This window comes from Actinomyces sp. oral taxon 170 str. F0386 (assembly GCF_000195595.1).
GTDB lineage: Bacteria > Actinomycetota > Actinomycetes > Actinomycetales > Actinomycetaceae > Actinomyces.
On the sequence record NZ_GL882526.1, the window covers coordinates 1 to 46,814 of the forward strand.

41 protein-coding genes and 2 pseudogenes are annotated in these 46,814 nt (G+C 64.7%); 23 read left to right on the top strand and 20 right to left on the bottom strand.

Annotated elements, in window-relative coordinates; all coding sequences use genetic code 11:
- Positions 1–742: diacylglycerol kinase family protein (locus tag HMPREF9056_RS03625; RefSeq protein WP_009402881.1), on the top strand; the 742-nt coding region annotated here is incomplete at its 5' end.
- Positions 743–825: 83 nt separating this feature from the next.
- Here the strand turns inward: HMPREF9056_RS03625 and HMPREF9056_RS03630 are convergent.
- Both HMPREF9056_RS03630 and HMPREF9056_RS03635 read right to left on the bottom strand, forming a co-directional pair.
- Positions 826–2,220, bottom strand: a complete 1,395-nt coding sequence (locus tag HMPREF9056_RS03630; RefSeq protein WP_009402883.1) for an amidohydrolase — start codon at positions 2,218–2,220, stop codon at positions 826–828.
- Positions 2,221–2,404: 184 nt separating this feature from the next.
- A complete protein-coding gene (locus HMPREF9056_RS03635) occupies positions 2,405–2,995 on the bottom strand; it encodes a TetR family transcriptional regulator (protein WP_009402886.1) in 591 nt (196 codons plus the stop codon).
- 115 nt (positions 2,996–3,110) lie between these two features.
- On the opposite strand from HMPREF9056_RS03635, the gene HMPREF9056_RS03640 reads away from it, so the two are divergent.
- The gene (locus HMPREF9056_RS03640) at positions 3,111–4,361 is read left to right on the top strand and encodes an MFS transporter (RefSeq protein ID WP_009402888.1); all 1,251 of its coding nucleotides are present in this window, start codon (positions 3,111–3,113) and stop codon (positions 4,359–4,361) included.
- 36 nt (positions 4,362–4,397) lie between these two features.
- Here the strand turns inward: HMPREF9056_RS03640 and efeB are convergent, their stop codons facing one another.
- The 5 genes from efeB to HMPREF9056_RS03665 form a co-directional block, all read right to left on the bottom strand.
- The gene (gene efeB / locus HMPREF9056_RS03645) at positions 4,398–5,912 is read right to left on the bottom strand and encodes an iron uptake transporter deferrochelatase/peroxidase subunit (RefSeq protein ID WP_009402890.1); all 1,515 of its coding nucleotides are present in this window, start codon (positions 5,910–5,912) and stop codon (positions 4,398–4,400) included.
- Between the two features lie 43 nt (positions 5,913–5,955).
- The gene (efeO, locus tag HMPREF9056_RS03650) at positions 5,956–7,284 is read right to left on the bottom strand and encodes an iron uptake system protein EfeO (protein ID WP_009402892.1); all 1,329 of its coding nucleotides are present in this window, start codon (positions 7,282–7,284) and stop codon (positions 5,956–5,958) included.
- A gap of 52 nt (positions 7,285–7,336) precedes the next feature.
- Positions 7,337–8,275 carry an iron uptake transporter permease EfeU gene (gene efeU, locus HMPREF9056_RS03655; protein ID WP_009402894.1) on the bottom strand — a complete coding sequence of 313 codons (939 nt, stop codon included), beginning with the start codon at positions 8,273–8,275 and terminating at the stop codon, positions 7,337–7,339.
- A 444-nt stretch (positions 8,276–8,719) separates the two neighbouring features.
- Positions 8,720–10,327, bottom strand: coding sequence for an MFS transporter (locus tag HMPREF9056_RS03660; protein WP_009402895.1), 1,608 nt, complete (start codon positions 10,325–10,327; stop codon positions 8,720–8,722).
- Positions 10,324–13,494 carry a glycoside hydrolase family 2 TIM barrel-domain containing protein gene (locus tag HMPREF9056_RS03665; RefSeq protein ID WP_009402897.1) on the bottom strand — a complete coding sequence of 1,057 codons (3,171 nt, stop codon included), beginning with the start codon at positions 13,492–13,494 and terminating at the stop codon, positions 10,324–10,326. The genes HMPREF9056_RS03660 and HMPREF9056_RS03665 overlap by 4 nt, the downstream gene beginning before the upstream one ends.
- A gap of 251 nt (positions 13,495–13,745) precedes the next feature.
- Between HMPREF9056_RS03665 and HMPREF9056_RS03670 the strand changes: the two genes are divergently transcribed.
- Positions 13,746–14,732, top strand: a complete 987-nt coding sequence (locus HMPREF9056_RS03670; protein WP_034513689.1) for a LacI family DNA-binding transcriptional regulator — start codon at positions 13,746–13,748, stop codon at positions 14,730–14,732.
- Between the two features lie 12 nt (positions 14,733–14,744).
- Here the strand turns inward: HMPREF9056_RS03670 and HMPREF9056_RS03675 are convergent, their stop codons facing one another.
- The 7 genes from HMPREF9056_RS03675 to HMPREF9056_RS03705 form a co-directional block, all read right to left on the bottom strand.
- Complete coding sequence (locus HMPREF9056_RS03675) at positions 14,745–15,611, bottom strand: hypothetical protein (RefSeq protein ID WP_172635235.1); 867 nt, start codon at positions 15,609–15,611, stop codon at positions 14,745–14,747.
- Positions 15,608–16,954 carry an LssY C-terminal domain-containing protein gene (locus HMPREF9056_RS03680; RefSeq protein ID WP_034513708.1) on the bottom strand — a complete coding sequence of 449 codons (1,347 nt, stop codon included), beginning with the start codon at positions 16,952–16,954 and terminating at the stop codon, positions 15,608–15,610. The genes HMPREF9056_RS03675 and HMPREF9056_RS03680 overlap by 4 nt, the downstream gene beginning before the upstream one ends.
- A 234-nt stretch (positions 16,955–17,188) precedes the next feature.
- The gene (locus HMPREF9056_RS03685) at positions 17,189–17,902 is read right to left on the bottom strand and encodes a hypothetical protein (protein ID WP_009402905.1); all 714 of its coding nucleotides are present in this window, start codon (positions 17,900–17,902) and stop codon (positions 17,189–17,191) included.
- 110 nt (positions 17,903–18,012) lie between these two features.
- The gene (gene nrdF / locus HMPREF9056_RS03690) at positions 18,013–18,987 is read right to left on the bottom strand and encodes a class 1b ribonucleoside-diphosphate reductase subunit beta (protein WP_009402907.1); all 975 of its coding nucleotides are present in this window, start codon (positions 18,985–18,987) and stop codon (positions 18,013–18,015) included.
- 226 nt (positions 18,988–19,213) lie between these two features.
- On the bottom strand, positions 19,214–19,867 hold the full coding sequence (locus HMPREF9056_RS03695; RefSeq protein WP_009402917.1) for an ABC-2 transporter permease: 654 nt from the start codon (positions 19,865–19,867) through the stop codon (positions 19,214–19,216).
- Positions 19,868–19,904: 37 nt separating this feature from the next.
- The gene (locus HMPREF9056_RS03700; RefSeq protein ID WP_009402919.1) at positions 19,905–20,837 is read right to left on the bottom strand and encodes an ATP-binding cassette domain-containing protein; all 933 of its coding nucleotides are present in this window, start codon (positions 20,835–20,837) and stop codon (positions 19,905–19,907) included.
- Positions 20,834–21,241 (bottom strand): GntR family transcriptional regulator, encoded by a 408-nt coding sequence (locus HMPREF9056_RS03705; protein ID WP_009402921.1) that lies wholly within the window; start codon positions 21,239–21,241, stop codon positions 20,834–20,836. The genes HMPREF9056_RS03700 and HMPREF9056_RS03705 overlap by 4 nt, the downstream gene beginning before the upstream one ends.
- Positions 21,242–21,891: 650 nt before the next feature.
- Between HMPREF9056_RS03705 and HMPREF9056_RS03715 the strand changes: the two genes are divergently transcribed.
- The 6 genes from HMPREF9056_RS03715 to HMPREF9056_RS03740 all read left to right on the top strand — a co-directional run bounded on the left by HMPREF9056_RS03715 (position 21,892) and on the right by HMPREF9056_RS03740 (position 27,638).
- Entirely contained in the window at positions 21,892–22,491 is a 600-nt protein-coding gene (locus HMPREF9056_RS03715; RefSeq protein WP_253269915.1) for a TetR family transcriptional regulator, read from the top strand.
- Positions 22,488–23,312, top strand: coding sequence for an ABC transporter ATP-binding protein (locus HMPREF9056_RS03720; RefSeq protein ID WP_009402927.1), 825 nt, complete (start codon positions 22,488–22,490; stop codon positions 23,310–23,312). The genes HMPREF9056_RS03715 and HMPREF9056_RS03720 overlap by 4 nt, the downstream gene beginning before the upstream one ends.
- Entirely contained in the window at positions 23,309–24,085 is a 777-nt protein-coding gene (locus tag HMPREF9056_RS03725) for an ABC transporter permease (protein ID WP_009402929.1), read from the top strand. Before HMPREF9056_RS03720 ends, HMPREF9056_RS03725 begins: the two co-directional genes overlap by 4 nt.
- Before the next feature lie 462 nt (positions 24,086–24,547).
- Complete coding sequence (locus HMPREF9056_RS03730) at positions 24,548–25,234, top strand: FadR/GntR family transcriptional regulator (RefSeq protein ID WP_009402931.1); 687 nt, start codon at positions 24,548–24,550, stop codon at positions 25,232–25,234.
- 115 nt (positions 25,235–25,349) lie between these two features.
- Complete coding sequence (locus HMPREF9056_RS03735; protein WP_009402933.1) at positions 25,350–26,789, top strand: four-carbon acid sugar kinase family protein; 1,440 nt, start codon at positions 25,350–25,352, stop codon at positions 26,787–26,789.
- A 12-nt stretch (positions 26,790–26,801) separates the two neighbouring features.
- Complete coding sequence (locus HMPREF9056_RS03740) at positions 26,802–27,638, top strand: IclR family transcriptional regulator (protein ID WP_009402935.1); 837 nt, start codon at positions 26,802–26,804, stop codon at positions 27,636–27,638.
- Positions 27,639–27,701: 63 nt separating this feature from the next.
- On the opposite strand, the gene HMPREF9056_RS03745 is transcribed toward HMPREF9056_RS03740, so the two are convergent.
- A complete protein-coding gene (locus HMPREF9056_RS03745) occupies positions 27,702–27,947 on the bottom strand; it encodes a hypothetical protein (RefSeq protein ID WP_009402937.1) in 246 nt (81 codons plus the stop codon).
- Positions 27,948–28,402: 455 nt separating this feature from the next.
- Here HMPREF9056_RS03745 and HMPREF9056_RS03750 point away from each other — a divergent pair, with 455 nt between their 5' ends.
- From HMPREF9056_RS03750 to HMPREF9056_RS14860, 14 genes are all read left to right on the top strand, one after another.
- Positions 28,403–29,122 carry an aspartate/glutamate racemase family protein gene (locus HMPREF9056_RS03750; protein ID WP_009402941.1) on the top strand — a complete coding sequence of 240 codons (720 nt, stop codon included), beginning with the start codon at positions 28,403–28,405 and terminating at the stop codon, positions 29,120–29,122.
- Between the two features lie 75 nt (positions 29,123–29,197).
- Complete coding sequence (gene arcC / locus HMPREF9056_RS03755; RefSeq protein WP_009402943.1) at positions 29,198–30,145, top strand: carbamate kinase; 948 nt, start codon at positions 29,198–29,200, stop codon at positions 30,143–30,145.
- Between the two features lie 46 nt (positions 30,146–30,191).
- Entirely contained in the window at positions 30,192–31,694 is a 1,503-nt protein-coding gene (locus HMPREF9056_RS03760; protein WP_034513692.1) for an NCS1 family nucleobase:cation symporter-1, read from the top strand.
- A gap of 70 nt (positions 31,695–31,764) precedes the next feature.
- The gene (gene allB / locus HMPREF9056_RS03765; RefSeq protein ID WP_009402945.1) at positions 31,765–33,102 is read left to right on the top strand and encodes an allantoinase AllB; all 1,338 of its coding nucleotides are present in this window, start codon (positions 31,765–31,767) and stop codon (positions 33,100–33,102) included.
- 86 nt (positions 33,103–33,188) lie between these two features.
- Positions 33,189–34,184: an aspartate carbamoyltransferase gene (locus HMPREF9056_RS03770; RefSeq protein WP_009402951.1), complete on the top strand. Its 996-nt coding sequence runs from the start codon at positions 33,189–33,191 to the stop codon at positions 34,182–34,184.
- A gap of 116 nt (positions 34,185–34,300) precedes the next feature.
- Positions 34,301–35,125, top strand: coding sequence for a transketolase (locus HMPREF9056_RS03775; RefSeq protein ID WP_009402953.1), 825 nt, complete (start codon positions 34,301–34,303; stop codon positions 35,123–35,125).
- Positions 35,122–36,063, top strand: coding sequence for a transketolase family protein (locus tag HMPREF9056_RS03780; protein WP_009402955.1), 942 nt, complete (start codon positions 35,122–35,124; stop codon positions 36,061–36,063). The genes HMPREF9056_RS03775 and HMPREF9056_RS03780 overlap by 4 nt, the downstream gene beginning before the upstream one ends.
- A 56-nt stretch (positions 36,064–36,119) precedes the next feature.
- Entirely contained in the window at positions 36,120–37,037 is a 918-nt protein-coding gene (locus HMPREF9056_RS03785) for a sugar phosphate isomerase/epimerase (protein ID WP_009402957.1), read from the top strand.
- Positions 37,038–37,139: 102 nt separating this feature from the next.
- Positions 37,140–37,556: a DUF3830 family protein gene (locus tag HMPREF9056_RS03790; protein WP_009402959.1), complete on the top strand. Its 417-nt coding sequence runs from the start codon at positions 37,140–37,142 to the stop codon at positions 37,554–37,556.
- 68 nt (positions 37,557–37,624) lie between these two features.
- Complete coding sequence (locus HMPREF9056_RS03795) at positions 37,625–38,557, top strand: NAD(P)-dependent oxidoreductase (RefSeq protein ID WP_009402960.1); 933 nt, start codon at positions 37,625–37,627, stop codon at positions 38,555–38,557.
- A complete protein-coding gene (gcl, locus tag HMPREF9056_RS03800; protein ID WP_009402961.1) occupies positions 38,554–40,338 on the top strand; it encodes a glyoxylate carboligase in 1,785 nt (594 codons plus the stop codon). Before HMPREF9056_RS03795 ends, gcl begins: the two co-directional genes overlap by 4 nt.
- A 68-nt stretch (positions 40,339–40,406) precedes the next feature.
- The gene (locus HMPREF9056_RS03805; RefSeq protein WP_034513694.1) at positions 40,407–41,894 is read left to right on the top strand and encodes an NCS1 family nucleobase:cation symporter-1; all 1,488 of its coding nucleotides are present in this window, start codon (positions 40,407–40,409) and stop codon (positions 41,892–41,894) included.
- A 65-nt stretch (positions 41,895–41,959) separates the two neighbouring features.
- The gene (locus HMPREF9056_RS03810; RefSeq protein ID WP_009402963.1) at positions 41,960–42,973 is read left to right on the top strand and encodes an AEC family transporter; all 1,014 of its coding nucleotides are present in this window, start codon (positions 41,960–41,962) and stop codon (positions 42,971–42,973) included.
- Positions 42,974–43,057: 84 nt separating this feature from the next.
- Positions 43,058–43,300, top strand: coding sequence for a hypothetical protein (locus tag HMPREF9056_RS14860; protein WP_009402964.1), 243 nt, complete (start codon positions 43,058–43,060; stop codon positions 43,298–43,300).
- Here HMPREF9056_RS14860 and HMPREF9056_RS13430 read toward each other — a convergent pair.
- From HMPREF9056_RS13430 to HMPREF9056_RS14565, 5 genes and pseudogenes are all read right to left on the bottom strand, one after another.
- A pseudogene (locus HMPREF9056_RS13430) lies at positions 43,284–44,275 on the bottom strand (IS481 family transposase); the annotation flags it as partial. The gene HMPREF9056_RS14860 and the pseudogene HMPREF9056_RS13430 sit on opposite strands and share 17 nt — an antisense overlap.
- Before the next feature lie 364 nt (positions 44,276–44,639).
- Positions 44,640–45,506 (bottom strand): sigma-70 family RNA polymerase sigma factor, encoded by an 867-nt coding sequence (locus HMPREF9056_RS13435; protein ID WP_009402970.1) that lies wholly within the window; start codon positions 45,504–45,506, stop codon positions 44,640–44,642.
- Positions 45,503–45,814 (bottom strand): hypothetical protein, encoded by a 312-nt coding sequence (locus HMPREF9056_RS13440; RefSeq protein ID WP_199907982.1) that lies wholly within the window; start codon positions 45,812–45,814, stop codon positions 45,503–45,505. The genes HMPREF9056_RS13435 and HMPREF9056_RS13440 overlap by 4 nt, the downstream gene beginning before the upstream one ends.
- A gap of 592 nt (positions 45,815–46,406) precedes the next feature.
- On the bottom strand, positions 46,407–46,529 hold the full coding sequence (locus HMPREF9056_RS14865; protein WP_009402975.1) for a hypothetical protein: 123 nt from the start codon (positions 46,527–46,529) through the stop codon (positions 46,407–46,409).
- A gap of 100 nt (positions 46,530–46,629) precedes the next feature.
- Positions 46,630–46,814: pseudogene (locus HMPREF9056_RS14565) on the bottom strand (hypothetical protein); the annotation flags it as partial.

The window sequence follows — 46,814 nt, forward strand, 5'->3', positions numbered from 1 at the left end:
CGATTCGCCGGGGTCCCTGGGCGCTGCTGCCGTCACCGAGCCGGCACGCCCCTCCGCCTCGCCCTCCGCGACCGGCCCGGCGGCCGCCGTCGACATGGCCGACTCACCGCAGCTGTCGACCGAGGCGACCCGGGCGGTGCGCGCGGTCCAGAGGGCGACCCGCAGACCCCGCCAGTGGGCCCGGCCCACGCTCGGTGACGAGCACGCCTGCATGGTGGTGGCCGGGATCGGCTTCGACGCCGGGTTGGTGGCCTCCACGCGCCCGGCCCTCAAGGCGCGGGTCGGCTGGGGCGCCTACGCACTGGCGGCCATGGAGAATCTGGGCTCACCGCGCATGGACCTGGTGCTCAGTCTCCTGGACGACACCGGCGCGCGGCGCGTGGAGCGTCTGAGGGCCCGTAATCTGCTGGTGGCCAACGGCGGCCGGCTCCCGGCCGGGATCACCCTGCTGCCGGAGGCCCGCACCGATGACGGTCTGCTCGACGTCGCCGTCATCGACACGGTGGCGGGTCTGGCGGGCTGGGGATCGCTGGCGCTCCAGGTGCTGCCGCCCTACGCGGCGCGCTACTCCGAGTCGGGCCGCTCGCTGGGGCGGGTGATGCTGCGGCGCGGCGGGGAGGTGGCGGTCCAGCTCTCGGCGCCGGCCCTGGTGGAGGTCGACGGCGATCTTCTGGTGCCCACACGGGGCATGCGGGTGCGTCTCGATCCCGGGGCGCTGCTCATTCGCCGCCCGGCCGCCTGAGACGAGCCGGCCGTCAGGCATGGTCGCGCGGAGGCAGGGGACCGCCCACGCCGGCCGTCCGCCTCAGCGACGCAGTCCCTTGCCTACTCCTCCCAGAAGCCGGCGACGTCGATCACACCGCCGGTGGCCTCGAAGTCGGCGCGCACGGAGCGGCGCAGCTCGGCGTCGTGCAGCCAGTCCAGGGCGACGGCGGCCAGCCCGTAGGCGCCGTCGAGCGCGGCCGCATCCCCGGTGGAGGCGCCGGCGGCCTCGGTCATGGCGCGGGTGTGGAGGGCGACATCGGGCCGGTCGGTGACCTTGATGAGCGGGTGGATGCCGGGCACTCGCTGGGAGACGTTGCCGAAGTCGGTGCCGGCGGCGATCGTCTCGGGCAGGACCCCGGCGGGTAGGGGGTCGCGGCCGCGCTCGCGCTGGGAGCGCACCCAGGAGGTGAGCAGGGGGCCGTTGTCCCGCACGGGAACCTCGTTGCTGTCCTCGGAGGTGAGGATCTCGACGCCGGTGCCCGTCATGAGGGCGGCGCCGTGGATGACCTCCTCGACGCGCTCAGCAATCTCCTTGAGGGTCTCGAGGTACTTGGAGCGCACCATGATGGACAGCCTGGCGCGCTCGGGGATGATGTTGGCGACCTGGCCGCCGTCGGTGATGATGGCGTGAAGGCGATCCATGGGGAGCATCTGCTGGCGCAGCAGGCCGATCCCGGTCAGGGCCAGGGTGGCGGCGTCCAGGGCGTTACGGCCCATGAAGGGCTGGGAGGCGGCGTGGGCGGGCACGCCGTGGAAGACGACGTCCATCCGGCGCACACCGAGCCAGGTCTGGTGGGTGACGTCGTAGGCGTAGGAGTGGGTCTGGATGGCGGCGTCGACGCCGTCGAGCATGCCGCGCACGGCCAGGACCTCCTTGGCGGTCGAGTTCTCCTCTGCGGGCGTGGTCTGCAGGACGACGCGGCCGGGCAGGGCGTTCGGACGGACCTCGGCCAGGGCTGTCAGGGCGAGGAAGGCGCCCACCGAGTTGGCGCACATGACGTTGTGGCCGCAGCCGTGGCCGATGCCGGGCAGGGCGTCGTACTCGGCGAGGATGGCGATGGTGCCGGGAGCCTCGTCGGAGCCGCCGGCAGCCGTGTCAGTTCCGGTGGTCCCGGAGATCTCTGCGCGCAGGGCGGTGTCCATGCCGTAGACGCCGACCTCGGGCTCGATGCCGCGGCGGCGCAGGAGCGCGGCGACCGTGGCCACGGCGTGGTGCTCCTCGTAGCCGGTCTCGGGGTGGTCGTGGATGTCGTGGGAGAGGTCGATGATCTGCGGGGCCAGCTCGTCGACGACCTCGCCCAGGGCGGCGCGCAGGTCAGCGGGGGCTCCGGCGTCGTCGGCCAGAGCCTCGGCCGGGCCGGCAGAGGTACGGCGCTCCTCGGTCTCGGCGGCCATGCGCTCCTGGATGGCACGGGAGGGGATGGTGGGGCGGGTCAGGTCGTTCAGGTCACGCATAAGGTAATCATGCCCAGCCACCGCCCGTACTGCACGACCCTTAGCTGCTATTCGTTGACATATAGCCGTACTCCACGGCGGTCCGGGGCTCGTGCAGTGCGGCTAGCCCCCGGCCAGTAGGAACTGAACGTCGTGCAGTAGGCACCGAGGCACAGCTCCTCGAGCACGCTCAGCCTCCCAGCACTCAGTCCCGGGGCGCGGCAAGCCGGCGGGCCGCGTCGACGACGACGGCGCGCTGGCGATCGTGCGCCTCCTCGTCCAGGGGCCCGCACAGCATCCGCGCCACCTGGGGCACGGTGGACCACCAGCCGGTCAGCGACATGATCATGAGCATGAGCGCACCGGGGTCGACGTCCCGGGTCAGGGCACCGGAGTCCTGACCGCTGCGCACCCCGGCGATCTTGCGCTGGTAGTGCTCCCGCCGCAGCTCCTCCTCGGGCACCTCGTCGTCGAAGGCGAGGGCCTCCCAGCACAGCAGCCGAATGAGCTCGGGGCGTTGCCGGTGGTAGTCGTACAGGCGCCCGGCGTAGTCGCCCACGTCCTCCCCCTCGTTGAAGGCGGGTGGCACGGCCTCGGCCGCCCTGGTCAGCTCGTCACGCAGGACGGCGGAGAACAGTCGGTCCTTGGAGCCGAAGTAGTTGTAGACGCGCTCCTTGTTGACCCCCGCCCGCTCGGCGATCCGCTCGATGGTGGTCCCAGCGGGTCCACGGCGGGTGAACTCGGCCGTGGCGGCGTCCTTGATCTTGCGCTTGGTCCCCTCGGTGTCCCAGGCCATGACACTCCGTCTCCCGTGTCCGCGAGCGCCGGCGGCAAACTCCAACGCTACCGTTGCAACTACTCCTCCAGTCTACTAGGGTCATTTCCAACGCTTACGTTGGAAAGGGATTCTCATGTCTCGCGCACACCGGTCCGATCTGCATCCCGACGTCGCCCACTCCCCCGAGCCACCCGCCCAGTCGACGACTCGGCCGACCTCTCCCGCCTACCCCGCCGGCAGCAGTGCCACCGCGACCCTCGTGGTCACCGCGCTGCTCGTTCTGACCCAGCTGTACGCCGCCATCCCCCTGCTCGCCCCGATCTCGGCCGACCTCCACGGCAATGCCACCATCGCCCTGTCGACGGCCTTCAGCCTCACCTACGCCGCGGGCTTCCTCATCTGGGGGCCGGTCTCCGACCACTACGGCAGACGGAGGATCATGGCGCTGGCTCTCGGGATCCTCATCGCCTCCACCGTCTGCTGCGCCCTGGCGCCGTCGCTCCCAGTCCTCGCGGCCCTGCGCGCGATCCAGGGCCTGAGCGCCTCCGGCTTCGCGCCCGTGGCCCTGGCCTACCTGTCCGAGGCCCTGGAGCCGCCCAGGCGGGCCGGGGCGATCGGGGCGATGTCGACGTCGTTCCTCGTGGCGGGCATCGTCGGCCAGGTCCTGGCCTCACTGGTTGCGCTGCACCTGGGGTGGCGGTGGTTCTTCCCCCTGTGCAGTGGGCTGCTGGCCGTGGCCCTGACGGTCGTCCTCGCCGTCGTGCACGACGCCGCTCCCGCCTCCGGCCCCTCGGGCTCCTCCCTGCGGGGACAGTTCGCATCACTGGGGCGGCTCGCGGTCAGGCCCGCGGTTCTGGCGCTCAGCCTGGCGCACGTCACGCTGCTCATGGTGTTCGTGGCCATGTACACGGGGATCGGCGGTCACCTGGAGGCGCTGGGCCTGCGGCCCACGTCCATCATCCTCGTCCGCCTAGCGGCCCTGCCAGCCATGTTCCTCAGTCTCGGTGCGGGCCGGCTCGCCGCGAGGTGCTCCTGGGCGCAGACGGCCCGGCTCGGCTTCGGAGTGTCGGCGTTGGGCATGCTCGGTGAGGCCCTGCTGGCGGGGAGCCTGGCTGGCCTGGTGGCCTGCAGCGTCGTGTACGTCGCCGGGGTCGCGCTGGCCGCGCCGGCGATGATCAGCCTCTACGGGCAGGTATCCGCCCCCAACCGCGGCAGCGGCATGGCGCTCAACGGGTTCATCCTGTTCGTCGGCACGAGTGCCGGCCCACTCCTGGCGACGTCGTCGTCCACCTTCTGGGTGCTGGCCCTGACGCTGACCGGGGTCCTGGCCGTGGCGCTCCTCGCGGTCACCGGTTTCAAGGCACTGGCTGACGCCGACCACTGACGCGAGCCGACCGCGGGAGCCGCCTTCGCCCCGACGTCAGCTGAACAGCGAGGCGGCCACCATGGTGTCGCCCTTCTTGATGCCCGGCGGGATCGCGAACAGGGCCGAGGCCTCATGCTTGAGGTACTCCTGGAGGGCGTCGCTCTTGGTCATCCGGTCCAGGATCGGATAGAAGTTCGTCCGCGGATCGCGCACGAAGGCGATGAAGAACAACCCGGTCTGCAGCAGCCCCAGCGAGTCGGAACCGTCGGTGTAGTTGTATCCGCGGCGCAGCATCCGGCGCCCCTGGTTCTGCTCGGGTGAGACGACGGCGATGTGCGCGTCCGCCGGCACGAGTGTCTCACCCTTGTCGTCCTTGGCCTCGTAGTCCACGGCCGTGAACTCCTCGGAGGACTTCGTGGGGTTGGCGATGCTCAGCGGCGCCCCGTAGCGCTTGTCGCGCCCCATGGTCTGCTCCTGCTCGATGAGCCGCAGGCGGTCCCAGACCTCGGCGAGCATGTGGATCCGGCGCGCCACGTAGTAGGTGCCGCCCGTCATCCACTCCGCTGCGGCGTCGTCGCCCTTCTGGACCCACAGGTGCTCGTTGAGCTGGTCGTCGGAGTCCTCGGCCTTGATGTTGTTGGTGCCGTCCTTGAACCCGAAGAGGTTGCGCGGCGTCTCCTGGTCCACGGAGGTCGACGACGTCCGCCCGTACCCGACCTGGCTCCACCGCAGGGCGGCGGTCCCGAAGGCGATGCGGGTGAGGTTGCGGATCGCGTGGACGCAGACCTGGGCGTCGTTGGAGCAGGCCTGGACGAGCAGGTCTCCGTCGGACTGGGCGGCGTGAAGCTGGTCGCCGGAGAAGGAGGGCATGCCCTCCTTGAGGATGGCCGGCATCCTGGCGGCCAGGCCGAAGCGGTCGTTGCCCTCGGCGTCGACGAACAGGCCCTTGCCCACCCCGAAGGTGATGGTCAGGCCGTTGGGCTTGTAGCCCCAGGCCTCGCCGGTGTCCTTGGGCGGCAGCTGCTTGTTGGAGCTGGGCTGCCCGCCGACGAGCTCGCCGGAGGTCATCTGCTCGGCGGCCACCGCCCAGTCGGACAGGAGGGTCTTGAGCTCCTCGACGTCGGTGGTGGAGACGTCGAAGGCGGCGGTGAACATGTTGTCCTGGGCGGGAGTGGTGATTCCCGCCTGGTGGTCACCCCGGAAGGGGTAGACGGTGAGGATGGCCTCCTCGGGTCGCTGCGACGCCTCCCAGGCGCGGCCGCCGGCCACACCGGCCAGGCCCGCGAGCGCAGCGCCCAGGCCCGCTCCGGTGAACATGGCGCGGCGGCTGGTGCCCTTTGCGCCGGACCTGCCGGGCTTGCCCAGGTCTCCGGGCTTCCCGGCCCTTCCGGGCTGCTCAGAGGCATCGGGGGTCTCGGGTTCTCCCGAGGCGCCGGAGGTCTGCGGGCCGTCGCCAGGGCTCTCCGACGTCGATCCCTCCGGCTCCTGCTTCGCCTGCGCCGCCTCCGGCTCGGTCGCGTCGTCCGCGACCGGGGAGGTCTCCGACTCGTCGGCCGGCTTGCCACTCACTGTCTGCTCCTTCCGGGGTGTCCGGGTTGCTCGTCGCTGAGGCTCAGAGGACGGTTCCTGCGACCTTGGACAGCGACTCGCTCAGGGCGTTGACGGCATCGGAGAATTTGCGCTGCGTGTCGGTGTAGGAGGTGTCCGACGGCTTCTCACCGGCATCCTTCTGGACCGAGGCGATGGTGGAGTAGTCCGGGTAGGTCTTCTGCCCCTCGGCCGTCTGCCCCGTCGCCTGAGCCGCAACGAGGTCCTCGACCGTCTTGAACTGGGTGGTGATCTTCTCGGCGAGCTTGGCATCCTTCTTCTTCATGAGGTCCTCGACGTTGCCGTAGGCGACCTTGGCGCCCTCGAGGTTGGCCTGGAAGTCGTAGAGGTCGGTGTGGGAGAAGGTCTCCTCCTCGCCGAAGATCTTCGTCGTGGCAACTTCCTCCAAGAGATCGGAAGCGCCCTGAGCGACGTCCTCGAGCTCGAGCTCGAACGTCTTGCCATTGGCTCCGGTGATGGTGCCGTAGACGAGGTCGTAGAGCGACTTGGTGTCGGCGTTGAGCTGGTCGGCGACCTTCTGGCGAGCGGCGTCGTCGGCGAACTTGAAGGGGCTGGCGGGGTCCTGGGCCCACAGGTCGGCCTCGATGCGGTGCCATCCGGTCCAGCCGTCGATGATCTCCTTGTCGGTGACGGCCTTGCCGGCGCCGGCGGCCAGGTTCTGGACGCGGGTGTCCAGGGCGGCGTCGAGGTCACCGGCCTCCTTGATGCCGAAGGACTCGGCGGTGGGCTCGATGCGCTCGTAGTACTGGCGCGCCAGCGGGTAGAGGCTCTGGGCGGTGGCGGTGTCGCCGGATGTGTAGGCGGTGACGAAGCTCTGGGTGGCGGTGAGGAGCTGGCCGGCCTGGTCTCGCACGTAGGCGGTGTAGTTGGTGATGGCGGCCTCGCGCGCCTTGGCCTCATCGGCGCTGACGTCGACGTCGGCGCCCTTGGTGATCTTCAGCTCGGTGACGCCCTTGAGCTCGCCGACCATGTTCGGCTTGCAGGCGGCGTAGCAGGTGCCCTCCTTGAGGGAGGTGGTGAGCTTCGTGGTGGTGCCCGGACCGATGTTCTCCTGCTCGGAGATGATCTGGAGCTTGTCCTCGGTGAGGATCTCCAGCTCGTTGGGCGAGGAGCCGGAGTTGGTGATGGTGAAGGTGACGACGCCCGAGGGGAAGGAGGTGGAGGACAGCTGGCAGGAGTCATCGGTGAGGGTCACCGTGATCTCCTGGGCCTTGCCGGATCCCGAGGCGCCCCCCTTGGCGTTCTTGGGGTTGTCGGCGCAGGCGGCCAGGCCCAGGCCCATGGCGGTCAGGGGGAGCAGGGTGAGCGCATTGCGTCGCGTGATGATCGGCATCTGTCTTTCCTTTGATGAGGAGGCGGTGATGGATGAGGGACTGTGGGGATGGTCAGGAGACCTTGCTCGTGTCGACGTCGGACGCGGCGTCACTGACGTCATCGGCGATCGCGTCGGTCTCGGCGGCGTCGTCGCCAGCGGCGTTCTCCTGGCGCGGAGAGGGCCGCGGCCCTCGGATCTGCAGGGTGAGCAGCGTCAGGACCGGCACGATGTAGAGGCACCAGCCGACGGCCTGCAGGACGGTGGGCTGGAGGTTGAACTGGAACATGGCCTGGAGCAGCACATAGAGCCAGTGGAGGGGCGAGGTGCTGGCCGGCAGGTAGGAGGACAGGTCCCAGGCATGGCTCATGATGCCGGGGAGGACACCGGCCTCCTGGAGGTCGCCGATGCCGTAGGCGACGATGCCGGCGGCGACGACAACGAGGAAGTACCCGGTGGTGGCGAAGAAGATGCGGAAGTTGATGCGCACCGCGCCCTGGTAGATGAGGACACCCAGCACAATGGCGATGACCAGTCCCGTCACAACGCCTACCGTCGTCTGCATGATGGAGGTCTCGATGCTGGAGCGCACGGTGGCCCACACGAACAGGGCCGTCTCAACGCCCTCGCGCCCTACGGCGACGACGGCGATCCAGACAACGCCCCAGCCGGAGCCGTCCTCAGCGAGGGCCTTGGACAGCGAGCCCTCCAGCTCGCCCTTGAGCTCGCGGGCATTCTTACCCATCCAGAAGATCATCCAGGTCACCAGGCCGACGGCGACGAATGACAGGGTGCCGCCGAGGATCTCCTGGCCCTGGAAGGAGAGGGTCTTGGGCCCCCAGGTCATGATGGCGCCGGCGACCAATGGGATCAGCGTCGCCAACCCGACCCCGATCCACAGCTTGGGCAGAGCATCCCGGCGGTCGGTCTTGACCAGGTAGGCGACGATGATGCTGACAACCAGCGCCGCCTCCAGGCCTTCCCTCAGGGCGATGAGCAGGTTGGCGATCACTCGACCTCCATGTCACGAATTCATCTCGGATTGCTACGACCAAGGCAAGCCTAGCCTGTGGTGATCTGATCACCAAGGCCTCATGTTTGTCGTATTCCAGATCGGATGGAGCCAGGCTCCGCCAATCACGCCGGCCCGCGCCACCTATGGGCCGACCTGCGCATTTGCCTAGCCGGGAGCCGGCGATCATCCGGCACGCACGCTCTTGGCCGGGCTCGCACTCACAGTGCCTCAGAGTTCAACCACCCGGCCTGCACGCCTGTACTCGCACACCCCCACCCGCATGCGACGCCGACACGGGCGAAGACAAGGAAACGGGCGGTGCGCAGACAGAAGGAGCTGCTGCCCGCGCACCGCCCCGGGAACGCGGGTGGGGGCGACGGCGTACCGTCCACCAGCCCCCTTCTCACCCCCACCCGCGAGTCCTGTGGGCCGCCCCGCGCCTCATCCGGCCGAGTCCGCACCACCGCCCTGCCCGGAGTCATCGGCGGCCTCAGCGCCTGCGGTCGTGGCGGCCGGGCTCTCGGCAGCGCCAGCAGTACCATCAGCATCGGAACGGAGAGCGTCGCCGGCCTCCACCGAGGTCACCGCCTCCCCGTCGGTCTCCCCGGCGCCGGCCTCCGCCTCGGCCCGCGCATCGGCCTCCTCCTTGAGCCGGGTGTTGACCTTCTCGACGTCGAGCCGCATGAGCAGGACGAGGATGAGCGCGTTGGCCACGAGCGGGAGCCACACGTACATGACGTAGATCATCTGGATGGCCGATCCCGGCTGAACGCTCAGGTGACCGTCATAGCCGGACGCGGACAGCAGCCACCCGGAGACGGCCGTGCCGAGACCGCCGCCCACCTTCACGCCCAGCGACGTGCAGGAGAACATGAGCCCGTCGATGCGCTTACCGGTGCGCAGCCAGGTGTTCTCCGAGGCCTCGGCGATGAGGGCGTTGAGCGTGCCCTGCAGCGAGCTCATGCCCAGGGCCGCGACCCCGGAGAGGATCAGCATGAGCGGGACGTTGTGCATGTAGGCCGCCACGAGCACCCCGAGCCGCCCGAGGGTCGCGATGACGTACCCGACGATGTTGACCCGGAACATGCCCCCGTACCGGCTCACCACCAGCGGCGTGATCATGAGCCCCACAATGAGCGGGACGTTGATGGCCCAGGCGAAGGTCCCCAGTAGCCTCTCGTCCCCCAGGACGTACTTCATGAAGTAGATGCCCATGTTGAGCATGGCCGTGAAGATCTGGGTGAGCAGGAAGACGATAAGAATGATGAGGTAGTACTTGTTGGACACCAGCATCTTGGCCGACTCCCCCACCGAGAGCTTGTCGTCCTTGGACTCGTCCTCGCCCTCCAGCTCCTCGGGCGGCAGCTCCTTGACCGAGAGCACCGAGAGAGTGTTGACCGCCAGGCCCAGCAGCGCGTAGATGATCGCCATGGTCCGCCAGCCGACGGCGCCACCGCCGAACAGGGCCACACCGCCCACGGTGATGCTCTGGATGAGCAGGTTCGTCCCGAAGGCGAACATGAAGCGGATGGAGCCCATCTGCACGCGCTCGGCCCCGTTGCGGGTGACGAGCGCGGTCAGCGAGGAGTAGGCGATGTTGTTGGCCGTGTAGAACACGGCGTTGAGCAGGGTGTAGGCGATGAAGAACCAGGCGTACTTGGCAGTGTCCCCAAGGCTCGTGGGGATCGCGAAGATCGCGATGATCATGGCGGCGCAGCCCACGAACCCCCACAGCATCCACGGGCGGGCCTTACCCATCCGCGTGTTGGTGCGGTCCAGCAGCGCCCCGAAGATGATGTCGGAGACGCCGTCGAAGATGCGGGAGAACATCATGAGCGTGCCGACGACGCCCGCGTTGAGCCCGGCGGTGTCCGTCAGGTAGATCATGACGAAGGCGGACAGGAGCACGTAGACGACGTTGCCGGCGACGTCGCCCGAGCCGTAGCCCACCTTGTTGTACCACTTCAGGTACTTCCTCTCGCTGGCCGCCTCCAGCCCGGTTCCTGTGGTGGGGGCGCCGACCTTCTTGCCTGCAGACTCGCTGCTCATGGCTTCACCTCATTGTGAGTGCTGGTGTGGGTAAAAAGGGGGTTGAGCAGGAGTTGGAGCTCCATCCCCAGCTCCTGGCTGTCGACCTGGTACCGGGGCCGTAGGGCGGGCCCGCAGCTGTTGGACCCGATACCGGCCATTGCGGCATCGAGGCACAGGACCGTGCTGCCCGACGGCGTCAGGTCGGTGTTGCGCCGTCGAGCCGCCAGCTCCTCCTGCGTGTAGCGGGAGGCGTTGAAGGAGAAGGGGGTCGGCCCGACGACGGCCAGGCTCAGGCCGCCTCCGGTGACGATCACCTTGTTGCAGTCGGCGTGGCTGCCGTTCTCCTGGGGCCTGATGTAGTCCTCGTGGAGGTCGACGACGTCGGCGCTGAAGGCCCCGTGGTGGCTGGCGCGGCGCTTGTCGACGTAGCTCTCCTGCGGCCCCAGGCCGTAGTAGTCGACCTGGTTCATGACCTCGGGCAGGAAGAGGCGCAGCCCCAGACGCGGCAGGCTGGGGAAGCCCAGTGTCCGGCGCAGCCGCATTCCCAGGCTCAGGACGCCGTCGTCGGTGAGGGTCCAGACGAGCCGTCCGTGCAGAGCCGGCTGGACCGAGGGCGCCACGAGGCCGACGTCGGCGCTGATGGTGACGCGTCCGGGCTCCTCGTCGACCTCGACGCCGTAGGCACGGGCCATGGCCTGGTGGTAGTGGGCACGCTCCCACTCCAGGCGCACGTGGCGGTCGTTGTCGGTGGGCGCCCGCCAGATGTTGAGCTCGACCGGGCGCTCCAGGAGCTCGCGGCCCTCCGAGGACAGGGACACGGGCAGGCCGGTGCGCGTGTCGATGGCGCACCTGAGCTTGTCGCTGTCGACCTCGATCCTGGTCCCCTCACGCTTGACCGGCAGGCGGGTCTCACCGATGGGGCGGTTGGCGAGCGCCGCGACCCAGCGGTGGCGTCTGTCGGCGTTGCGCAGGGCGATCTCGTCGAAGCCCAGGATGTGCCCGGCGGTCAGCAGCGAGTCGGGGCGCGCGAGCCGGTAGGTGACCAGCAGGTGGCAGCGCCCCGTGGGCGGGACGTTCGGCTCGCAGCGCAGCATGACGCTCGTGTGCGGCGGGACGGGTTCGAGGAGGTCGAGGTCCTCGCGGTCCACGACGACGCCGTCGCAGCGCACCTCGTAGGAGATGCGCAGGTACTGGGACAGGTCGGTGTGGTCGAGGTCGTTGTGGATGGTGAGCAGGCCCTCGTCCTGGTCGTACTCGACGACGCGGGCGGGACGCTGGACATTCTTGAGCTCGGCCAGGCCGGGGTGGGGGACGCGGTCGGGCGAGACGAGCCCGTCGACGCAGAAGTTGCCGTCGTGGACGGCCTCGTCGTGGTCGCCGCCGTAGAGCTGGATCGGCCGGCCGTCGTCGCTGGTCCCGGCGGTCACCGCATGGTCGCACCACTCCCACACGAAGCCGCCGCACATGCGCTCGTCGGCCCGGATGATCTCCCAGTAGTCCTCGAGGTCGCCGGGGCCGTTGCCCATGGCGTGGCAGTACTCCACGAGGATGAAGGGCTTATCCGGGTCGGAGTCCAGGTAGTCGCGGATCTCCTCGATGCCCGGGTACATGCGGCTGTACAGATCGATGCAGGAGTAGTCGTAGCGGCGCTTGGAGTCGCGGTAGTAGGAGCTCTCGTAGTGGGTCAGCCGCGTGGGATCGAAGTCCTTGGCCCAGAAGAGCGCCGCCTCAAGGGTGCAGCCGTAGGAGCACTCGTTGCCGGCCGACCAGGAGATGATGCTGGGGCGGTTCTTCTCGCGGTGGACGCACAGCCTCATGCGGTCGACGGTGGCCTCAGTCCACTCAGGGTTGTCGGCGATGGGCTCGTTCCAGTGCTCGACCTGGTTGTCCCAGGAGGGGTCGGCCAGGAACCGGCTCTGGGTGCCGTGGCTCTCGTTGTCGGCCTCGGACATGACGTAGAGGCCGTGCTCGTCGCACAGCTGGTAGAAGCGCGGGTCGTTGGGGTAGTGGGAGCTGCGCACCGCGTTGATGTTGTGCTCCTTCATCAGGCGCAGATCCCACAGCATGTGCTCCAGGTCGACGACGGGCCCGGTAGTCGGGTCGGAGTCGTGCCGGTTGACGCCGCGCAGGGTGATGGGCCGGCCGTTGAGGCGGACGACGGCGTCGCTCACCTCGACCTCGCGGATACCCACCCGGTCGATGATGACCTCGTCGGGCGTGGTGATGACCAGGGTGTAGAGGTAGGGGTCCTCGGCGCTCCACAGGTAAGGGGCCTCGACGCTCAGGCGGGTCCGGTGGGTGTAGCCGTCGTCACCGGCGAAGGGCTCCAGCTCACCGGAAGCCACCACTGCGCCGTCGTGGTCGATGAGCTCGACGGAGGTGGGGACGGCGCCGCCCCGGTATGCGCCCTGGATCTTGATGAGGGCGGTGGCCGGCCCGGCGTCGAAGCCGGTGCCGACCACTGGGCCGAGCGAGGTGGTGGTGACGTAGTCGAACAGGACGGCGGCCGGGCGGCTCAGGAGGTAGACATCGCGGAAGATGCCGCTGGTGCGGAACTTGTCCTGGTCCTCCAGGTAGGTGCCGTCGCACCACTTGAGCACCAGGACGGCCAGGCGGTTGGCGCCGGGACGGACGAGCCCGGTCACATCGAACTCCGCGGAGGCGTGGGAGACCTGGCTGTAGCCGACGTAGGTGCCGTTGAGCCACACGTAGAAGCAGGAGTCCACACCCTCAAAGGTCAGGTAGGTGCTGGGGGCCGCAGGGTCCGGGGTGTACTCGAAGTCGCGGATGTAGGCGCCGCAGGGGTTGTCCTGGGGGACGTGAGGCGGGTCGAAGGGGATGGGGTAGCGGACGTTGGTGTACTGGTGGTGGTCGTAGCCCAGGTGCTGCCAGGTACTGGGCACCTGAACCCGGGTGAAGCCCTCCGGGACGGCAGCGGGGCCGGGCTCACCGCTCTCGTCACCGGCTTCAGGAGTGTTCTGCTCCCAGAAGGGCTCGGTGAGATCGTGGACACTGGGCAGGTAGCGGAAGGCCCACTGCCCGCTAAGCAGGTGGAAGCGGTCGGAGTCCTCTCGCCTCCAGGGGCTGGTGGCGATGGGGTGGGAGGCAGGCACGTAGTAGGAGCGCGGCGGCAGTGTGTGCTCATGGAGGACGTCGAGGTCCTCGAAGTATCTCGGAACGATCATTGTTCGGCTCCCCAGGGGGTTGACGGGAACAGAGGACGCGCAGCAGTGCAACGTCTTTGTGTTGACGTTAACATACTAAACGAGATCTCCTCTCGTGAGGCAGCTCTACGGACAAGATTTTGATTCCACCGACCTCCGAGGAGGATCGATATGGTAACGTCATCACATAGTCAGGATGCGGATACCCCTGACAATCCTGATAACCTCGCGCCATGCCAGGGCAGAGCCGGGGCGCGCAGGGAGCGCCGTCGATGAGCGATGTGGCCCGCCTGGCCGGCGTCTCGGCTCAAACGGTGTCGCGCGTGGCGGCGGGATCGGAGCACGTCCGGCCCGATACCCGCGAGCGGGTCCTGCGCGCGATGAACCAGCTCGGCTACTCCCCCAACCGCGCCGCCCAGGCCCTGCGCCGCGGCTCCTTCAAGACGATCGGTGTGCTGACCCAGCAGATCCAGCGCACCGGGGAGGCCCTGACCACCGCAGGCGTGCTGGAGGCCGCCACTGCCGCCGACTACGCCGTCAACCTCGTCCAGGTGGAGCGCCCTGCCTCCGACGACCTGCGCGAGGCCGTCTACCGCCTCTCCCACCAGGCCATCGACGGGCTCGTCGTCGTGCAGGCGGGCCGGGCCGGGCGTGAGCAGCTGGTGCTGCCACCCGCGATGCCGGTGGCGGTCTCGGACTCCACGCTCGTGGACTACTACCCCTCGGCCAGCGCGGACCAGGCCGGCGGGGTGCGCAACGCCGTCAAGCACCTTCTGGAGCTGGGGCACCATACCGTCCACCACGTGTGCGGCCCCGAGGACTCCCAGTCCAGCCTCATCCGCAGGGCGACCTGGACCAGGACCCTGCAGGAGGTGGGACGAGAGGTTCCCGAACCGGTACCCGGCGGGTGGGAGGCCGCTGCGGGCTACGAGGCCGGCCTTCGTCTGGCCGCGGACCCTGAGGTGACGGCCGTCTTCTGCGCCAACGATGAGCTGGCCCTGGGCCTCATCCGGGCCATGCACGAGCAGGGCCGGCGCGTGCCCAGGGACGTCTCGGTCGTCGGCTTCGACGGCTTGGCCGTGGGCGAGTACAGCTTCCCGCCGCTGACCACCGTGCGCCAGGACTTCAAGCGGCACGGTCGCGAGATGGTGGGCCTCGTGCTGGAGCAGGCGGACTCCGGGCCTCTGGATGGCAGCCGCAGCATCATCATCCCCACCGAGCTCCTTGTGCGCGGCTCGACCGCCCCGCCGACCGCCTGAGCGCGCCCCGGCTCAGCCGGCCTGCGGCAGGAGTATGGAGGCGCCCAGGGCGAAGGGGAAGCCGGGTTTGAGGATGCACTGGATGACCGGCTGCGCCATCTCCAGGACGCTATCGGCGTCGAGCCCCTCCTCGCCATTGGGTCCGGCCTCCGCCACGAGGTCGGAGTAGGGGATGGTGAGGTCGAGTAGGGCCATACCGTCCTGGTGGGTGGCGGAGTCCCAGGCGCCGCCCTCCATCTCCTGAAGAGTCCCCAGGTGGAAGCTCATGACGCCACGGTCATCGACCTGCGCGGGCACGGACAGGATGTGGTGCGGCTCAGGGTCGCGCGGCGCGCGCAGAGTGAACAGGATGATGCCGCCGTCGCGGGCGGCGCGAAGCATGATGCGGCCGATGTGGATACCGAAGCTGACGACGTCGAAGACCCCCTCCATGGCCTTCTCGTAGCTCAGCGGCGCCTCCAGGGGGACGGGGGCACCGTCGCCGGGGTCGTTGATGGCGCGGCGTCCCGACGGCGTCGCGGCCTTGAGCAGTAGAAGGCGGCCGGAGTCGGTCAGGGTGCCGGTCTCCACCTGCTCCTGCCAGCCGGCCGGAGCCTGGGCTGGGCCGGGCTCGGACTCCACCAGACCCATGCCCAGGACGCTGGACAGGTCGGTGCCGTCAGCGGGCCGGTGCCAGGTGATGGTGGCGTCGTCGTGCCAGATGGGGACGACGCCGTTGAAGGGGATGCCGAAGCGCACGTGCTCGCGATCACCGTCAACGGGACGGGACTCATCGACGTGGCTAGCACGGCTGACACGGCTGACGTGCCGGCCGGACCGAGCTGCCGGGCCAGCACTGCCAGTGCGATCGTCCTGCGGTCCTGCCAGGTACTCGCTCATGAGTCCACCCTAACCGCCACCTGGTCACCCTGTGCACCGGCACGGGCGGCTCGACGCTCCTCCTTTCGGGCCCGTTCCCACTCGTGGACCTGCCGGGCCGAGAGCGCCAGCAGGGCAAGGACCTGAAGAGCACTGGTGACGACCAGACCGAGGGTGGCCTGTCGGACCCCGAGGCTGGAGACCTGACCCATGTCGGTGACAATGCCCAGGACGAGGGTGGCCATGAGGGCGATGCGGCCGTGCGGGTGCCCGTGCCAGGCAGCCACGCCCAGGGCGGCGGTGATGAGCGTCAGTACGGCGGACACCGCGGCGATGACAGCGACAACGACGGTGACCGCCTCTTGGTCCATGCCGGGGATCGGGGCGACCTCCAGCAGGTGGCTGACATCGATGCGGGCGGCGCGCACGATCTCGACCGCGACCATGAGCCCGATGAGCACCAGGGCGATGACGAGCTGGCTGGGGCGGCGACGTCGGGCCTCGAGGTCGGCGAGGCGGGCCAGGCGCAGGGAGAGCCCGGAGTCGGATCCGGGGACCACCTCGTTGAGATCGAGGACGTGGAGGGCGCCGTCGGTGACCACCCGGTCCCCTCCCCCGTTCTTGTCGTGGTAGGAGGCGAAGAAGTCCGGCCAGATCTCGAGCTCGGCGGCCTCGTTGGCCCATCGCAGGTCATCAACGACATAGTCGCGCTCGATGTCGATGTCGGCGTCGATCTTGTGGGTGACCTGGAGGGTGAGGACGCTCAGGCCGACGGCGCGGTCGTAGGTGGCGGCGGCCAGCCAGTCCACGTGCCCGCCGCCGGGCAGGACCCAGCCGTGCGGGCAGTACCAGAAGCGGATGTGGTGGCGCTGGGAGGGGTTGCCCTCGACCTCCTTCTGGTAGGCGAAGCTCTGTTTGCGCCCGAAGAGCATGAGGTTGGAGACCGGAGCGGCCGGGTAGGAACGGCGCAGCAGTGAGGAGACGATGATCCCCCAGGAGGTGCGCAGGGTGATGGGGTCGGCACGCACCCAGCCGGCCGCGACCATCGCCTCGTGGATGTCCTCCTCGTCGCCCTTGACGGCGAGGTTGACGGGGTCGCCCAGGAGCCCGTCGGGGGTACGGGTGCGACCGATGAAGTAGTCGGGCACGTAGAGCCAGGTGAGGACCTGGTGGAGACGCGGCAGGGCGAGGTAGGACAGGACCGCCCAGAACAGCAGGGAGTTGACCACCAGCGCCGGCTCGAGGTGCCACCCCGAGCCGATGAGCAACCAGGCCAGCCACAGCGTGGCGACGGCGGCGATGGCGAAGAAGACGGAGTCGAGGACGTCGTCGACGCCCCAGGAGCGCGCGTCGACCTCCGACATCTTGGACGGGCCGTCCCGGTAGACGGGTGGCGCCGTCGGGCGGGGGCGAGTCTCCTCGGGTGTCGTCATGGGCTCACGCTACCCAAGGTGTCCGACGCCGGAGGGCCGGCTACCACCGCGAGCCGACGCCTCACACGCTGCCGCGTCCTCCGAGCCTGCGGGGCGGAGGACGCGGCAGCAGAAGATGACATCGGCGGGAATCCCGACGCCGCCGAGAAGACAACGACGTCAGGACTACTTCAGCACGAGGTCCTGGGTGTCGGAGTACGCCGGGTACTGCTTGCCGGTCTGGGAGCTCTCTCCGTCCTCGCGGTCGTAGACGATGGTGGTGGTGCCCTCGGAGAACGGCTTCAGCTTGGTCGTCTCCCCCACGGAGGCGAAGGCGAACCAGCCCTCCACCTTGCGGGAACCGCGATCATCAGAACCGAGGACCTTGAGGCCGTCATCCTTCATGTCGTCCTCCAGCAGGCTCCCGTACTCGTCCGCCTTGAGGGAGGAGTCCCCCTTGTCCTGGAGCGACGTGGAATCTGAGAGCGTGCTGCTGTAACCGATGTCTCCGCTGAACTCAAGCGTGCAGTGAAGCAGGTACACCGTGCCGCTACCACTGCTCTGCTTGAACTTCGGTGCCGCGTAGTCCTCAATGGCCTTGTCGCAGGTCTGCGTGAGACTGATCTGCTCGTCCTTGAAGGTCACCGGCTTGATCTCCTGGATCTTGGAGCCGGACTTGGTGGTCTCACCATCCTTGTCCTCAGAGCCCTTCGAGCTCTTGGAGTCCTTGGACGAGGTCGAGTCCGAGGACGCCGTGGAACCCGAGTCCTCCTTGGTGGGGCTGCTTGCGGTGGCTCCGTCGGATGAGGACTGGGCGATGTCCTGCTCATCGCAGGCGGACAGTCCGGCGGCCATGGCGAGGGCGGCGACGGCGGAGAGAACCTTGACGGTGGAGCGCATGGGAGTTCCTTTCTGGCGCGCTGCGAACACCGAAATTGTGCACCGCATCAATTCTCCCCACTATGGGGAGACCACCCGGGGAAGTGCTCCCCACCTCCGGCCGCCTGCGCTCAGAAGTCCCAGTCCTCGTCCTGCGTGGCCTCGGCCGTGCCCATGACGTAGGAGGAGCCCGAGCCGGAGAAGAAGTCGTGGTTCTCGTCGGCGTTGGGGGACAGGGAGGCGAGGATCGCCGGGTTGACGTCGACGGCGTCGGCCGGGAAGAGCGCCTCGTAGCCCAGGTTCATGAGGGCCTTGTTGGCGTTGTAGCGCAGGAACTTCTTGACGTCCTCGGTCAGGCCGAGCTCGTCGTAGAGGTCCTCGGTGTACTGCTCCTCGTTGTCGTAGAGCTCCATGAGCAGCTCGAAGGTGTAGTCCTTGAGCTCGGCCTGGCGCTCGGGCGAGGACTCGCGCACGGCGAGCTGGTACTTGTAGCCGATGTAGTAGCCGTGGACGGCCTCGTCGCGGATGATGAGGCGGATGAGGTCGGCGGTGTTGGTCAGCTTGGCGTGGCTGGACCAGTACATGGGGGCGTAGAAGCCGGAGTAGAAGAGGAAGGACTCCAGCATGGTGGAGGCGACCTTGCGCTTCTCGGGGTCGTCGCCGCGGTAGTAGTCCAGGATGATGCGGGCCTTGCGCTGAAGGTTCTCATTCTCCTCGCTCCAGCGGAAGGCCTCGTCGATCTCCGCCGTCGAGATGAGGGTGGAGAAGATCGAGGAGTAGGAGCGGGCGTGGACCGACTCCATGAAGGCGATGTTGGTGAGCACCGCCTCCTCGTGGGGGGTGCGGGCGTCCGGGATGAGGGAGACCGCGCCGACCGTGCCCTGGATCGTGTCCAGGAGGGTCAGGCCCGTGAAGACCCGGGTGGTCATGTTCTTCTCGGCCTCGTTGAGGGTGGCCCACGACTGCACGTCGTTGGACAGTGGCACCTTCTCGGGCAGCCAGAAGTTGCCGGTGAGGCGGTCCCAGACCTCGAGGTCCTTGTCGTCGGTGAGGCGGTTCCAGTTGATGGCCTGGACGCGGTCGACCAGCTTGATGGGCTCGTGCATCGGTTTCCTCCCGAGGTTTTGGGTGAGATGGCCTCATGCTACGACGCCGGCGCCGGCCGGCAGCGACGCCCGACCGGTTGGCGACTGTGGCGCCCGCCGCCCCTGCGACGGCAAGCCCGTCCCGCTCCCTATGAGTCCAGTCGCTCGCCCCGCTTGAAGGGGACGGAGACGGTCTGCGTGCCACGCCTTCGCCACCAGTGACTTTCGGCTGAGAGCACTGAAATCGTCACAGGTTCCGACGCTGGTAGAGGCGCACCGAACCCGCGGCGGACACGGCGAGCACCGCCACCGCGATTCCCGGTCCGAACACCCCGGTCCACGCCGAGCCCGCCCACCGGATGATGGTGGCGGTCAGATCGGGGAACTTCTTAATCAGGAAACCGAAGGCGAACATCAGGGCCATGGTCGCGCCGTAGGCGTACATCCCCGTGCGCGTGTAGCCCAGGGAGAAGAAGAGGAGGAGCTGGATGGCGACGATCACGCCGAGCACCGCCACAGCCAGGCCCGCAACCCCCGCCACGGACAGGGGCAGAACCCCAGCCCCAGGGCCGCGCACGGCATCGTTGACCCGTGCGACGACAATGCCCACAAGGGTCGCGGCGACGGCAACAAGGACGACGTACAGGTAGCGGGCGATGACGAACTGCGCACGCGTCACCGGCAGGATCGAGTACATGGTGTCCAGGCGTGCGCGCTCGTCCTGCGCGAACAGGGAGGTGGGCAGGAAGGCGACTGTCAGGATGCACACGGCGATGGCCGGCGTCGCCCCGCCCATGGCGAGGTTCGCCGCGGAGATGATGGCCGCGACAACCACGAAGCTGCGCAGCATGGTGTCATGGGCGGACAGCTCCGTGCGTAGCAGGTTCCAGGTGACGTGCATATCAGTGCCTCTTTCGATGATTCTTCCGGTGCTTCTCTCAGTGTTTCTCGGCGAGCTCCGCAACGGAGCGAGCGTTGCGGCGATCGGGCTCCGGGCCACGGGTCATGGCCACGACGGCCTCGTCGATGGACGGGGGCTCGATGAGGACGTCGGGGCCGAAGACGGCGGTGTCTGCGGTCCTGATGAGCCCCGAGAAGGCGCCCGCCCCGTTGCGCCGGGTTCCGGTCAGGACGGCCTCGACCTCGGGGGTCAGGGCGGAGACGGGTCCGCGGGCCATCGCCCACTGCTCGACGAGGTCGGGCAGGGGCCCGGCGAAGCGGGTGCGACCGGCCCCGATGATGTGGAGGTGGTCGGCGATTCGCTCCAGGTCGGAGGTGATGTGGGTGGAGAAGAGGACCGTCCGTCCCTCGGCGACGAGGAAGTCGTGGAGGATGTCGAGGACCTCCAGGCGCGCGACCGGGTCCAGGCCCGAGGTCGGCTCGTCGAGGATGAGGAGCTCGGGCCGGTGGGCGAGGGCGAGGGCAAGAGCGAGCTTGACACCTTGCCCTCGCGACAGGTCCTTGATCTTGACCCGGGCCGGCACGTCCAGCCGGGCCAGGAGGTCGTCGAGCAGGCCCTGGTCCCAGTCGGGGTAGAAGCGCCCCAGGCTGCGGGCGGCGGAGACGGCCGTCCAGTCCCGGGACAGTGCCAGGGAGTCCAGGACGACGCCGATGCGCCCGTGACGGGTCCCGGGGGCGCCGTCGAGCACGCTGATCGAACCGGCATCGATGCCGACCATACCAAGCATCGCCTTGATGGCGGTGGTCTTGCCGGCCCCATTGGGGCCGACGAAGCCGGTGACCAGGCCGCTGGGCACGGTCATGTCAAGGGGTCCCAGGGTGAAGGTCCCCTGCTGGCGCACGACGGCGTCCAAGCGGATGGCATCGGCGGGCCCCGGGCGGGCCGCGTCCGCGGGCTCCGGGCCGTTCATTCCTTCTCGGACGGCTTCTCGCCGGTCTTTGTCTCGTTGGTCCATCGTTGTGCGGTCCTTTCGTGGAGGTCGGGCAAGTCGAGGCCGGCCAGGCGCGCGGTGGCGACGGCGTCGTCGAGCTGGGAGTCCAGCCGGGCGAGAAGTCGTTCGCGGGTCTCGGCCTCGTCCTGGGGGAGCACGAAGCTGCCGCGGCCGGCCTGGTTGGCGATGAGGCCGGCCGCTGCGAGGTCGTTGTAGGCGCGGGTGGTGGTGATGAGGGAGACCTCGAGGTCCCTCGCGAGCCGGCGCAGCGAGGGCAGAGAGGTCCCGGCGGGCAGGTCACCGGACCAGATGGCTCGGCGGATCTGATCGACGATCTGCTCGTACATGGGGGTCCCGGACGTCCGGGAGAGGACGATGTGCACATACTGTTTATATCGCACATGTACAGCATGTGCAATCTCACACTCAGGATTCACGCCAGAGGCAGGCCGGCCGGGCCGGCGGTCCGACCAGGGCTGCGGCGGTGATGCATGGGTCGAGCCGGGCTCCAACGTTCGGCCCACACCGAGAGACCCGTATGATCAGTGGCAACCTGAACGTTGCCGACGAAACGGCCTGCCGCGGCTGATCGAGCCGCCCACCGATCACCACCTGATCCCCAGCGAACGGATCGAACACGTCACCCCGACGATACTGGCCACCCGGACGACCACCTCAGACAGCCCGGACACCTCCCGTAAACGGCCACAGGAACTCTCAACGACATCCTGGGCGCTCCGTAGGACAAGCAGCGACCCGGCGTCACCCACGACCGCTTCAGAGCAGACAAGCCTCCTTCGCATCCTTGAGAATCTTTCATAGACACACCGGTCACCTGCGTTCGCGTTGTCCACGACGGCACCCCGCGGGCTCACCTGCAGGCCCGTCATGGACGTCTTCATCTCAGAGGAGCCCGTCTCCATCGAGCGAGGACTCCGGTGTGGATCAAACAGCCGGACCCCCTGAAGGAGGAGAGGATTCTGGCCAGCGAATGTTATTGACTAACATTTTGTGACTGACTAACATCGCTTTCGTGAGTTCCCGTACAACAACCGCCGACCTGCTCCGTCGAACCTCCCTGAGGATGTTCACCGAGCAGGGATTCGATACCGTCCCGGTCACCGCGATCGCCAAGGCCGCCGGAGTCTCCCATATGACCTTCTTCCGCCACTTCCCCACCAAGGAGGCCGTGGTGGTGGCAGACATGTTCGATCCACTCATTGCCGAGGCGGTGCGCGCTCAGCCGCGGCGGTGGCGTCCGCTGACCCGGGCGGTGCGCGGCCTCATTGCGGCGATGGATCGGGAGTCGGCGCGCGAGGAGATGTCCTCGCGGGAGTTCCGGGACCGTATCCGCCTGGCGGCTCGTACGCCGTCGCTGTCGGCTGCCGCGCGAGCCGCGAGCCAGGAGACCGAACGAGCCATCGCCGAGGCGCTCATCGTTCCGGGCGTCGACGACGCAGCGGCCAGGGCCGCAGCCGGTGCCGTCATGGGGGCCACCACCAGTCTCCTGCTCGCCTGGGCCGGTGAGAACAACGCGCCCGACGCCGGAGCAACCGGTACGGCCACCAGTACCGACGGAGACGCGGTAACCGTTCTCAGTCGAGGTCTTCTCAGCCTCCTGGGGGAATCATGAGCGCTACGGCAGCGCCGGTCCTGGAGGTCGTGGGCGTCCACGTCGCTCTGCAGGGGAAGTCTGTTCTGCGCGACCTCAACTGCTCACTCGCCGACGGCGAGTGCCGCGCCGTCGTGGGTCTCAACGGCGCCGGGAAGACCACGGCCCTGCGCGTCATCCTCGGCATGCTCCGCCCCAGGGCCGGGAGGGTTCTCCTGTACGGCCGCGATATCGCCTCCACCTCCAGGGATGTGTGGCGACAGGTGGGTCATCTGGTGGAGACGCCATTCTCCTACCCCGAGCTCACGGCCCGGCAGAACATCGAGGCGGCTGCCCGCCTCCACGGGGCCGATCCCGAGCACACCGGGCGGGCAGTGGAACGGATGAGTGAGGTGCTGGCGCTGACCGGTTGGCTCGATGTGCCCGTACGCCGCCTGTCACTGGGGACGCGCCAGAAGGTGGGGCTGGTGGGAGCATTGGCTCATGAGCCGAACGTCGTCGTCCTCGATGAGCCGACCAACGGACTGGACCCGCTCGCCGTCGTCGGATTCAGGGATCTGCTGCGGGAGGTGACCGGGCGCGGCGGCGCGGTGCTGGTGACCGGGCACCATTTCGATGAGCTCACGCGCCTCGCCGACCGGGTCGAGGTGCTGCACCGAGGGCGGATCATCGACACGATCGTGCCCGAGGAACCCGGCCGCCCCGGAGGCGCAGACCTCGAGAGAGTCTTCTTCGACGCCGTCCTGGCGGCGGACCTGGCCGCAGACAGCACTGCCCTGGAGTCGGGGGCGGGGCCGGACGCCCTCGCGGACACGAGCCGTGAACGGACGGAGGTCTCATGATGGCCATGGATCGCAGTGCTCTCGGGATCGTGATCGGCCTGGAGGCCCGCAAACTGGCTCGGGCCACGGTGACGCGCGTGGCGACGATCGCCGCTCTCACCCTGGTCATGGTCACCACGGCCGGCGGTTATGCCGCCGCGATGCATGCCGGAGACACCGACATGGGGCGGAAGGCGGCGTCCATGGTGACCTCAGCGGGCTGGAGCGGCTATACCGGTCTGGGGGCGACGAGCGTGAGCGCGACGATTCTCCTGGCTGTGGGTGTGGTGATGTCCTGGAGTGTGGGGCGGGAGTTCACCGACGGAACCATTGTGGGCCTGTTCGCCATCCCGCCGTCCCTGCGAACCATTGCGACGGCGAAGATGGTGGTGACCCTGTCCTGGGCGGTTCTGCTGGGAGCCGGCGAGGCGACGCTACTGATGACGGCGGGGTTACTGCTCGGCCTGGGGGCGGCAGGAGCCGCCGGCTGCTTCGCGACGCTGTTGCTTGTCTCGGTGGTGCTCGGCGCCGGTGTCCTGCCGGTCATGTGGGCGGCGACGTGGTGGCGTGGCTACCTGGCCGGCATCGGGCTGACACTGGCGATCCTGGTCGTCACCAACCTGGCCGCCGGATTCGGCCTCGGCGCCTACACCCCATGGTCGATCCCGGTTGCCTGGACCATGAACCATGATGACGTCAGCGCATTGCTGCTGGTAGTTCCGATAGCGATCGCCGCGATCGGGGCCTGGCTCACCTACCGGTCCTGGGACCGCCTGCAGCTGGGCACCGATTGAGCACGAGGCTGCTCCCGGCAGACGTTCAGACAGACGTCAGCCCACCCGGACGAGCCAGGGCGAGAGCGGTCAGAAGGACACGGATGACGCTGCGTCGACGATGAGCCATGATGTCACCGTAAGGTCTCGGTGCGGCACACGGAACGGGGATCGCTCCCCTTGCCTCACTGTCCCGCGCAGTCCGGTCGGCACCCCGCTGCCATGCGGGCACCTGAGACCGCACCACGTGCGCCGACACGATCTCCTGGTCTCGCGCTGCCGTGCGGACGAACCGTAGATAACCTGGAGCCCGGACACGCGATGCGCCCTCACCACCCTGGCGTCCTGAGAGTCACCGCGAGGCGTCGGCGCACGATGGGTACGCAAAACGTCCGTCTCGCTGTCCACAGCAACTGACATAACGTCAAGATTCTGACACTAAGTCGTCGGCAAAAAACACATACCGAGGAGAATCGAGGCCGTATGGGACGCGATCGGGTCGAGAAGGCCATCACTCAGATCCTCGACTCCATCTGCGATGGAGTGTTCAAAGAGGAGTCTCCACTGCCTGCCGAGGCCGAGCTGGCCCGGTTCTTAGACGTGTCTCGGACAACGATGCGTGAAGCGATCAGGTCGTTGGCCGTTGGCGGAGTCCTCAAAGTCGTCCACGGCACGGGCACCTACGTCCAGCCCTACCGGCTTTGGCACGACCCTCGCTTCATCACCCACGTCGCACTGCTGCGAAGCGATCACCATGACATCGAGCAGGAGGTGCTGGAGCTGCGTCGGATCATCGAGGTCGGAGCCGCCCGACTCGCGGCTCAGCGGTGCACGCAGGAGCAGCTGGAGTCGTTGGCTCAGTACAAGGCCGACTACGAACAGGCCCACGCTGAGGATGACATCGACAGGGCCGTGGATGCGGACCTCGCTTTTCATGGGACGATCCTGGAGGCCACCGGCAACATCTATATCGCCTCGTCCCTGAACTCTCTGACGGAGGCCCTGGTTGCAGCCCGCCGACAGGCAGCCTCCGATCCCGCGTTTCGCAGTCTGGTCGTCACCCAGCACGTCGATGTTCTGGAGGCCCTCCAGGCCAAAGACCCTCAACGAGCCGCCGATGCCATGAGCGCACACATGGCTCCGCGCCAGCGTCAGGAGGCGGAGAACTGAGGGGCCTCAACCGCTCTGAGGTGTTATCCTGCCAGGAACACTCAGCGCTCCCGTCTTTGCAGGGTTCGTGCTGTGCGCTTACGCCAACGGTGACGTTAAGGAGATTGTTGTGCCCATGTACGAGGAGCTTCTCGCTCTTTATCCGCCGAGCCCAAGCTTCACGGCCGACGACGTCCGGACAGCCATCAAGGCCCGCCAGCATCCCGATCCGGTCTTCATCGTGCTGGACGATGATCCGACCGGCACCCAGTCCGTCACGGATCTGCCCGTTCTCATGGCGTGGGACGTCGAGGACTTTCAGTGGGCGCTGGCTGAGCATGCCCCTGCCATCTACGTTATGACAAACTCGCGCTCGCTCGATCCGCACGAGGCGCGGCGCATCACCATTGAGGCCGTCACCAATGCCGTGTCCGCCGCCCAGGACCTCGATGTCACCCTCGCCTTCGCCACCCGCTCGGACTCGACTCTGCGAGGCCATTTCCCGCTGGAGCCCGACACGATCGCCGAGGTCCTGGCCTCATTCGGGCAGAACGTGGACGGGGTGGTCCTCGTACCAGCGTTCCCCGAGGCTGGTCGCATCACGGTGGGCGGCACTCACTACGCTCGCGTGGGTAAGGACTATCTTCCTGTCAGCCAGACGGAGTTCGCACGGGACGCGACCTTCGGGTACAAGACGTCACCCCTGAGCGAGTGGGTGGAGGAGAAGACTGGGGGCGCAATCCCCGCCAGCACGGTCTCCACCCTCAGCCTCACCAAGGTGAGAACCGACCCTGAAGGACTTGCCGGCGACCTGTCTTCTCTAGCCAACCGTCAGGTGATCGCTCCAGACATTGCGGCTGAGGAGGACCTGCGCGCGCTGAGCCTGGCTCTTATCCGAGCCGAGGACCAGGGACAGCACTTCATCTACCGGGTGGGTCCGCCGTTCATGCGCACGCGCATCGGCCAAGAACCTCGAGCTCCTCTGACGTCGCAGGACGTCATGCGCATCCGGGACACCTCTGGAACACCGCAGCGCCCCACTGTGCCCGGCGGCCTGGTCGTTGTCGGGTCACATGTGGCTCTCACCACCAGCCAGCTCGACGATCTTCGTTCCCACGTGGAACTGGCTCGATTCGAGATCGACGTCGCCACGGTCATCGACCCGGACGCCCGCGAGAAGCACATCCAAACGGTTGTCAACGAGGCGATCGCAGCTCTGCGGCAGGGCTCCGTCATCATCAACACCTCCCGCCGTCTTGTGGTGGGCGCGGGTGCCGATGAGTCCTTGGACATCTCTCGCCGCGTATCCGACGCCGTCGTTGAGACGATCCACAGGATCGTGGAGAAGGTTGTGCCTCGTTTCGTCGTCGCCAAGGGGGGAATCACGTCGTCGGACGTGGCGGCCCGCGGCCTCGACATCCGCCACGCCCGCTGCATCGGTCCGATGCTGCCGGGTATCGTCTCCCTGTGGGCGGCTCAAGACGGCCTGGCGCAAGGCGTTCCATATATCGTCTTCCCGGGCAACGTGGGCACGTCCGCCTCGTTGACCGAGGTAGTTCGCACCCTTGAGAGATAGCCACTACCGACGATGACGCTCCTGAACCAGCGCAAGGCAGACCCGGAACTGAACCGCTCGTTGCCGGAACAGGCCGAGCCGGCGACACACGGCCAGAACCAGGGCCCCGTCATCCAGTCTGTCGACCGAGCTCTTGTTGTCCTCGAAGAACTGGCCAAGGACGGGACGAGCTCGTCACTCGCTCTGCTCGCTCAACGTACGGGGCTGCCGGGCCCCACAGTCCACCGCATCCTGCGAACTCTGGCCTCGCGAGGCTACGTCATCAAGACGGCTCGGGGCGAGTACTCCATCGGAGGCGCCTTCTTCGCTCTGACGACAACCGCCGGTCGATCCGTGGGGGCCGCCCTCCAGGATATTCTTGACCGGCTCAGCCAGGCCACAGGCGAGTCGGTAGCAGTGGCAATGCTTGACGCCGACGAGGCTCTGTACATCGCGCATCGCACATCGACACAGTCCATGCGTCAGTTCACGCAGGTGGGGAATCGAGTCTGCCTGCACGCCACCGGCGTGGGCAAGGTGCTCCTGGCATCCATGGACTCCGAACACCGTACCTTTCTGCTTCACCACATGAAGCTCCCGGTCTTCACCTCGCACACTCTGGCAAATCGAGGTGAGCTCCAAGCAGAGATCGAGCAAATCGCCTCACACGGCTACGCCATCGATAACGAGGAGCAGGAGCTGGGCGTTCGTTGCATGGCTATGGGCATTCCAGGCAACAGCCTCTTCGCAGCCTCAGTATCGGGTCCTCCCTCACGCATGAACGCAGAACACATGACCCATGTCATTCTTCCAGCACTGATGAGCGCCGCGGAGGAGATCGCGGCCACCCTGACCGTCACACAAGCGTGATGCGCCGACGGGCGCCGGGGTACATCAGTCGAGGCAGACATGCTGGCGACGTAGGTGAAGGTGTCAGTGGGAGACCTTGTCAGCGAGGTAGAGGCCGATCGCGGCTGAGACGACCGTGGTCACAAGAGACAGTGCCATCGACACGAGGTTGCCGCCGAACACCGACGCCACGAAGGCGACCATCGAGAGGATAGCAACGAAGGCCAAGGCCACCGAGGCGACAGTCAGCGGCGCGAAACGGTCGAGGTACTTGGCGTAACGAGGGTAGGTCACCTGCCGACGGGTGATCGCGTTGTCAAAAGTTGTCATGGCGTATTCCTTTCACGAAACAAGGTCTCAGCGCTCATGCGGGCAGACTCGCCAGAAGGATGCTGAGGCCGTGCTCGCACAGCCTCGTGCGCCCCGAAGGACCTCGGGACGGCTCGAGTATAGAGTCCCAACCCCTCGCGACCTCACTTCCGGCCCCTCGGGCACCACCAGGCGTCCCAGTCGGGGTCATACCGCGAGAACGCAGCGTTTCAGGCCACCGGAACAGCCTTGGAGGAAGACGAGAACCGCTAGGGTCAAGACCCAGGGACATGAGACCTTATTGAGCACAACTGCATCTGTTTGAGCAGGTCAGAGCCGCTTCAGATATCAGATGTCTGACCTCTGAGGAGAGTATTGTGCTTCACATATGAACTGACCTACACTTGCGTTGTATGAAACATACATTCCATCATGCGAAATTTGCTGATGCGGATGTCGCCACACCTGGAGGATCAATGAGGATTCTTGCGGTCAACGTCAACACAACCGAGTCGATGACACACAGCATTACCGAGGCCGCCCAGGCGGTCGTCAGCGCAGATACCGAGATCGTCGGGGTCACCCCAACCTTCGGCGCCCCCTCTGTTGAGGGAAACATGGAGTCCTACCTGGCGGCCACCGCCGTCATGGACGCAGTCACCCAATACGACGGAGAGTTCGACGCCGTCGTTCTGGCCGGATTCGGCGAACATGGCAAAGAGGGACTGATGGAGCTCCTCAGCGTTCCCGTTGTTGACATGACCGAGGCTGCGGCTCACATCGCCATGCTCCTGGGCAGCAGGTTCTCGGTCATCACCACGCTCGATCGCGCGGTCCCACTGATCGAAGATCGTCTGTTGAGCTTCGGTCTGGACCGACGGTGCGCAGCCGTCCGCTCCACCGGACTCGGCGTTCTCGAGCTCGAGAACGCCGATGTCGCCAAGCAGGCCATCACCGAGCAGGCACGGCTTGCAGTGGAGGAGGAACGGGCCGAGGCGATCGTGCTGGGATGCGGAGGCATGGCCGGACTGGACCGGGAGCTGAGCGAGCTCCTGGGAATCCCGGTCGTCGAGGGAGTGGCGGCGGGCGCAATGCTCGCCGAGGGCCTCGTGAATCTGAGGCTGACCACATCCAAGATCCGCACCTACGCGCCTCCACGCCCCAAGTCACTCGCCGGCTGGCCCTTACAGCCCTGAACCCCCACCCCACCTCTCTCTCCAACTCCGTCCACTCACCAAGCGGCGCAACGTTGCGCCCGAAAGGAATCTATCGTGCAGACGAATAATCGAGGCATCGTCATCGCCGTCGGCGGGAACGCCCTCATCAAGAAGAAGAACCAAATCTCCACCGACAACCAATCCGAGGCGATCCGAGAGACCTGTACCTATATCGCCGACATCGTCGAGCAGGGGTACAACCCGGTCATCACTCACGGCAACGGACCGCAGGTGGGATTCCTTCTGCGCCGAGCCGAGCTGGCCCTCGGAGAACTTCCCGCCATCCCCCTAGACGTACTCGGTGCCGACACCCAAGGAGCCACGGGCTATCTCTTCGCCCGCAATCTGCGCAACGTACTTACGGAGCGTAGTATCGAGCGTCACATCGCCGCCATCGTCACCCAGTCCGTTGTCGACCCCGACGACCCGGCTTTCGACTCACCGACCAAGCCCATCGGCTCCTTCATGGACGAGCAAGAAGCGGAAAAGCACCGGGTGGAGGACGGTTGGGTCGTTAAGGAGGACGCGGGTCGCGGTTTTCGCCGCGTTGTCGCCTCCCCACAGCCCATCGACATCATCGAGCTCGGGATCATCAAGTCGCTTATCAGCTCAGGCGTCATGGTGATCGCCGCAGGCGGAGGCGGAATCCCCGTCACTCGCGAGAACGGGACGATACGTGGTCGCGAGGCGGTCATCGACAAGGATCTGGCCTCATCCCTCCTGGCTAACAGCCTCGAGGTCGAGGACTTCATTATCTGCACAGCCGTGGATCAGGTCTACCTGGATTTCAACTCTCCGACCCAAAGGGGAATCAGCACGATGACCGCCGATGAGGCTGCCGGCTACCTGACGGCAGAGCAGTTCGGAAGCGGCTCCATGGCCCCCAAGATCGAGGCGGCTATCAAGTTCCTCGAAAATGGAGGCCAGCGTGTCATCATCACATCCCTGGACCGCCTCGCCGACGCCCTTGACGGCAAGGCAGGAACCACCATTACCAACTGAGAATCAGGAGCAGACATAGAACTATTGACAGAAAGGCACCACCGACATGAGTACGCAAGTTTCATCAGCATCTCAGACACAACCCAAGGTCGATGTGGACGCCCACCTGATCAATGACGACCTGGCACCGGCAAAAGAACGCCACTGGTCATTCTTTTCTCTTTTTGCCATGTGGATGTCTGACATCCATTCCATCGGTGGGTACACGTTCGCAGCCGGACTATTCACCCTCGGGTTGGGAGCGGCGTACGTCTTCGCCAGCCTGTCTGTAGGTATTGTCATCGTTTTCTTCATTATGAACCTGGTCGGCTTTGCCGGTCAGAAGACCGGGCTTTGCTATCCCGTTCTGGCTCGCATCTCCTTCGGAACCATTGGTTCGAATGTTCCCGCCCTCACTCGCGGCTTCGTAGCCATCTGTTGGTACGGAATTCAGACCTGGCTAGCATCTCGGGCTGTCATCGTGCTGGCCGCCGACATATGGCCGAACATCACCGACTACGGCCGACAGCGGTTCCTTGGCGAGAGCCTACTCGGCTGGGCTGCCTTCCTGCTCATGTGGGCACTGCAGCTGCTGCTTCTGCGCAACGGCATGGAAACCATTCGAAAGTTCCAGGACTTCGCCGGCCCCGCGGTGTGGATCGTCATGCTTGTTCTCACGATCTACGTTCTCAGGCAAGCCGGGTGGCACATCTCGCTGTCAGTCCCCTCCAAACCCGCCGAATGGGGGCCGGTGCACGCCTTCCTGGCTGCAATCGCGCTCACTGTCACATATTTCGCCACCCTCCTACTCAACTTCTGTGACTTCTCTCGGTTCTCACCGTCACGCAAGGCTGTTTGGATGGCTAATCTGTGGGGGCTTCCGGTCAACTTCATTGCATTCTCAGTCGTGTCCGTGCTTGTCACGGCAGGATCTAAGCAGATCTACGGCGAGTATATCTACGATCCCGTTGAGCTGGTTGGGAAGATCGACTCCCCGTTGGCGTCCGTCCTGGGTGCACTGACTTTTACAGTCGCCACCCTGGGAATCAACGTCGTCGCGAATTTCGTCTCGCCTGCGTACGACCTTGCCAACGCCTGGCCATCGAAGATCACCTTCGTTCGAGGAGGAATCATCTCAGCCGTCATCGCCCTGATCATTACTCCATGGAACCTCTACAACAACCCCATTATCGTCAACATCTTCCTGGCCGCTCTGGGGGCGGTTCTGGGGCCGTTGTTCGGGATCATCATCGCCGACTACTATCTCTTGCGTCGACAGAAGGTCCAGGTTTCCGAGCTGTTCAAGGCCAACGGCATGCACTCATTCAAGAACGGCTGGAATATGCGAGCTGTCGCCACTTTCGTTGTCACGTCCATTCCCTCGATCATCGTGGCCGTCGTTCCGCTGTCATGGTGCAAGTTCCTCAGCCCCTTCTCATGGTTCATCGGTGCAGTGCTGTCATTCATCGTGCACTACTACGTCTCCCGGAACGACCCTTACGTCATCAGAGCGGTTGAGGCCGCTTCCAAGGTGGATCTCGACGCAGATCTTGCAGCAGTGGCGCGGTGACCTGCAGCAGCAGGCTCCCGATTCACCCTCATCACCGATACGCAATGCATCTCATCAAGGAGGATAGAAGATGTCTACCACGGTCGCGGACCTATTGATCCACGCAGAAAAGACCGTTTTTACTGACGGGGTTCGTCCCGCCACGGTCGTCATCAAGGACGAGAAGATCGTCGCCGTCGAGTCCTTCGGGACGTCCGTGAACGCGGACGAGGAGCTCAATGTTCCTCGAGGACAGGTACTTATGCCCGGCCTGCTGGACTCTCACGTCCACGTCAACGAACCGGGGCGAACCCAGTGGGAAGGTTATGAGAGCGCCACCCGTGCAGCATTGGCCGGGGGAATCACAACCATTCTTGACATGCCCCTCAACTCCGATCCTCCGACAGTGGACGTGGATAATCTCGACCTCAAGCGCACCGCCGCAACCGGAAAGCTCTCCGTCGACGTCGGCTTCTGGGGAGGCGCCGTTCCCGGCAACAAGGATGACCTCGCCGCTCTGTGGGAGAGAGGGGTCTTCGGCTTCAAGTGCTTCACGGCCCACTCCGGCATCGACGAGTATGGCTGTCTCCCTTACCGGGAGATCGAGGAGGACCTGGAAGAGATCTCCCGCCTGGGGGCGGTCATGATCGTGCATGCCGAGGATCCCGAGATCCTTGCCGGCGCCCCTCAGGAGTTCGGCCCCCGTTACGCGAGTTATCTTGCTTCACGCCCACCGGAGGCTGAGAACGCAGCGATCGAGCACGTCCTCGATGCCGCTCGCAGGACCGGTGCCCGGGTCCACATCCTGCACCTGTCCAGCGCTCAGGCTCTGGAGCCGATTCGGCGAGCCAAGGAGGAGGGCCTGCGTGTGACGGTGGAGACGTGTCCCCACTACCTCACCTTCGCTGCCGAGAAGATCCCCGATGGTGCCACTGAGTACAAGTGCGCCCCTCCCCTGCGCGAGGAGGCCAACCGGCGCGCTCTGTGGGAGGGCCTCAAGAGCGGCATTATCGATCACATCGCCTCCGACCACTCCCCGTGCACGGTGGACCTCAAGCGCAAGGAGAGCGGCGACTTCGGCCAGGCCTGGGGAGGTGTTTCCTCAGTGCAGCTGGGGCTTCCAGCGGTATGGACGGCGGGGCAGGAGTTCGGTGTCGAGCTGAGCGACATCGCGCGTTGGTTCGCCGCCAACCCCGCCCGCACCTTCAAGGTCGACCGCAAGGGCTCAATCTGCGCAGGCAATGACGCCGACCTTGTCATCTTCGACCCGGAGGAGACCTTCGACGTCGACGTCGAGTTCCTTGAGCACAAGAACAAAATCTCCCCCTACCACGGACGGACTCTACGAGGCGTCGTCCACACGATCATTCTGCGCGGCCGCACCGTGGACCGCGATTCCATGCACGGTCGCATGATCGCCCGCGCATGAGCGATCAGATTCTCACCACTCCATCATCTTCAAGCACATCACTCATACGTCATCACTCACCCCAACAACACGACTAGGAGTCACCCATGTCCAAGTACATGCGTTCCATGAAGGGCCTCATCGACGCCGTCGACCACGTAGGCAAGAACTTCATCTCGATCAACGACATGTCCAACGAGCAGCTGCTGAACCTCTTCGAGCTGGGTAAAGAACTCGAGCTGTTCAATCGCAGCAAGGTCGACCTCTTCGACGACCGCATGCTCGCTCTCATGTTCTTCCAGCCCTCCACGCGTACACGCATGAGCTTCCAGACAGCCATGGAGCGCATGGGCGGCAACGTCATCGTCGAGGCCAACCCCAAGGTGACCTCTTCCGTCGCCAAAGAGGAGTCCATCGAGGACACCATGCGCTGCGTCTCGCAGTACGCCAACCTTATCGTTCTGCGGCACTACGACGAGGAGGAGGCCCGCCGAGGCGCCGAGTCCGCGGAGTGCCCAGTCATCAACGGTGGGTGGGGGCACTGGGAGCACCCGACCCAGGCGCTCCTTGACCTTTACACGCTGTGGCGCCGTTTCGGTCGAATCGAGGGGCTCAACGTGGCTGTGGTATCCCCCGACATGGTGGAGGCTCGCACCGGGCACTCCATGGCCTACGGGCTGGCCCGTCTGGGAGCGAACGTCACCATCGCCTCTGACTCCGACCGGCGCACACCGACCAACATCATCAATCGGATCCACGACGACCTGGGTGCCCAGGTGAGAGAGGAGTTCGACTTCGAGCAGGACTCCTTCAACGAGTTCGTGCGCGGCCAGGACCTCATCTACCTCCCGGGTTGCTCAGCCCCCGCCGGAGCCAAGGCGGAAGAGTTCAAGACTCTCATGGACCGCTACTTCGTCCGCTACGAGACCCTCAAGGACGAGGCAGAAAAGGGTCACAAGGTCTACGTGACCCACACGCTGCCGCGCCGTAAGGGCGAGATGGATCTGCGTATCGATAACACGGAGCACCAGCTGCATTTCCGCGCAATTCTGCAGTCGGTGTCGATCCGAATGGCCCTGCTCGCTTCCATTCTGGGCCTGTGACCAGTCCGTTGTCTGCTGGGGGCGGGATGTCCCCGCCCCCAGCAGACAACAATCCACCAGCAAACAGCGGGGACGTTGCGACGACGTCGAGAGTAATCCCGCATCACGAAAGGAGGATGATGGTGGACACACAAGAACTCGAGAAGCTGCAAGGCATTGCTCGGCAGTGCCGCCGGGACATTGTCAAAATGGTGCACCACGCAGGTAGCGGCCACCCGGCAGGATCACTGTCAGCAATTGACATCCTGGTAGTTCTCTACTTCCGCCACATGAATATCCGCACGGAAGAGCCCCAGTGGCGAGAACGAGACATGTTCTTCCTCTCCAAAGGCCACTGCACACCCGCCTACTACTCGGTCCTGGCAGCTCGCGGCTACTTTGACCATGACGAGCTCATGACCTTCCGAGACCTGGGCACTCGACTGCAGGGGCACCCCTCCAACACGCACCTTGAGTGCGTCGACTCCTCATCCGGTTCTCTGGGTCAAGGACTGTCGCTGGCCAATGGGGCAGCGCTGGCGGCGAAGTACGACCTGCTGGACTCTCGTTACTACGTCATGCTCGGCGATGGTGAGATCCAGGAGGGTCAGGTGTGGGAGGCCGCAATGACGTCCTCCGACCACGATCTGGATAACGTGTGCGCCATTCTCGACGCCAACAGCATTCAGCTTGACGGCCCCGTTGACTCCGTGAAATCTCTCGGCGACATAGACGCCAAATGGCGTGCTTTCGGATGGCACGTCATCGATATCGACGGACACAACATGCAAGAGGTGGACGAGGCGCTCACTCAGGCCAATTCCACGATCGGACGCCCAACTCTGATCATCGCACGCACAGTCAAGGGCAAGGGCGTCTCATTCATGGAGAACACCTCGAAATATCACGGCCTCGCCCCCACGGACGAAGAACTCGAACTGGCATTGGAGGAACTTCGATGACCGCGATGAAAGAACCGCGCGATGGGTACGCGCAAGCCCTGCTGGAACTGGGAGCCCAGCACGACGACGTATTCGTCCTCGATGGGGACTGCGCAACACCCAACTACACGATCCGGTTCCGTAATGCCTACCCGGAGAGGTTCGTCAACATCGGCATCGCCGAGTGCGACATCATCGGCACCGCAGCAGGCCTGTCCCTTCTGGGAAAGGTTCCCTTCGCCAACGCCTACGCGAATTTCCTGACGGGTCGGGGCTACGACCAGATTCGCGTGTCGGTCGCATACTGCCAGCGAAACGTCAAGATCGCCGGACACAACGCCGGCACCACCGCCGCCCAGGAGGGGGCCACCCACCTGCCCCTGGAAGACGTCGGCCTCATGCGCGCCATCCCTGACATGACAGTGATCGTGCCCGCCGACGCCACCGAGATGCACAAGGCCACCTTGGCGGCTTACGAGTTCGACGGCCCGGTGTATCTGCGTGTCGGCAAACTCCCGGTTCCGGAGCTCACCGGAGAGGAAACGCCTTTCACCATTGGAAAGGCAGTCACCATGCGAGAGGGATCCGACGTGACCCTCGTATCCACGGGCTGCATCCTCTCCGAAGTACTCAAGGCCGCCGAGATTCTTAAGACGGAAGGCGTGAAGGCCGAGGTGCTCCACGTCCACACCGTCAAGCCCATCGACGCCGAAGCGATCGTCACCTCGGCCACCAAGACAGGCGCAGTGGTCAGCGCCGAGGAGCACTCCATCCTCAACGGCCTGGGATCAGCTGTCGCCGAGGTTCTGGGCGAGAACCTTCCTGTTCCGCTGGAGCGCATCGGTACCCGCGACATTTTCGGACTTTCGGGAACCATGGACGAGCTGTTCGACTACTTCGGACTGCGTGCCGAGAACATCGCTGACGCGGCGCGCCGGGCGATCTCTCGCAAGGCCTAGAAAGAACAAACGCGAACGCTTTCACCATCCGACATCAGACTGGGAAGGAAAATAGAATGAAATCATCGCTACACGACTACATGAAGGTCGGACTCATACACTTTATGGCCTACCCCTTCGCTGCCAGCGGCGACGGTGATATTGCCAGAACGATTGAGGAAATCGCGGTCGACGACTTCTTCGACGCCATCGAGATCACACGCATCAATGATGTCGAGCAGCGCAAGATCGCCAAGTCGATCATCGACACTGCCGGGATGACCGTCGGCTTCGGCGCGCAGCCCTACATCCTCAAGGGAAAGCTCAACCTCAACTCCACTGATGAGCAGGAACGCGCCAAGGCCGTGGAGGTCCTCAAGGAAGCCGTCGATCAGGCCTACGAGATGGGCGCACGCAAGTTCGGCTTCCTCTCCGGACCGAAGCCGGCAACGGGGCAGGATGAGGCGCTGGCGCTTCTGGCGGACTCGATCACCCAGATCGGCCGCTATGCCGCGTCCAAGGGCGATCTGACCCTGTCACTGGAGACCTTCGACGACTCGACCGACAAGTGCGCCCTCATCGGCACCAATCGGCTGGCGGTGGAGCTCTCGCGAGAGGTTCGCAAGACCATTCCGGACTTCGGTCTGATGGTCGACCTGTCCCATCTCCCCATGCAGGGCGAGACGATTCACGAGGCTCTGTCCGTCACCGAGGAGCACATCAACCACGCACATATCGGTAGCTGCGTCATCCGCGATCCCTCCGATCCGGCTTACGGCGACCTCCACCCGGCGTTCTCCCACCCCAAGGGCGAGTGCGGTGTACCGGAGGTACGGGAGTTCCTCCGGGGCCTGCTGGAGATCGGCTACCTGAGCGAGGACGCCCCGGAGCGGCCGGTGGTCTCCTTCGAGGTTCAGCCACTCGGGGGACAGACAACCGGGCCCGTGGTCGCCAACGCCAAGCGAGTTCTGCGCGAAGCCTGGCGCACCCTGTAGCCGCCACCCTCATCAGTCCTCTCATTCTTCCGGAACGGCGCAGTCGCACCGGATAGACACCACGGAAACACCCAACATCACACCATTCAAGGAGTACTCACCATGACCATGCTCGAGATCACGGCCGGCGGTTTCACCTTCAAGGCCCGATACGAGGAGGACAGCGCCCCCAAGACGGTGGCAGCCTTCAAGAAGCACCTTTTGGGACTGACGTCCAAGATCATTCACGTTCGCTGGTCCGGACAGGCCGGTTGGATCCCCTTCGGGGATCTCGACCTGGGCCTGGAGCCGGAGAACGGCACCTGCTATCCCCACCCCGGAGAGATCGTCATCTACCCCGGCGGGGTGTCCGAGACTGAGCTGCTGATCGGCTACGGGTACGTGAACTTCGCATCCAAGGCGGGCCAGCTGGCCGGGAACCACTTCGCCACCATCGTCGAGGGCAATGAGCACCTTGCCGAGCTCGGGGAGAAGTTCCTCTGGGAAGGCGCCCAGGAGATCAGCTTCCGGGAAGTCTGACAGCCACAACCGGACAGAGGAAGAACAACTAGGCAACCACGACGGTCAACGACGACCGGGAGGAAGACATGACCGCGCACGACGATATTCAGACCATACGAACCGTGGGCTTTATCGGTTTGGGTTCGATGGGCCTGCCCATGGCGCTGAACCTGCTCAAAGCGGGTTTCGTCGTGCGCGGCCACTCCCGGAGCGCCGAGAGAACCCGTCTCTTCACGGAAGCCGGCGGGATCGACGCACCGGATCTCGGCAGCATCCTTGAGAAGGCCGACGCCGTCATCACCATGGTGCCCGACGGCGACGTCGTCGAAGAGCTCATGGAGGCGCCTGACGGGATCGCAGCTCGAGCGCCGCGCGGCTGCCTCATGCTCGACATGAGCACGATCGCCCCCGACCAGGCAAGGGGCCTGGCCGCACGGTGCCGGGATCTGGGAATCGACTTCCTCGACGCACCCGTCTCAGGAGGCACCAAAGGGGCGCGCGACGGCAGCCTCACCATCATGGTCGGGGGCGAAGAGGCGACCTTCGCCAAGGCCCAGCCGCTCCTGTCCGCCATGGGCACCACCATCACCCACATGGGACAGGAGGGATCGGGCCAGGTCACAAAGGCCGCCAACCAGCTCATTGTGGGAGGCGCCCTGGCCGTCCTGTCCGAGGCCATCATCCTGCTTGAACACAACGGCGTGAACCCCGTCCACGCACTCGGGGCGCTTTCGCAGGGCCTGGCCGGCTCCAGGATCTTGGACCTGAAGGGCGAGGCGTCCGTTTCTCGGAGCTTCAGCCCCACTTTCACCATCAGGCTGCACAGCAAAGACATGGGGATCGTCCAGTCGACCGCACGTTCTTCCGGCTGCTGCCTGCCTACAGCCAGTTCCGTAGCCCAGCTCTTCACCGCGGCAGAGGCCAACGGGTGGACGGACCTCGATCACTCCGCCCTACTCAAGGTCATCGAGCTGCTCAGCGGCACATCCAGTAACGATCAGAGAGAAGAACAGTCATGACACACATGCGTGCAGTCGACGCAATCGTCCAGATCCTGGAGAAGGAGGGCGCCACCCAGGCCTTCGGGGTCCCCGGTGCCGCCATCAATCCTTTGTACTCCGCCATGAAGGAGCACGGTGGAATACGGCATGTCCTGGCGCGGCATGTTGAGGCCGCCTCCCATATGGCGGAGGGCTACACGCGCACAGTGCCGGGCAACATCGGGGTATGTATCGGTACCTCTGGTCCAGGCGGGACCGACATGGTCACCGGCATGTACTCGGCCTGGGCCGACTCCATTCCCATCCTGTGCATCACGGGCCAAGCCAAGGTGGCCATGCTCCACAAGGAGGAGTTCCAGGGGGTCGATATCGCCTCGATCGCGGAGCCGGTCACCAAGATGGCAACGACGGTCCTGGAGGCGGCACAGATTCCGGGAACCTTCGCCAAGGCCTTCCAGCTCATGCGGACGGGACGACGGGGCCCAGTTCTCATCGACCTCCCTATGGACGTTCAGATGGCCACTATCGATTTCGACATCGATGCCTACGAGCCGCTTCCCGTGCCGGTCCCAAGGATGTCGTCGTACCAGGCCAGCACCATTCTGGACATGCTCGATGCCGCGGAGCACCCGGTGCTGATCGCAGGCGGCGGCATCATGAACGCCGATGCCTCCCATGAGCTGGTTGAGTTCGCCGAGTTCCTGGGAATTCCGGTGATCTCGACTCTGATGGGCTGGGGCTCGATCCCCGACGACCATCCCCTCGCCCAGGGGATGGCTGGAATCCAGACCTCCCACCGCTACGCCAACGCCACCTTCCTGGAGGCGGATCTGGTCATCGGCATCGGTAACCGCTGGGCCGCCCGCCACACCGGGGACCTCGCCTCCTACCGGGGCGAGCGCCGTTTCGTGCACATCGACGTCGAGCCGACTCAGATCGGCCGGGTCTTCCCCGCTGACTTCTCGTCAGTATCCGATGCCAAAGCGGCTCTAGATGTGCTTCTCGAGACTGCCCGCAAGCGTTACGGGCACCCGGTCGAGAGGTATCGGCAGTGGGTCAAGGAGTGCAACGAGCGCAAGCGGACGATGCTGCGCCGTACCCACTTCGACCAAGCACCACTGAAGCCCCAGCGCGTCTACGAGGAGATGTGCCGCGCCTTCGGCCCCGAGACTCGCTACGTCACCACGATCGGACTGTCCCAGATCGCCGCTGCGCAGATGCTGCATGTATACCGTCCGCACCACTGGATCAATGCGGGTCAGGCCGGCCCCTTGGGGTGGACAATTCCCGCCGCGATCGGCGCGGCTGTCGCCGATCCGCAGACACCCGTAGTGGCACTGTCCGGCGACTACGACTTCCAGTTTCTCATCGAGGAGCTGGCTGTGGCCGCGCACTTCCGCATTCCTTACGTTCACGTCATCGTCAACAACGCCTACCTCGGACTCATCCGCCAGTCCCAGAGGGCTTTCGACATGGATTATCAGGTCCAACTGTCCTTCAAGAATCTCAATGCACCGGAGACCGACGGCTACGGGGTCGACCATATCGGTGTCGCCGAGTCGCTCGGCTGCAAGGCGATACGGGCACGAACCCCTGAGGAGCTGTCGGAAGCCCTGCGCACCGCACGTCAGACAGCACAGACGTTCAGTGTTCCCGTCATTGTCGAAGCCATCCTCGAGCGCGTCACGAATATCTCTATGGGAGCTTCCGTTGATGCCGTCACAGAGTTCGAGGAGGTCGCAGAGAACCCGGCGCTCGACGCCCCTACGGCCGTGGCCCTGCAACAGGAGAGTAAGTAGACAGCCACACATGAAATCATCAGTCGAAATTCAAACTTCAAGACAAACGACTACTCAAGGAGAGTATTGTGAAAGCGCTCGAAGCGGACTACGACGATCTCCGGGAGGGTGATCCTCAAGGGCGGCTGTTCAATGACGATCTTGCCCCTGCCCGTGCCAGTGACCGTCAGTGGAACAGCTATGCCCTGTTCTCACTATGGATGAATGACGCCCACAACGCCTCGAACTACACCTTCGCAGCAGGACTGTTCATCGGCACCGGCGCCATCGTGGGCATGACCCCCTTATCGATCGTCATCGGAGTGTTCATCGCAACATTCATCATCTTCATCGCCTGCTGCATATCCGGGCTGATGGGGTATGAGACCGGAGCGCCCTACCCGGTCATCTCCCGCGTCACCTGGGGCGTGTGGGGTGCGAACTTCCCGGCCCTGGTTCGAGGGGTCGTCGCTATCGCGTGGTACGGGATCCAGACCTATCTGGCATCCATCTCGCTGGAATTGCTGTTGATGCGGATCTTCCCTCCCATGCAGCACTGGACCGCGTCCTTCGTGGGGCTACGCCTGTCCGGGTGGGTGGCCTTCCTTATCCTGTCGGGGATCCAGCTGATCATCGTCTGGCGAGGCATGGAGGCGGTGCGTCACTTCCAGGGTGCTGCCGGACCGATCATCTGGGTCATCATGATCGGCCTGGGAGTCTGGATGCTCTCCCAGGCAGGCTGGGACTTCAGGTGGACAGTCAACGCGGATAACGTCACACCCCCTATCGGCACGCAGCTCTACCAGATCTTCGTGACGGTGGGACTGACAATCGGGACGCTCGCGACCCTTATGCTCAACTTCTCCGACTTCGCCCGCTACGCACCGAGTCGTCGCTCCGTGGTCATGGGAAATGTTCTGGGCCTGCCTCTGAACTGGACCGCCTTCGCTCTGACCTCGGTCTTGTGCTCTGCCGCTGCCATCAAGGTTTACGGCGAGGCCTTCCATGATCCGGGCGACCTGCTGTCACGCATCGACAACGACGTCGTCTTCTACGTGGTCTCGATCGCCTTCATCGTGGCTACGGTCGGGGTGAATATTGTGGCGAACTTCGTCTCGGCTGCTTTCGATCTGTCCAACCTCAACCCGAGAAGAATCTCTTTCAGGGTGGGCGGAATCGTGTCCGTCATTGCATCGATCGTCGTGACTCCCTGGAACCTCTACGGAAGTCCGACGGCGATCAACTACTTCCTCGGTTCTCTCGGGGCGCTTCTCGGCCCCTTCTTCGGAATCCTCACACTTGACTACTTCTACTACAAGCGGTCACGAGTGGACCTGCGGGATCTGTACTCCCCCAATCCGGAAGGACGCTACTTCTACCGAGGAGGCCTCAATACCGACGCTCTGCTCGGATTCATTCCGGCGGCCATCGTCGCTCTGTGCATCGCCCTGGTTCCGGCTTTCAGCAAGGTGTCTCCTTTCTCCTGGTTCATCGCCGCACCATTAGGAGCCCTGTGCTACTGGATCGTGCAGACGCTGCGGGGCAACAAGCCCCTGCCCACCGGCTCCGGCGACTGACGCACTTCTTGAACCACAGGCCGGTATCGACACCGCCCTGCTGACGAGAGGGAGGAGGTGAGCCAATGCTGCTGACAACGGTGGCGCTTCTGGCTCCCCTCCTCCTGATCGGCGCTCTCGGCGTCGTGTCGGCGAGAAGCAGACATTTTCGCCAGGCACTGAACCCACTCAATGAGTTCGTCTTCCGCATCACTCTTCCCTGCTATCTGTTCACCGTGATCGTCAAGGCTCCACGTCCTACTGGAGGTGTGCCTTGGCTCGTGCTGCTGCCCGGACCACTCCTGGCCGGCGCGAGCTTTGTCGTCATCGGGTTCATCCTGCTGCGACGATGGCCCCGCGGGACCCTGAGGCACCAGCAGATCGGCGTGGTGGCGCTCTGCGCGACCTGGGGCAACGTCGCCTACCTTGGAGTGCCGATCGCCACCGGCCTAGCAGGCCCCGAGGCTGGACTACCTGCCGGAATCATGCAGCTTCTGCACAATCTGCTCTTCCTCGTGGGATACCCCGCGCTGCGTCGCCTCATCGGTCTCGGTGCTCACATGGGCCAGAGCCCCCAGACAGGGACATCGAACGGCCGGCCGTCACCGCGGCATCGCATCATCGGCGTGCTCACGGCCTCTTTCAACCCGGCCACCCTCGGTGTCGGAACCGGTGTGATCACTCAGATCATGTCCATTCCCGTGCCGGACGTCATCCTGACGACGACCACGCTGTTGGCGGGCGCGACCGTTCCTTGCGCATTGTTCGTCGCTGGCTTGGCAGTCCCCGGAGCCCTTCACGCAGTCAGGCGGCGAACGGTACCCCTGTTCACCGTTCTTACGGCGGCCGGCATCAAGACGCTGCTTCTCCCCGCGATCGGGGCCCTTGTCCTACGGTTTGTCGCCTTCACCGACTCATCCACGGGATCCGTGTGGCTTCTCAGCGCTCTCATCATGCTGGCAGTGCCCTCCGCCTCGGCCGCGCTCAACCTTGCTATCGCCTACGATCATGAACCCGATGCAGCCGCCTCGATCATCATCAGCACCATGCTGATGTTTCCTCTGACGCTCCCCATCATGCTGACCCTGAGCACGATGTGAGCCTGCTGGGACGGCAAGGAGTGACGCCGTGTCACACATTGTCACGCATCAGTCCACCGTGCAGGGCACAGCGCTTCATTTCGTATGCTTCTCCCCGTGAGTCAGTCGCGCATCGCAGAGATTCTGGACGGCCTGTACTTCGAGGCAAAGACGCAGCGGGGCAAGGGCACGAGCTTCGAGCGCCTGGTGCGCCAGTTCCTTCTTACGGATCCGCGCTACGCCGAGCGCTTCGACGACGTGTGGATGTGGTGCGACTGGCCGGACCGCAGCGCGCGCCCGGACCGCGGCATCGACCTGGTGGCCCGCGAGCACTGTATGAGGTCATGAGTTTGGTGGCGTGTGCTGGGACGCGGGTGGTGGGAGGCTGGTTGTGGCAGGCGGTGTGGGGGGCGATGGTAGTTATAGCGGTGGTTCCACACCGCGACGGCGTCGCGGAACTGCCGCTTTGAGGTGTAGGTGCGCGCATAGAGGCACTCCTCGACCAGGATGCGGTTGTAGCGCTCGACCTTGCCGTTGTGACGTGGGGTGTGGGGGCGGATCCTCTGGTGGCGCGAGGCCAGGGAGTGATGGTCGCGGTGAAGGTCTGGGCGCGGTAGCTCGCCCCGTTGTCGGTGACCACCCGTACGAGTCTGATGACGCCGTGGGCGGCCAGGAAGGCCCGGGCGCGGCAGAAGAAGTCGATCGTGGTGGAGGCCTTCTCGTCATCCGGGGCCTCGGTGTAGGCCAGGCGGGAGAAGCCGTCGATGGCGGTGTGCAGGTAGGTGTAGCCGGTTCTGGCTTTTTTGTCCCGCCTGGAGGCCTTGGCCTCGGGGTCGGGCGCGTCCGTGGGCCCGCCAGCCGCCTCTCGGTGGGATGCGTCCGACCTTCTTGACGTCCAGGTGGACTATGCGGCCCGTGGAAGCGGGCCAGGATGGGTTTGCTGGCCCGGTTGGTCTGCCCGGTGGGGTCGGGTGTCGCGTCGGCGGTTCAGGCTGGCTCTGTCCAGCCAGCGGGTCACGGTACGTACCGACACCACTGTCCCGCGCTGGGCGAGCTCGTGGCTGATACGGCGGGCGGACCCTTGCGGGTGCGGCGTCAGTGCTCGATGAAGTCCACAGTCTTGGAACTGGTCTGGGTGGGGCGCTGGAGCGGTCCTCGAGTTCCGGGGCTCCGCTCTGGCGGTAACGAGCGATCCACTTGGACATCGCGGCGTGGGCGATACCGGCCTCGGCGACTACATCGGCGATAGGACGACCGGCCTGGACACGCATCACCAGCCGGTAGGCGGCCCTGAGGCGTCAACACAGCGTTACGGTGGGTCATGGCAGTGGGGCTTTCTCCTGCCAGAAGGATGATTCAGCACCACCCGTCCTGACGGCCCAAGCTCCGCTGCCCCCCACCCACGACTACAACCTCATAACCCACAACACGTAGGAAGCAGGTCAAGAAAATTAGTGATGCCACTAAGAATGTAAACTATAGTATCAATCGAGTCAGGTGCATCATCAAACAAGTTAATGTCCATATTTGGCACCATCAGGAGAGTTAAGACAACCCTAGACACGTTCCCCCAATTCACTATAGTAATCCGAACATCAATAATACACCCCGAACAACCTTGCAAAACACCAGAAGGACCATCTGAAGAATAATCTAATTTAATCAATAAAGCCTATCTGCCACAGCCTTAAATACTGAAATCAAATGAATCTCGCTTGTTCAACATCAAGAGATTTATTTGATTACGGTTGGCAGTAACATTATAGGCCATTATTTTTTTATCATAAACAGTGAATGACAGCAATAACTTAGGATCACACTGACTCCCTACTACAATAATAGGCCTTCCTTTTAAAGAGTAAGTGTTTGCCATTTGTGCATTAGCTCGAAGTTCGATAGTTTCTGCTATAACTTTTTCTGACCCTCTAATTACAGACCCCGAATCAGTTATTCGGACAACGCCAGGATGAAGTACAGATATTAGCTGATCAACGTTTCCCTCCTGAGCTGCAGCAAGAAAAGCACTTACAACTCGCTGCACTTCACTTTCATTGAATTTACGTTGATTTAAACGAAACTCATTATTCCTTAAATGCTTGCGCGCTCGACTGGCTTGACGCCGAGCAGTCCCTTCGCTAACCTGTAAAATTTTTCCTACTTCAGCAAAAGTAAAGTCGAATATATCGTGTAAAATTAAAGCAACTTGCTGCGAAGGGCTTAGTTTGGCTAAAATAATATTAAACGCTGTTTCAATATTGCAATTTAATTCCACACTACTTTCGGGCTCATATTCGCCTAACGAATGATTTATCAGATTATAGTCTGACTCAAACCTACGATTTCTCCTAAGATTATCTAAGCATAACCTTGTAACAACGGTAGTGAGCCAAGCTTCTAAATTAGAAATATTGTTCTTATCAATTTGATCATAACGAATCCATGCCTCTTGCATAATATCATCCACATCTAAAGAATTGTGCAAGAATCGGAAAGCCAACGCTCGCAGGTACTTTTCCTGCGAAGCGAAGGCATCCCAGTTCTGGTCGATGGTCACAGATCGAACCCGTAACTACCGATCAACTCGATCACCTGCGGTATCGGATAGCCACCTTCGACGTGGGAGCCAATCACCTTCGGTAGAACTGCAGTTGTATCTAGATTTAGTAGTGGGTTGTTCTTCTCGTCTTCAAGTTCTATTAGAGCGACAAATTTGTTTGTGTCTTGTAGTCTCCAATATGCTAAACGAACGAAATCGGGGTGCTCTTCTGTTAAAGTTGAGAACGCAGCCCTAACGGCAGACTCAACCTCTTTCGCACCAGAGTCATCTGTTGTGAATTCAATGAGTCGTTGCATATCGATCATCTCCCTATCAATCTGCTTGGGTTACTTGAGAAGATATCGAGCAGGGCTCAATCACTCTGCTCGATCAGACGACGCACCAGAAAGATAGAACGGGACAACTCGATGGTGTGTTCATTCTCACATTCTAAAATGATGCATCATAAGCATTTTTTTGATATAGTTTATAGCTTTGTTGGTTGTGTAACTTGCGACACAAGCTTACAACTCATTGCTGTAGTGCTGAATAGGGGTGAAGGCGTCCCCTGCCCAATGGAAGTGCGCCTCCAGTCGCCTGGCACCCGGGTGGTACGGGCCCCGACGATGAACCGCAGCCTCGCCTCATCCAACGCGCTCAGGTTCGATACCGACAGCATTCCGGCGCCCGTTGACGACGGACTAACTCGGCGATGCCGTGAGCGGCCTGGAAGGCCTCCACGACGGGGATGATCGTGGAGGTCTCGACCCGGTTACCCTCCCAGCATCCGACTTGGAGGGGGAACCCGTGGCGGTCGACCAGCAGGCCCACGATGACCTGGGGATCGACCCTCCTCTCCTTGCCAGTAACCCACCCGCCGCAGGTCATCCTCATGCTCGGCCTCGAAGTAGAGCGTGGTCACGCCTGCAGGCACAGGGACAGCCCCCTGGTGGCGGTGACGTGCTCGAACAGGGCCTGAGAGATCGCCTCCCGATAGCCCCGCTCCACGCAGTGTCCCAGGGAGCGGAACAAGGTCCGCACGCTGACCGCGTCCAGGCCTAGGTCACCCAGGACACGGGGGACCTAGGCCTTGGAGGTCGGCTCGATCAAACGCGCCAGAACCATCTGCTCAAAAGCCCGATCACCACCAGCGGCGTCCCCCAGCCCCAGGTGGGTAGGCCCCGTGCAGGACCTCCAACTCGGCCTCGTCGTGGGCTGATCCCAGGGGTTCCACAATCCGGCGCACACCGCCGGACTTGGACACGATTTGCACCGCCCTGGCCCCCGAGGAGGTCCTGACCTTACGCAGAAACGGGCTCACCACCC

Coding starts and splice junctions, on each gene's coding strand:
- HMPREF9056_RS03725 (WP_009402929.1), top strand. CDS start 23,309: ATGATGGCCATGGATCGCAGTGCTCTCGGGATCGTGATCGGCCTGGAG.
- HMPREF9056_RS03810 (WP_009402963.1), top strand. CDS start 41,960: ATGCTGCTGACAACGGTGGCGCTTCTGGCTCCCCTCCTCCTGATCGGC.
- HMPREF9056_RS03790 (WP_009402959.1), top strand. CDS start 37,140: ATGACCATGCTCGAGATCACGGCCGGCGGTTTCACCTTCAAGGCCCGA.
- HMPREF9056_RS03720 (WP_009402927.1), top strand. CDS start 22,488: ATGAGCGCTACGGCAGCGCCGGTCCTGGAGGTCGTGGGCGTCCACGTC.
- allB (WP_009402945.1), top strand. CDS start 31,765: ATGTCTACCACGGTCGCGGACCTATTGATCCACGCAGAAAAGACCGTT.
- nrdF (WP_009402907.1), bottom strand. CDS start 18,987: ATGCACGAGCCCATCAAGCTGGTCGACCGCGTCCAGGCCATCAACTGG.
- HMPREF9056_RS03640 (WP_009402888.1), top strand. CDS start 3,111: ATGTCTCGCGCACACCGGTCCGATCTGCATCCCGACGTCGCCCACTCC.
- HMPREF9056_RS03775 (WP_009402953.1), top strand. CDS start 34,301: ATGATGGTGGACACACAAGAACTCGAGAAGCTGCAAGGCATTGCTCGG.
- HMPREF9056_RS03685 (WP_009402905.1), bottom strand. CDS start 17,902: ATGCGCTCCACCGTCAAGGTTCTCTCCGCCGTCGCCGCCCTCGCCATG.
- HMPREF9056_RS03665 (WP_009402897.1), bottom strand. CDS start 13,494: ATGATCGTTCCGAGATACTTCGAGGACCTCGACGTCCTCCATGAGCAC.
- HMPREF9056_RS03675 (WP_172635235.1), bottom strand. CDS start 15,611: ATGAGCGAGTACCTGGCAGGACCGCAGGACGATCGCACTGGCAGTGCT.
- HMPREF9056_RS03760 (WP_034513692.1), top strand. CDS start 30,192: ATGAGTACGCAAGTTTCATCAGCATCTCAGACACAACCCAAGGTCGAT.
- HMPREF9056_RS03785 (WP_009402957.1), top strand. CDS start 36,120: ATGAAATCATCGCTACACGACTACATGAAGGTCGGACTCATACACTTT.
- HMPREF9056_RS03635 (WP_009402886.1), bottom strand. CDS start 2,995: ATGGCCTGGGACACCGAGGGGACCAAGCGCAAGATCAAGGACGCCGCC.
- HMPREF9056_RS03740 (WP_009402935.1), top strand. CDS start 26,802: ATGACGCTCCTGAACCAGCGCAAGGCAGACCCGGAACTGAACCGCTCG.
- gcl (WP_009402961.1), top strand. CDS start 38,554: ATGACACACATGCGTGCAGTCGACGCAATCGTCCAGATCCTGGAGAAG.
- efeO (WP_009402892.1), bottom strand. CDS start 7,284: ATGCCGATCATCACGCGACGCAATGCGCTCACCCTGCTCCCCCTGACC.
- HMPREF9056_RS03745 (WP_009402937.1), bottom strand. CDS start 27,947: ATGACAACTTTTGACAACGCGATCACCCGTCGGCAGGTGACCTACCCT.
- HMPREF9056_RS03680 (WP_034513708.1), bottom strand. CDS start 16,954: ATGTCGGAGGTCGACGCGCGCTCCTGGGGCGTCGACGACGTCCTCGAC.
- HMPREF9056_RS03670 (WP_034513689.1), top strand. CDS start 13,746: ATGAGCGATGTGGCCCGCCTGGCCGGCGTCTCGGCTCAAACGGTGTCG.
- HMPREF9056_RS03695 (WP_009402917.1), bottom strand. CDS start 19,867: ATGCACGTCACCTGGAACCTGCTACGCACGGAGCTGTCCGCCCATGAC.
- HMPREF9056_RS03630 (WP_009402883.1), bottom strand. CDS start 2,220: ATGCGTGACCTGAACGACCTGACCCGCCCCACCATCCCCTCCCGTGCC.
- HMPREF9056_RS03735 (WP_009402933.1), top strand. CDS start 25,350: ATGTACGAGGAGCTTCTCGCTCTTTATCCGCCGAGCCCAAGCTTCACG.
- HMPREF9056_RS03700 (WP_009402919.1), bottom strand. CDS start 20,837: ATGAACGGCCCGGAGCCCGCGGACGCGGCCCGCCCGGGGCCCGCCGAT.
- HMPREF9056_RS03770 (WP_009402951.1), top strand. CDS start 33,189: ATGTCCAAGTACATGCGTTCCATGAAGGGCCTCATCGACGCCGTCGAC.
- HMPREF9056_RS03750 (WP_009402941.1), top strand. CDS start 28,403: ATGAGGATTCTTGCGGTCAACGTCAACACAACCGAGTCGATGACACAC.
- HMPREF9056_RS03795 (WP_009402960.1), top strand. CDS start 37,625: ATGACCGCGCACGACGATATTCAGACCATACGAACCGTGGGCTTTATC.
- HMPREF9056_RS14860 (WP_009402964.1), top strand. CDS start 43,058: ATGCTTCTCCCCGTGAGTCAGTCGCGCATCGCAGAGATTCTGGACGGC.
- HMPREF9056_RS03780 (WP_009402955.1), top strand. CDS start 35,122: ATGACCGCGATGAAAGAACCGCGCGATGGGTACGCGCAAGCCCTGCTG.
- HMPREF9056_RS13440 (WP_199907982.1), bottom strand. CDS start 45,814: ATGATCGATATGCAACGACTCATTGAATTCACAACAGATGACTCTGGT.
- HMPREF9056_RS03660 (WP_009402895.1), bottom strand. CDS start 10,327: ATGAGCAGCGAGTCTGCAGGCAAGAAGGTCGGCGCCCCCACCACAGGA.
- HMPREF9056_RS03730 (WP_009402931.1), top strand. CDS start 24,548: ATGGGACGCGATCGGGTCGAGAAGGCCATCACTCAGATCCTCGACTCC.